Below are 57,671 nucleotides of genomic sequence, written 5' to 3' on the forward strand. Positions count from 1 at the left end.
GAGAATGATGTTCCTGCCGGAGGTTTCGGCGGTGACACAGTCGCCGAGACAGTACTGTTCTGCCACCTCGGGACCGAGCAGTGTGCACGGCAGTCGGAACAGCAGCTGGCGGGTCCCCCAATTCGCCAGATACAGGTGCGCGTCGTAGTAGCGCTCGACCATCCGACGTACATCACCCCGGAAACTGCCCCAGTGGTATTCGTTGACGAAGCTCGTCGCGGTGATGCGCGCCCGGGTGGACAAGGCTCGCACCTCCGCCTGCTGACGGTCGTCCAGCGGGCGGTCGAGGGCGACGAACTCGTAGTACTGGTACTCACTCACGCGGGCACCTCGAACCGCTCTGCGGTGAAAGCGGAGTCATCACCGAGATGGAAGAACAGGTGTCCGCGCAGGGTGGCAGATTCGGTCAGCACAGCCCAGCCGCGACCACTGACCGGATCACCCTCATCATCACCTTCCCAACTGAACTCCACCCAGTCGCGACCGTCACGGATCTCGATACGGCAATCCATCCACCCGCGCACGGCGATGAATCCGAACTCACCCGTCCCACCAGAGTGGAACTCCATGAATCCAGGCTCGACAAGATCGATGGCTTCGCGATCCCACAAGTCCATCGCCACGATGCGCCAACGCCCCGCCACAGTCATCGACATTCCCGTCCATATGTGTCCAACATCCCGGCGATGATAATCCCTGCCGGTCGGTGACCGGTCACGCCCGAACACTATGTGGCACATCAGGTTCAATGATGCGGTGACCAAGCCGATCCCGTGAAGATCGTAGCGGGCAAAAGGGGTGGCGACTATGTCACCAGACTGGTGCGTATTTCACCACATACGCCCCATGGCGGGCCGTTGCCGAGGCATCTACGCTGCATCGGTGACTTTCTCTACGAACGAGCAGCAGTTCCTCGCGGAGGCCGGGATCGGTCGGCTGGCCACGGTATCGCCCGACGGTGTTGTGCAGAACAACCCGACCAGCTATCGGGTGAATGCCGACGGCACCATCGACATCGGCGGTATGCGCATGCAGACCAGCCGTAAGTACCGCAACGTCGAGGCTGGCAGTCGGGTGTCGTTCGTGGTCGACCAGCAGGTTTCATTGGAGCCGTACGTTATTCGCGGCATCGAGGTGCGCGGCACGGCCGAGGCGCTCGACGACCAGGAGCCGCCGTTCCCGCCCCAGGAGCGCTCGATCATTCGGATCCATCCCGAACGGATCATCTCCTGGGGCATCGACGGCGGCTCCTTCGATTTCACCAGTCGCACGCCCGACAACTGAGTAGTCGGGCATGGTGAGTAGATCGGCGAGGTAGCGGCAGACGGAGTCTGGGAGCTTGTGGACCTCGGCAGTGCGCTGCAATACACCGAGGCCGGCGTGCCTGCCGATGTCGCAGATAAGATCTGCCACTGAGCGTCGTGAGATCAGTCGGCAATTTGGCGAGTCGCCCGTTCGGGCAGGATCCCGGCCTGCACGAGTTCCTCATAGATCCGCTGCTGCTCATCGTCGAGATTCGAGTAGAGCATTTCGTATGCCAGATCTTCCTCGGCGAGCACCGCGACCGGATCCCAGTCGTCACCGAGCGCCGCGACGACGGCGCTGCGCCGCCGTGCCTCGTCCAGTGTGAGGTCGTAGGCAAAATCGTGGTCGGCCATGTCGGCATCTCCAACCGGGTTCTGTCCAAAAACGATTCGACGACGATGCCCAACCACGCCTTCTCGGGCAATGACCGGCATCACATTCCACGCTGGAGTTCGTCACATTCGATGCCGTGCGCGGACTGGACCGCGGAGTAAATGCGTCCACATAATCGCCAGGAAACCGTCCAAATCGGGCACAGCGACGCTATCGCGCCACGCCATCAAGAGAGCAGAACTCGCCAATGGCCGTCGCCGGCTGCTGCCGCCGGTGCGCTTGCGCGAAATAGCGCCGATGCGTGAATTGGTATTCGCGCATCCGGCATTATCGGATGTTCGAGAGAGGTAGCAGCTCGGCCGAGCGCGAAACGCTGACCTGACCCTGTTGTCGTCCATTCGCGAATATCTTCGGTGCATGCACGTCGCGAAACGCGACGCGGATTCGCGAATAACTGCCGTAATCGCTCACGGACAGAGCCGCCCGGCCGAGCAGGCGCGCAACCCTTTCTGGCCGCAGCCTGAACCACGGTCGTGCACGCTGCCACGCTCCGGGATCTGCTGCGCGCCAGGGGACTACGGATCAGAAATTTGGTTGTCGGGCTCGCTTGGCTGACCGTTTTCGGTCCCCTGACCGTTGGCAACATAGATTATCGGTGGTTGGAACCGGGGCGGTTCGCCCTCGAACCAATGTCTGGGACCGGTCCCGAAGATCACGTCATCCGCTCTCCCGGTCGCGGGGGCATCTATTCGCAGCGATACGGTCAGGAGGTGTCGGTGCAGAGCGCTGGCGGCTCGTTCGGGGATTACCACCTCGAACGCTTGGTGGGTCGTGGCGGTATGGGTGAGGTGTGGTTGGCGCGTGACCGCACCGGTCGCACTGTTGCGTTGAAGGTGTTGTCTGCGGCGTATTCCGCCGATCCGGGCTATCGGCGCCGTTTCGAGCGCGAGGCGCGGCTGGGTGCCCAGGTGCGCAACCCGCACGTCGTGCCGATCCACGCTTTCGGTGAGGCCGACGGTCATCTTTTCTTGGAGATGGATTACATCCCGGGCATCGATCTGGCCACGCGGCTGCGGTCGGGTGCGTTGGTGCCTGCTCGGGCGGTCGAGGTCATTGCCCAAGCGGCGGAGGGCCTGGATGCCGCTCATGCGGCGGGGCTTGTTCATCGAGATGTGAAGCCGGGCAATATCCTCGAGGACACCAGCGGTTTCGTATATCTGATCGACTTCGGTATCGCCCGCGCCGCGGACGGCAGCGCCCTCACGGCCACCGGGTTGGTGGTTGGCACGTTGGGCTATATGGCGCCGGAACGATTCACCGGCACGGCCGATGTCCGCTCGGATGTCTATTCGCTGGCCTGCGTGCTGTACGAAACCCTCACCGGGAAGCTGCCGTATGGCGACGGCGATCCGGCACAGCAGATGCATGCGCATTTGATGTCCGAACCACCGCGTGCGTCGTGGGCTGCCGGAGGTGTACCGCCGCAGCTGGACGCTGTTGTCGCCCGCGGGATGGCCAAGAAACCGGTGGAACGCTATGCCAGCGCGGGGGAGTTCGCCGCCGCCGCGAATGCGGCTTTGGGCGGGCCCGTGCCGGCGCAACCGACCTCAGCGAGATCGGGCGGTCACCCGCCCACCCGCGTTATGCCCGCCGTCGCCTCGCCCCCGACCTTGGCCGAGCCCCTTTCGGCGCCGCAATCGCCCGAGCCTCGGACATTCTCACCAGCGCCTCGAAAGCTGTTGGTGCGCAGATGGTTACCGATCGCCGCCGGTCTAGCACTTGTCGCCGCGGCGGCACTGTGGCTGGTGAGCACTGACTTCGGGTCCAATTCCGCTCCAGGCACGACGACGCCCGCTGCTGCCTCGACTAGTTCGCCGCTGCCCTCGACCGGCGGACCGGTTCCGGCTGGTGCGGTGCGTGACGGGAACTTTGCTTTCACCGTTACCGGGGTTGCGTCCAACGTGAGCCGCACCGGTTCGGTAGCCCCGGGTGGTTCCTACACCATCGTGACGCTGTCGGTCACCAACGTCTCCCAACACGGCCAAGTCTTCCGCATCGCCGACCAGCGCCTCAGCACCGCCGCCGGCCGCTCCCTCGCCCCCGACGCGACCGCGACCACCGAACTCAACCCGTCCGGCCCTGGCCTCGACCAGATCGATCCCGGCAGTATCCGCACGATCCGCCTGGCCTTCGACCTCCCAGGCAAGGACAAGAACGGCAAGAAAAACGATAAGAAGGGCGACACCCCGAGCCAGCTGGTCCTGCACGGCGCCCCGTCGTCGTCCGGCGTGACCGTGCCGGTCGGCTAGCCGCAGGCCGACCGGAACCTCGGAGTCGGATCGCTTGCCGACCTCGTGCAGTCGTCGGAATCGTCGTGTTTCGGATAACTCTCACTGCCCGACCCCGCCGCGCAGGTATGGATAACGATCCGCTGGCGCGTGTGCATTCGGCTATGCATTCCGTGGATACGGCAATATGCTGCCAATCGTGTCGAATCTGCGGATCAGTGAGGTCGCTGCGTTGATGGGTGTCAGCGATGACACCGTGCGGCGGTATATCGATCAGGGCCGACTCAACGCGATCCAGCTGGACAACGGGCGCAAGGGTGTGAGCGGCCGCGAGCTCGCGGAATTTCTGCGGGCCAACGCGGAGGCCCCGGAGCTGGGTGCCACGGTGGCGGTCTCGGCGCGGAATCGGATGCGCGGGATCGTGACACGCATCGTGAAGGACACGGTGATGGCTCAGGTCGAGATGCAGGCCGGGCCGTTCAGATTGGTGTCGCTGCTGAGTCGCGACTCGGTCGACGAACTCGGCCTGGAGGTCGGCAGCGTCGCGGTCGCATCGGTCAAGTCCACCCATGTTGTTGTAGAAATCCCGGAAAGTTGATGAGGATGATTCGTTCGCTGAGTGCGGTTGCTCTGACCGGAGCTGTCGCGATGACGTTGGTCGGCTGTGGGTCGGACAAGTCGTCCGATCCGGCCCCCACCGACAAGATCTCCGGCACGGTGACGGTATTCGCGGCCGCATCGTTGACCGAGACGTTCACCGAGTTGGGCAAGCAGTTCGAGGCCGCACACCCCGGCGTCAAGGTTGTCTACAGCTTCGGTGCGAGTTCGGCGCTGGCCGAGCAGATCAAGCAGGGCGCCCCGGTCGATGTGTTCGCCTCGGCGGCGCCGAAGAATATGCAGCAGATCGTCGACGCGGGCGATATCAAGGCCACACCGGTGACGTTCGTGCGCAACCGGCTCGAGATCGCGGTCCCCAAGGGCAATCCCGGCCACATCACCGGTCTCGCCGACTTCGGCAAGACCGAACCCAAGATCGCGCTGTGTGCTGAGCAGGTGCCCTGTGGTGCCGCGGCGAAGAGCGTGTTCGAGGTCGCCGGTGTCAACCCGCAGCCCGACACCCGTGAGGCCGACGTCAAAGCGGTACTGACGAAGGTCACCCTCGGTGAGGTGGATGCGGCGCTCGTCTACCGCACCGACGTCAAGGCCGCCGGTGACAAGGTGGAAGGCATCGACTTCCCCGAGGCGGACAAGGCGATCAACGACTATCCGGTCGCGCCACTGGCCGAGGCCCCCAACTCCGCGGCCGCCGCGGTGTTCGTCGATTTCGTGCGGTCCGACCAAGCGCGCACGGTGTTCACCAAGGCCGGATTCGACAACCCGTGATCCGAACGTCGGCGCGACGGCGGGCAGCGCGCGGGCGGCGACCGCTCGTGCTCGTGCTGCCCGCCGTCTGCGGTTTGGCGTTCTTGTTATTGCCGCTGGCCGGGCTGCTGCTGCGCGCGCCGTGGCGCGGTCTGCCCGACAGGTTGTTCAGCGCCGAAGTCGGCCAGGCGCTGCGCCTTTCGCTGGTGTGCGCGAGTTCGGCGACTGTCGTCTGCCTTGTGTTGGGGATTCCCTTGGCGTGGTTGCTCGCTCGCGGTGAGATCCCCGGACTCGGGTTCGTGCGGGCGCTGGTGACGGTCCCGCTCGTGCTGCCGCCGGTGGTCGGCGGTGTCGCGTTGCTGCTGGTATTGGGCAGGCGCGGGGTCATCGGCCGTCATTTGTACGAATGGTTCGGTGTCTCACTGCCTTTCACCACCGCCGGGGTCGTCGTCGCCGAGGCGTTCGTGGCGATGCCGTTTCTGGTGATTTCCGTCGAGGGTGCTTTGCGCGGAGCCGACCCGCGCTACGAAGAAGCCGCCGCCACCCTGGGTGCGTCGCGTTGGCTGACTTTCCGGCGGGTCACCTTGCCCTCGGTGCTGCCGGGTGTGATCGCGGGTGCGGTGCTGTGCTGGGCCCGTGCACTCGGTGAGTTCGGTGCCACGATCACCTTCGCGGGCAACTTCCCGGGTAAGACGACGACCATGCCGCTGGCGGTCTACCTCGCATTGGAAACCGATCCCGAGGACGCGATCGTGCTCAGCTTGGTGCTGCTCACCGTATCGGTGGTCGTACTGGCGGCGCTGCGGGAGCGGTGGACGCGAGGAGCGCTATGACACTCGACGCCGAAATACGCATCACCCGAGACAAATTCGAACTCGATATCGCCGTCAGTGTGGCACCGGGTGAAGTCGTCGCACTGCTGGGCCCCAACGGTGCGGGTAAGACCACCGCGCTGCGGGCGCTGGCCGGACTCACCCCACTCACCGGTGGCAGCATTCGTCTCGACGAAAACACTTGGGACGCACCGCCGAAGCTGTTCACCCCGGCCGAGCGTCGCGCGATCGGCGTCGTATTCCAGGACTACCTGCTGTTCGCGCACATGTCCGCCCAGGACAATGTCGCCTTCGGACTGCGCGCCCGCGGGCACCACCGCCGGGCCGCGCGCGACCGCGCGAAGTACTGGCTCGAGCGAGTGGGCCTCGCCGAGCACCGGCACGCCAAACCGCGTGCGCTGTCGGGCGGTCAAGCTCAACGTGTCGCGCTGGCCCGCGCGCTGGTCACCGATCCGCGACTGCTGCTGCTGGATGAACCGTTGGCGGCACTCGACGCCAGCACACGTTTGCAGGTTCGCTCCGACCTCGCCCACCATCTCGCCGACTACACCGGGCACACCGTGCTGGTCACCCATGACCCGCTCGATGCCATGGTGCTGGCCGACCGCCTCGTCATCGTCGAAAACGGCAGCATCATCCAGGAGGGACCGCCAAGCGAGGTCGCCCGCAGACCACGCTCGGACTATGTCGCGAACCTGGTTGGCCTCAACCTTTATCGCGGCACAGCCCATGGCAACATGATCGGTCTCCACGACGGCGGCACACTTACTGTCGCCGAACCTGCCCACGGCGCTGTACATGTCGCGTTCCCGCCGAGCGCGGTGAGTCTGTACCTCGAACAACCAACGGGCAGCCCGCGAAATACCTGGCCGGTGATCGTGGTCGGGCTCGAACAGCACGCGAACACCACCCGGCTTCGCCTCGACGGCAGCCCGTCCGTGCTCGCCGACGTCACCCCCGCGACCGTCGCCGATTTGCGTCTTCAGATCGGAGTGCCCCTGTGGGCGGCGGTCAAGGCCACCGAAATCCACACCTACCCGGCGTGATACAGGTCAGTAGAGATCTTTGGACAGGACCGGCCATGAATGCTGGAGGTCGTCCTGCCAGTAGCCCCAGGTGTGGGTGCCGGTGGGGGGCAGGTCGAATGTCGCCGGAATTCCCAACTGGTTCAAGCGGTTCTGCAGGTTGTGTGAGCAGGCGCTCATCGCGGCCTCGATGATGCCGCCGACGACCACGTGGTTGGCCACGCTGATCGGGTTGTACTTGTCATCGCCCATGATGAACGGGTCGCCGGGACCGTCGTGCGCGCCGGGCAGCCCGCCGCCCGCCGCAACCCAGAGGTTCGTTCCGCGCAGTTTGTCGGCGTGCAGGACCGGATCGTTCGCTTGCCAGAGCGGGTTGTCCGCGGGTCCCCACATATTGTCCGGGTTACCGCCGCCCCATGTTTCGACCGTGGTTTGCACGAACTTCTGGCCGACCGGATCGCTGGTCTGCGCGCAGCCGCTGTAGGCGGCGACATTCCGGAACAGGCCGGGCTTGGTGATCGCCAGCATCAGCACCGATGTACCGGCCATCGAGTAGCCCGCGATCGAGTTCTTGCCGTTGGTGCCGAGCGCCGCATCGATGATCGGTGGCAGCTCCTCGGTGTAGAAGGTCTGCCATTTGTTCACGCCGAGTACCGGGTCGGCCGCGCGCCAGTCGGCGAAATAGCTCCACCGGCCGCCGATCAGCTCGACGACATTGATGTTCTTGTCGCCGAGGAATTGCTTGGCGTCGGTCTTCTGGTCCCATGAGGCGTTACCGTCGACGCCACCGCCGCCGCCGTTGACCAGATACAGCGTCGGACGCGGGACCGAGTTGTCCGCGGGCAGATCCACCAGGACCGGGAACGTCCGATCCATGGCCGTGGAGTGGACCTCGAGCTGCAACTTGCGGTCACCGAGGGTCTCTACTTTCTCGATGTAGGAACCGTCGGGTGCCTTGGCCGAGCTGTTGATCGGTGCGGCCGAGGCCGCAGGTGCCCCCAGGCTCACTCCCGTGCCGACGACCGTCACAGCGGCGGCCGCCGCAACGAGAACTCTGAATCGCATACCGCGTCTCTCCTGAAAATCGCATCCGCGCAACGTTCAAGCCCGTTTAGGTTGTCCACCAAATGGGCAATCGTTACTACCGTAGATCGAATCGGATGCCGGATGCGGCCGGAAGCCCCCAGTCCTGGGGGTGGTGTGACCGAGAGTTGTGTCACTTTCGCCAGAAGAAGTGATGTACCACGCCGCTCGGGCTCGGGATCCGCTCCAGATGAAAACGGTCGACGAGTTCGTCGGGGCTGGTCCACAGCCTTTCGCCGCGACCGATTTCGATCGGTGCGACGGCGATGTGCATGTTATCGATCAGGTCGGCGTCGAGGAACTCGCGGACTGTGGCGATACCGCCGCCGATTCGCACATCCTTGCCCTCGGCGGCGTCGAATGCCTGCGCCAGAGCGTCCTTCGGAGACGCGTCGAGGAAGTGGAATGTGGTTTCCCCCAGGGTGATCGAGGGGCGCACATGATGAGTGAGGACGAAAACCGGTGTGTGGAACGGGGGTTCGTCGCCCCACCAGCCTTGCCAGTCGTAGTTCTCCCATGGACCCCGCTGCGGACCGAATTTGTTGCGCCCCATGATCTCGGCGCCGATGTTGTTGGTGAAGTCGCGGGTGCAGTAGTCGTCGAGGCCGTAGCTGCCGCCGGGATCGGTTCGGTTGGACCAGTGGGCGGTTGCGCCTGCCCAGAACATGAGCGCGCTCGGATCGGCGTGGCCGAATGGGCGCTCGCGGGTTTGTCCCTCGCCTGCGCCATAGCCATCGCTGGAGACGGTGAAGTTCTGAACTCGGACCAGCTGTGTCATCGGAATCCCTTCTGATTGCAATTTGCAACCGGTTGAGAATTTACCTGAACTGATCCCGTTGTGCAACCAGTTGGGAGGTCGACTCGCGACGATTCAGAGGCCGAACTCCGTACCAACCGCGGATCCTGATCAATGTGATCCGCGCCCGCGGCAGCCTGAACCGCGCGATCCGCGATACCGCCTGCTCCTGATCGTGACCGGTCGCCGGCACGCATGGGACCAGCTCACCGGTGCAGGCGCAGCGCTATTTCCGCAACGTGACCGACGGTAGAACGCGAAATCCTTGCTGCGTTGACTGGCAATGTCGCGAGAGGTTGCCGAGAGTATCGCGCAGCTGATTGTGGACAGCATTGGGCCGCAGTAGTTTTCGATCGCTGGTCGTTGCTCTACGAAAGGTCGAACCGATGATTCTGCTTTCCCTCTTGGGCATGACCGGAAGTGCCGCTGCCGCATGGGCCACCGGAAGTGCCGCGATGGGTCTGGCAAATAGCGGCATTCCGCAGTGAGTCACAGGAATCGGGCGGGACGGCATGGGCGCCGTCCCGCCCGATTCCTATCGAGCGGTGGAGCGGAAGCCGCGCAGGCGCAGACTGTTGCTGACCACGAAGACCGAGGAGAACGCCATCGCGGCGCCGGCGAGCATCGGGTTCAGCAGTCCGGCCATGGCGAGCGGAATCGCCGCGACGTTGTAGGCGAAGGCCCAGAACAGATTTCCCTTGATGGTGCCGAGGGTCCTGCGAGACAGTCGGATCGCATCGGCGGCGGCGCGCAGGTCACCACGGACCAGGGTCAGGTCGCTGGCCTCGATGGCGACATCGGTTCCGGTGCCCATCGCCAGGCCGAGGTCGGCCTGAGCCAGAGCCGCGGCATCGTTGACGCCGTCGCCGACCATCGCCACCACCTTGCCCTCGGCCTGCAGCCGCTTGACGGTGTCGACCTTGTCGGCCGGCAGCACCTCCGCGATCACCGCATCGATACCGACCTGTGCCGCAATGGCTTTCGCTGCGGCGGTATTGTCGCCGGTCAGCATGATCGGGGTGAGACCGAGTGCCTTCAGCTGCGAGATCGCCTCGGCGGAAGTGGGTTTCACCGCATCCGCGACCACGAGCACGCCGCGGGCCTTACCGTCCCAGCCCACCGCGACGGCGGTCCTGCCATCGGTTTCGGCAATCTGCACGGCCTGCTCGAGGTCGGCGTCCAACTGCTGCGACCAGTCCGTGAGCAGCCTTGCGCGCCCGACGATCACCGCATGGCCATCCACCACACCCTGCACGCCGAGGCCCTCGATATTCGCGAAATCCTCGACCCGCCGCAGCGCACCGACCTTATCCCGGGCACCCTTGGCGATCGCCTGGGCGATCGGGTGCTCCGACGAATCCTCCAGCGCCCCGGCCATCGCCAGCACCTCGGCGGTGTCCTCACCTTCGGCGGCAATGACATCCAGTAGGGTCATCTTGCCAGTGGTGACGGTGCCGGTCTTGTCGAGCACCACGGTATCCACCCGACGGGTCGACTCGAGCACCTCCGGACCCTTGATCAGAATGCCGAGCTGCGCACCGCGACCGGTGCCGACCAGCAGCGCCGTCGGCGTGGCCAGCCCGAGGGCACACGGGCAGGCGATGATCAGCACCGCGACCGCGGCAGTGAAGGCCGCGGCGACCGAACCGCCGGTGCCCAACCAGAATCCGAGCGTCGCGACCGACAGCGCGATCACGATCGGCACGAAAATCCCGGAGATCCGGTCCGCCAACCGCTGCGCTTGCGCCTTACCGGTTTGCGCGTCCTCGACCAGTTTCGCCATCTGGGCAAGCTGGGTGTCGGCGCCGATGCGATTGGCGCGCACCACGATCCGCCCGCCCACATTGACCGTCGCACCGACCACCGCATCCTCGGGGCCGACCTCCACCGGCACCGATTCACCGGTGAGCATCGAGGCGTCGACCGCCGAGGAACCCTCGACGACCACCCCGTCGGTGGCGATCTTCTCACCGGGCCGCACCACGAAGATGTCGCCAACGCTCAACTGCTCGACCGGAATTCGCTGCTCCACTGTGCCTACCCACCCCGCCGACTCCGTCGGCTGCCGTTCCCCTGTGTCTACCCACCCCGCCGACTCCGTCGGCTGCCGTCCCCCTGCACCGCGCAGCACCGAGACTTCCTTCGCGCCGAGTTCCAGCAGTGCCCGCAGCGCCGCCCCGGCCCGCCGCTTGGAGCGCGCCTCGAAGTAGCGTCCGGCGAGGATGAAGGTGGTGACGCCCGCCGCGGCCTCGAGGTAGATGCTGCCGGTGCCGTCCATCCGCGAAATGGTCAACTCGAACGGATGTTTCATGCCGGGCATCCCGGCCGTGCCCCAGAACAGGGCATACAGCGACCAGCCGAATGCCGCGAGCGTGCCCATCGACACCAGGGTGTCCATGGTGGCGGTGCCGTGCCGCAGGTTTGCCCACGCGGCGCGATGGAAGGGCAGTGCGCCCCACGCCACGACCGGCGCGGCCAGCGTCAGCGAAAGCCACTGCCAGCTGTCGAACTGGAGTGCGGGCACCATCGCCAGCGCGATGACCGGAACCGTCAGCACCAGCGAAACCAGCAGTCGGGTCCGCAGCGCCGCTGTCGGATCCTGTTCCGCGGCCGTTTCCGCGGGCTCCTCGATCGGCAGCGCCGCGGTATAACCGGCCTGTTCGACGGTGGCGATCAACTGCTCATGTGAGATATCGCCGCTGAAGTCGACCCGCGCCTTCTCCGTCGCATAGTTGACCGTCGCGGTGACGCCGTCGAGCCGGTTCAGCTTCTTCTCGATGCGATTGGCGCAGGACGCGCAGGTCATGCCACCGATCACCAATTCGACCTGTCCGGCGGATGGTTGTGTCGCGGTGGTCATCGTGTGCTCCGTTCTGTGCGACTCAGGGTAGTGATCAGTGGCCGTGTCCGGCAGGTTCGGCTGCCGGGATGGGTGCGGGACCGGCAACCGAGACGGTGAATTCGGCGGTGCGAACCACGCCTTCGTGCTGGAAATCCAGGAAGAGTCGGTAGTCGCCCGTGCTCGGCGCATCGACATAGAAGGTAATGCCTGGTCCGGCTGGGGTCACACCGTCGCCGGGGCTGCCCTCCGGGTGGACGTGCAGGTAGGCGAGGTCGGCGGCGCGCAATGCCACGAGGTGGCCATAGGCCCCCAGGTAGGGCTGCAGATCGGTGACCGGTTTGCCATTGCGGCTGACCGAGAGCACGACCTTCGAGGCCTGGCCCGGCGTGACCGTGCCGTTCAGCGCGACGGTGTACTCGCCGACCTGCGCGGTAGTCGACGGCGCGGGCAGTGCCTGCGCGTCGTAGTTGCCCGCGACCCGCAGATCGGCGCCTAGCGTCAGATTCTTACCCCCATCGGGTGTGAAGTCGGCGAAGACCCGGTAGTCACCGGCGCGGGTGAGATCCAGCGGGACGCTCCAAGCTCCGGCCTGGTCGAGTACCGGATGCACGTGCTGGAAGGCGGCCATATCGCGGCGGACCACGATGAGGTGCAGATCCTTGTCGTGGCTGCGCACATAGCTGGTGACGGGCGCGCCGTCGCGATTCAGGATGCGAAACCGCAGTGGAACATTCGCCGCCGCGGTGGTCTGCGGGGTGTCCAAGCGCAGGGTGTAGCCGTTTTCGCCGGCCATGAGTCCCGCGGGCAGCTCCTCGGACTCGCTCATGGCCTCGTGGCCCTTCGAGTCGTGCCCGTTCGAGTCGTGTGCGGACTCGGTGGGTTCCGGCCCGAGCGTGGCACCGACGGCCAGTGCGATCCCGAAGACCGCCGCGAGACCGAGGGTGAAGCCGGTGAACTTGCTAGCTGCGTTCATCAGGGGGCTCCGTTCGGATCATTCGGCGGACCGTCCCGTCGAACTCGGCTCTACCGTACCCCCCTAGGGTACATTGTCAATATGGTACGGGGTGAGGGTATGCAGACGAGAGCCCGGCTCGGTACTGGACCGGGCTGCCTGCTGCGGTGCGCCGAGCAAGAAACCCACCAGGCCGGTCGTTATGGCCAGAGCGTGTTTGACCTGACCCTCCGGACTCTCCAGCAGTGCGGCGTCCTCGACATTGGCGCCATTGCCCATTTCGATGAAAACATCGGGCACCGTGGTCAGTGCGGGACCGGCCACATCCGCACGGGTCTGCAGACCGTCTTGCGCGTCCTCGACTGCGATGCTCAGGCTTCGGGGCGGTAAGTGACCAGCGCCACCGCGGAGGTAGCCGATCCGGACTCGGCCGCCCATCATGCGGCCGATCGGCACAAGCGGAGCGTGATCGACTATCTCGCCGAACTACTGACCGCCGCAGGCCGCTCCGACGCTCCCGAACTGGCGGCCGAGTTCGCTCTCCTCGTCGATGGCGCAATCGTCACGGCTGTTCGCGATGCGACCCAGCGGCCGCCGACAGCGCCCGAGCCATTGCCCAACGTCTACTCGCGGCGAGCTGAGACTGTCGGCCGGTAGCCATCCCGCCCGACTGTGTATCGACGTCGATTCAATTGGTGTGCATCATGATCCGCTCGCCGGCATGGACGGTCGTGCCGACCACCGCACGATCTCCTGGGGACGGCGTGCCTGGGCGCCGCCGACCATCTCGCACCAGCGCAGGGGTAGCCCCGGACGGTGACCGAGTGCAGTGGTGAAGGCTGGAAGCGCCGCGCTCACGGTGGTGCGAGCTTCAGGCCGAGTGCAGGTGGCGGGCTGTCGGGGAGGTTTCCGTGGTCGCCGGATCGGGATAGGTGCCGAGCAGACGGTCGGCGGTGCCGGAGGTCGTCACGGTGAACCAGTAGTGCTCGTTCTTGTAGTGGTGATGACGATGGTTGCGCCAAACCGCCCGGTAGAGCGAGCCTTTCGGCTTGTAGTCGGTGTGGATCAGATAGTGGGTCCACTCGTAGCCGAGGCCGAGGGCGGTGATCATCAGCAGGAAGGTCAGACCGAGGCCGAGCCGGGGGAAGGCCAGAGTCGCGATCGCGATCAGGACGACCACCAGTACCGCAAGCGTTTTGGTCGGGATGAAGATCAGCGGGATATTGCGCGGATCAACATGGTGCTCACGGTGTTTGCGCGCCAGTTCACTATCGATCGGGATCGGGCCGAATTGCCTCGGCCGCCAATGCAATACCGTGACGTGCACGATCCATTCGAAGACCGGGAAGACCGCCAGCATGACCGCGGGCATCAGCACATCCGTCGATTGCCAGTCGCCCGCAATGATTCGGGCGACCAGCGCCGCCACCAGGGTGGTGCCGATCAGCCATGGCGACGGGTGCCGGATGAATTCGCGGAAAGCGGCGGCGAGGGTGAGGCCGCGGCGCAGGGGCCGCTCGTCCTGACGCACACGCGCCGTGGCCGAATCCTTGCTGGATGATTGTGGTTTCGTCATGGTCTTTCCTCGATGGAGCCAGTCGGTGCCAATCCATCTGGTGGCGACCGAGCGATATTCGAACCGCCGCGGTGATCCGGATTGCCGATGCCGGATCGCATATTCGCTGTCAGCGTTCGATGTTTTCGGTGCCCTCCAATACTTCGATCAGGGCCGTGGTCGCCGGTTCGAGCAGCGCCCGAGCGGTGCTCGAGGCCTGTTCCGGCGCACCGGCCTCGATGGCGGCGGCCAGGTTTCGATAGGCCTCGACATTGCCCACCTCGGCGGACATGATCGGAGCCAGCGCGGCGAGCGCGGGTTCATAGGCGGCGCGCAACATGTTGAACATCAGCCGGAAAACGATGGAGTCGGCGGCGTCGACTACGTGATCCCAGAACTCCATCGCATGGCGCTGCTGTTCGATCGGATCCTGTTCGGCGGCAAGCGCTTCGACCGCGCGATCCAGGGCAGCGCGCACGCCGGCCGACTCGGTTTTGTCGAGCCGGATCGCCGCGAGTTCGGCCACTTTCGGTCCGTTGTGCAGCCGCGCCTCCAGGATGCTGCGCGCGACCTTCGGTTCCAGCTCACCGGCCTGAACCAGCAGTCGCGGCAGCACCTCCAGCCCGGCCCCGCGCCGGTAATCCAGCACGGTGGTCGCATCTCCCTGCCGCACTGCCACCAGTCCCGCAGCCGCCAACCGCTGCAGTGCCTCCCGCACAGCGGGCCGCGAAACTCCCAACGCTTCCGCCAACTGCCGTTCGCTGGGCAGCGTCGCGCCGGGCGCCAACTCCCCACTGAGCACATCCGCCGCGATCTGCTCGAATACATCGCCCGATACCGACCGCTTGACCACAGGTTGCAACGCCATACCGTCACTCTGCGCCGAAAAGGTCAGGAGGTCAAGTGGTCAGACCAGTTACGGTGCATTGACAACTCAGCCAAGCGGCCCCAACCACGGGCGCAATGTGCGCACCTCTTGCCGGTGCGTCGACCACTCAGCCGCAGCGGCGCCGACCTCGGTGCAGTGTCCGCACTGCCGTTCGCGCCAAAGTTCCACCCCGCCTCGACGGTTGCGCCGCCCGCGTCGCAGCAAGCCTGTTCGGCCGCAAGGGCTTTGTTCGCCTCCAAGGCCTGAACACACGAACCACCGGCGGCGTCGCCGGACACCGACGCTGACTAACGCGCGCTACTGTCGCGCCGCGCCATCCGGCCACACCACGGTCACCGGCACCCCACGCACACGCGCTAGCTCGACAACCGAACCGGTGCCGCTGCGTTCCCCGGCCTCACCGTCCCACACCGCGATCAGCTCGTCGACGCTGCCGAGCACAGCCGCGTTCGCGGCCTCGTACGCCTCACGCCCGGCGTCGTCGAAGTCCATCACCCGTACCTCGGCCGCTCGCAACATGAGGTCGTCGAACACCGGCAGATGATCCGGCTTCACCTTCCGCTCGCGGTAATTCCGCGACGGCAACACCACCTCGAGCCGCCCGCCGGCATCGAGCACCGTCCGCGCGAACACCGAATCAGACCCACGCGCAATACAACTCACCCCGACCAGATCGGCCCGGTCGCGCTCGACGAGCAGCGCGCGGACCGCGTCATACACCAGTGATTCTGTTGCCTCGGTGATGTTCATGTGCCCGGTGACGCCGATTCGCACCATGCAAGTAGCTCCTAAGCTGTCGCGGCAACGAGTGGCCGCATCCGCTCACGCAGCTCGACCACCGCGCCCACGGTCGCGAACCCTTCCGTGCGGTTGTACACCCTCGCGAGCTTCTTCGCGACACGGTCCGAGGCGGTCTGCTCGACGACCAGTAACGCAGCGTGACCGACGCGGCAGGCCTCATAGAGTTCGCCCTCGATCAGCCGTGCCTCGACCAAGCCCAACTGGTCTAGTGCTGCGCTGCGCCGCCGACCCGGCCTGCGTGACTCGATCGCCCGTCCGATGTGGTCGGCGGCCTCGGACGCGGTCGCACGATCGCCGTCGCGGCGCGCGATATCCAGCAACCGGCCGCCGATCGTGCCCGCCAGCTCGGCCGCGTCGAAGTAGCGAATCCAGTCCGGATCTATCGAACGGTCTGCGTCGGCGAACGCTGCGTGCGCCTTATCGCAGGCGTGGCGGAACGCTGTCGGACGGCCGAGCTGCCCATACGCCCACGCCTCCCGCGTGAACAGCATCGCCTCGGTCGTCGGAGTCAGGTGCCCGGCCGCGTAGTCCTGCGCCAGCCGGACCAGTTCGAGAGCGTCCCAGGCTGCTCCAGCGACAGCAACTGCCGCGCCATCCCGGACAGCACCACCGCGGCGAACGGGCGGACCAGTCGCGACATGAACCTACGCCGCGCTGGTAATACTTCACGCCCAGCCCTCAGAATCGGGATCCGCCGAGAGACCCGGTCGGTCTTCTCAGCTTTCGTGCGGTAGGGCCGAAATGCGCCGTCCGTCACGGGTGTTCACGTAGACGCTCGGATCGTCATCGGCGCGCGCCCGAATGACGGCGAAAACGAGACCGTCATCGGCGACGGATGCGACGGCTTCGTCGAGTCCGGAGGCCACCGACACCGACACCGCGTCACAGGCGGCGAGACCGGTCACGGCTAACCAGCCTTCGCCGCCGTCGCCCTCACTGTGGAACCTGATTCGCAAACGTTGGAGCGGCATGTGATCGGGTGAGCGGTCGCTGCGCGGCCCGGCTGGTCGCGGCGCACCGAACGTGGTGCCCTCCACGAACCATTCGCCGTCACGCGGATCGGCGAACACGATCCAACGGCCCTGCACGCCGTCGATCAGGACGGCGGCGACATCGTCGCGGATGACGGCAGTGACCGGGCTCAGGTCCCGGTCACTGCCCGCGAGGGCGCGGGTTGCGACGGCGACCGCTGGGTGTTGCTCGAGAGTCGTCATTCGGCTACGCCCTTTTCGTTGTGGTCAGCAGATCGCCGCGATGGTGCTGCTGTTGTCGGGTTCACGGTCCCAGTTGCCATTAAACGCGTTCACAATGGCCTCGGTGTGGAACTGGTAGAGGATCCCTGCCGACGAGCATGACGCCGAGTACAGCGTTTCTACGTCGGGATCGGTGGTGTTGTCGTTGCGTTCGGAGTGCACATACTGCTTGCCGTCCTTCGGGTCGTAGCGCCACAGTTTCGTAGTCACGTTGCGCAACGCGGGCCTTCCGGTGCAGTGCACCTTGAACCCGAAGTTGATCGGCGCGATCGAGTTGTGGCCGGTTTTCCATGGCTCGATCGCGTGGATGAAACACGTGATGTTGTCGGCCGACGCGGGACCAGCGCCACCCCCGACGAGCGTCGAGCCGATGCCGAATCCGGTGAGCAACGCCACCCTGATCAGGTTCCTCATCACTTCCCCTATCTATCTACCTACCGCTGTCAGCGGGGGTCGGAAATCGCTGTCGGCCGGTCGGATTCCTCCGCCTCGACCCGCGCCCGGATGGCGTCCACAGTCCTGTCTTTCGGGATTCGCTCGGGCCACACGATCACCGCAACCACAACCCCTAGCGGCAGGCCGATAGCCAGCATTATCCCGAGCATGATCCATCCGTCGCTGATCATCGAACCTCGTTGTCTCGCACGGAGATCGGCTGTATGTCGATCACTGACGGCATGGACAGCAGGCCCTGGCGGACTTCGGTCAGAAGGTCTATGTCGATCGGTGCGACCGTCGCAGCGGCAATCACGGCTGCGGCGTCGGCGTGGAGTTCGCTGAGTTCTTCGGGATCAATCAGCCACCCGTCTTCGCCGACTAGATCCCATGACCCGTCGTCGTGCTGGAGGTAACACGGGCCGCCCTCCGGGGCGAGTGCCAGTTTCCGAGCGTCTTCGTCGTCGCGTCGTACGGGAAGGTTCATCTCCCGTCCCTTCGGTCGTCCGGTTGGTGGGCACCCGCCGCCGAGGACTGCCGCCCACTCGGGCCATCCCATGCGGGCGAGTGGTTCACCGGATGAGGGGGCGGTGTGGCGTCGACCCGACGGCGGGGCCACCTTCAGACTCTCGGCAGTCCGGACTTCGAACCAGAGCGCAAAACACATGCTGCCGATACGATTTCGATACGGGCGAGATCAGGGGGATTGATGATCGTCAATACGTGGACATCCGTTGAAGTGCGCGCGTTGCGCGTTGCGGCTCTCCGTATGACCCGAGAACAGTTCGGCGACAAACTCGGCTGGGCGACGTCGACGATTCAGAAGTGGGAGCACGGCGGCACTCGCGCGGTACTCGCCGACCGGGCCGCATGTCTGGATGAGACGCTGGCCGCACTCAACCCTGAGCAGTTGGAACGGTTTACAGCCGCCTTGACCGAAGCAGGATCGACCGAGGGGGTGCACGCTGGAGGCACGGCCGCCACGTTCGCGGCCGACGAGGAGGACGACATGAGACGCCGCACATTCGGCACTTTCGCCGTAGCCGCCGCCGCGACGACCCTCTCCCCGGCCGCCCGCATCGGCAAAAGCGACGTCGCACGCCTGGAGGCGATCAGCGCCGAACTGGAGACCGACATGCAACGGCAGGGCGGCGCGGCTCTCGTCGATGATGCAGTGGCCGCTCTCGATAGAGGTCTCGCCCTCGTCGATACGGCCACGTTCGACGGGACCACCGGCCGACACCTGATGTCCGCTGTCGGCAACCTGGCGGCACAGACTGGATGGCTCGCCTACGATGCCGACCGCCACGCCCTTGCCCGCAAATGCTTCACAGAGGCGATGTCGTTGGCGGGCACCGTCGACGACGATTGGCTGACCGCCTACGCATGCCTCACCGCCGCACTGCAACCGATCAACCTCGCCCGCAACGGGATCGGCTCAGCGTCGCGCGCCCTGCCGCTGATTGCTCGCGCGGCCGACGCGATGCGCCGACAGCCGCCGTCCCGCGTCCATGCCCTGATCGCCGTTCGGGAAGCTGCCGCGCTCGGCGTCCTCGGCGACGCCGACAGATTCGGTCAAGCCATCGCTACCGCGTGGCGGGAGTTGGAGCGCGCCGAACGATACGAGTCGGTCGACGACTGCCCGCAGTGGGTCCGGTTCGTCACCCCGCAGGAGATCCGAGGGCATGAGGCGCGTGGCTGCGCCGCCGTCGGCCGCATTCGTGCCGCGCTCGGCCTGTACGAGGTTGCGGTCACTGAGCACGCCAGCCCCAGCAACATCGCGAACATGGGGGCTTGGGCCGCGTCGGCACACGCTCAGGTCGGCGATCTGGACGGCGCGCTGGCTCGAGCTCTCCCGGTCGTGACGCAACTCGAATCCGCGGTGATGTCCCCCCGAACCGTGAGAACGCTTATCCCAGTTCGGAAGGCGTTGGAGACAGTGCCGGCCGGAGCCGATTTCTGTGCGCGTTTCGACGCGCTCGACGCCAAAGGAAGTGTGTCCGCGTGATCGAGTTTCGACGCTACGACAACCGTGCGGCCCGCGAGATCCGGAACACGGTGATGGATGTGTTCACCCGGTCCTACGTCGACGCGATTGCGTCCGGGGATCCATTCGATTCGCCCGAGGCGTTCGCCGAGCGGTTCGACGCTTACACGCGCGGCCCTGGTTTCGATCTGGTGGTCGGCTACATCTCTGGCGCCGCTGTCGGGCAGGCGTGGGGCTGGCCATTGAGTCCGACCTCCGGGTGGTGGGGCGGGCTGAAGCTCGACGACACGACCGAGGACCATGCCGCATTCATTCGCGAGGATGGGACGCGTACTTTCGCGCTGTCCGAGATCATGGTGGACGCTGACCACACCGGACGCGGGTACGCGCATGCTCTGCATGACGAACTGCTGCGGATGCGTAGTGAGCCGCGCGGGACGCTGCTGGTCGAGCCGGACAACGAGCAGGCGTATGCGAAGTATCGGCGTTGGGGCTGGTCGCGAGTGGGAACGCTAACGCCGCATTGGGATAACGCGCCGACCTTTGATGTGTTGATTCGGCCTCTGGAGTAGGGGGCTGCCCCTGTCGGGCCAGGGGAGCGTGCCGGCGAGATGCTCAAAGTCTGTGCGGCCCGTTCTGACGCAACCCCGCGGCGCTCGAATAGCCACCGGCGCACTGTCGGACAGGCGAGTCAGCTGGGGTCGGAGCCGCGAATGGCGGCGAGCCAGATGGCGGTGGCGGCGGCTACCGAGGTGGCAGCGAGGAAGGCCATGAAGCCACCCGCGGCAATGTAGACCCACATGAGGGCTACGAAGGGCGCGGCGACGGTGGATTGTGCGTCGAGCAGGAGACGGCGACGGACCCGAGCGGAGTCGGTGGCGAGGTTCGCGGCGTCGGGATCGGGACGGGTTGGGTTGTCGATCAGACGGCCGGGTGGTTCGGAGCTCCGAGCCTTTCCGGACGGGTAGAAGTGCAAGGTGGCGGTGTCGGCTGATCTGTCGGTCACCTCGGCTTCGGTCTCGGCCATGGCGAGCAGTGCCGGATCGAAAAAGATTGGCAGCCAGCGAGTTCGATAGTTCTCGTTGATCTCGAGCCAACTTCGGCTGACGAGCCGATATTGCTGGCGCACCCGCTTGATCTCCACGGTGCGCGTGGCATCTGCGCTACTGCCGGTACCCGAACTCCCGCCGCTGGCATCGACGTGCGCGCCGACGTTGTGAGGCGTATCCCGGTGCGGGCGGGCATTGCCTTCGCCGCGAGGCGTGTCCGTACGGTTGTCCCGGCGCGGCCCGATATCTGCCAACCCATTCGACAGCAAGCCCGACGCCCGGGCGAGCTGAAATCCCGTATAGCCCAGAATGCCGACAGCAACCGTCGCCAATGCCGCAACCTGGTCCAAATCGCCGAACGGCGCCCAGGCCAGGCAGACAACCAGGGCGCCGATCGTTACGCAGACCGGATAGGCTAGGGGGTTTCTCCGCCCATCCCGGCCCGGTCCGAATTTCACTTCAGGAAGCCGACTTTGGTGTAGTCAGGGGAGGCGAGGCCGAACGCGCCGTAATTGGCGAGGTTGTCGCGCACCGCGTAGGTGCCCGAGGCCTGCTGCAATGGCACCGAATAGCCCTCGGCGAAGATCATCTGATCGCATTTGTTGGCCAGCTCGATGGCCTTCGCGGGATCGAGTTCGGCAATGGTCTGCTCGATCAGCGCATTCAATTCCGGGGATCCGATGCGGGCCTTATTGCTCCCTTGACTGTTCGGATTGTTCGGGTCATACGCGTAGACCTGCGGCAGCACCCCCAGCGGTAGCACGCTACCGCCCCAGCTGAATTGGGCGATGTCGAAGTTGCCCGGATCGATCACATCCTTGAACAACCCTTGGCCGGGCACGGTTTGGATGGTCATCTTCACCCCGACCTTCGCCAGGTTCTGCTGCACGATCTGCGCGGTCTGCACCCAGCCCTCCTGCTGGTACATCACGTCGCGCAGTTCCAGCTTCCGGCCGTCCTTTTCGCGGACATCGCCGTTGAGCTTCCACCCGAGCGCGTCGAGCATCCGCGCCGCCTCGGCGGGGTCGTAGGCGATGGGAGCCGAATTGTCCTGGTAGCCCTTCTGCCCCTTCATGTAGATGTGATTGTTCAGCGGCGTCGGATTTTCGACGACCCCGTTCTGGGCGGCGGTCACCAGGGCCTGCCGATCGATTGCCTTCGAAATGGCAATGCGCAGTTGCGGATCCGCGAGCAGGGCGCCCTTGCCGCCATTGAAGGTCAGATGCGACCAACTGGGCTCGGGCGCCCGCCGCACCACCACGTTCTTCGAGTTCCTCGCCCCGGTCACATTCTCGATGCCGGACATGTAGGCATAGTCGATCTCGTTGTTCTGTATCCCGGGCAGCACCGCGGAATCGTCGAGCACGCTGAGCGTGATCGTGTCCAGCTTCGGGGTATCGCCCCACCATTTCGGATTGCGGCCCAACGTGATCCGGTTCTGCGCGCGATCGATGCCGGTGAGCATGAACGGACCCGAGCTGACCGGGAGGGTGTCGTGGTCGGCGTTGCTGAACGCATCCGGGGTGGCGGTGACGGACTTCGGATACAGCGGACTGAATTGACCCTGCCATTCGGCATACGGCTTATCGAAGGTCACAATCGCCTGCCGGTCGTCCTCGCCGCGTTCGACCTTCTCGACCCGGTCGAAGCCGCTGGGGGAGGAGATCAGGAAGCCGGGGTCCTTCGTGCTCAGCGCGGCCGCCTCTGATCGCAGGTCCTCCCAGGTGATCGGGGTGCCATCGGACCATACGGCCTTCGGGTTGATCGTGTAGGTGACCTGCTGGGGGCTGGTATTCGTCAGCTTGATGTCGGTGAAGTAATTGTGATCGACGGTCAGTTCTCCCGCGGCATTGCTCACCCAGGGCGACGGCATGGTCGGATTGATCACCGAGGCCGTCGTGTCGGTGGTGCCGTCGATATGCAGATAGTTGAAGTTCTCCGGGAAGTTGGTGATGGCGAGGCGCAGATTCCCGCCATCGCGCAACTCGCTGCGATCCTTCGGGTTGATGTCGTTGGTACTACCGATATCGACCGCTCCGGGCGTGATGCTGTTGTCGGAGCAACCGGTCGCGATCAGACCGAGGGCGATAACCGGAACTGCTACGGCCGTTGCGAATCTCATTTCTCGAACCCGACCTTGGTGTAATCCGCCGACGCGAGGCCGAAGGCGCCGTAATTTGCCAGCCCTTCGCGCACCGCCACGGTGCCCGCGGACTGCACGATGGGCAGCGAGAAGCCCTCGTCGAAGATCATCTTGTCGCATTCGTTCGCCAGCTCGATGGCCTTTTCGGGATCGAGTTCGGCGATCGTCCGCTCGATCAGCGCATTCAGTTCGGGCGAGCCGATCTTGCCCTTATTGCTCAATGTATTCGCCGGGTCGAAGGCGTAGATCTGCGGCAGCGCACCGAGCGGGAGGATGCCACCGCTCCAGGTGAACTGGACCATGTCGAAGTTGCCCGGGTCGACCACATCGGTGAAAAGCCCATTGCCAGGGTAGGTCTGGATGAGCAGCTTGACACCGATCTTGGCCAGATTCTGCTGCGCGATCTGGGCCATCTGCACCCAGCTCTCCTGCTGGTACATCACATCGCGGATTTCCAGCTTGCGACCGTCCTTTTCGCGGACATCACCGTTGAGCTTCCACCCGAGATCATCGAGTTCTTTGGCGGCCTGCTCGGGGTTGTAGGCCACCGATGCCGCATTATTCTGATAGCCCTTCTGGCCAACCATGAAGATGTGGTTGTCGAGCGGCTTGGGGTCGATGACGACGCCCTGCTGGGCCGAGGTCGCGATGGCCTGCCGATCGATCCCCTTCGAAATGGCAACGCGCAGTTTGGGATCAGCGAGGATCGAGCCGGGCGCGCCATTGAAGGTGAAGTGCGAGAAGCGCAGCGCGGGTGCGCGACGCACCTTGATGCCGGGTGCGTTCGAGGCGGTCTTGACCTCATCGATGCCTGATACCGTCGCCGAATCCAGTTCGTTGTTCTGCAGTGCGTTCAGCCGGGCGGAGTAATCGAGCACACTGTAGGTGACCGTATCCAGCTTCGGCGTATCACCCCACCATTTTGGATTGCGGCCCAATACGATTCGCTGCTGCGCCTTATCGATCGAGGTAATCACGAACGGGCCCGCCGAAACCGGCAGACCGTTGCGATTGATGTCGTCGAAGGCCTGCGGGGTCGCGGTCGACGCCTTGGGGTAGACCGTGCCGAAGATGCCCTGCCATTCCGCATAGTGCTGGGCCATGGTGACGATCGCCTGCCGGTCGTCGACGCCGCGTTCGACCGTGCCGATTTGTGCGTAGCCCTGGGTTGCCGACACTTGGAAGGCCGGGTTGCGCCCGCTGAGCGCCGCGGCCTGAGATTTCAGATCTTCCCAGGTAATCGGTGTTCCATCGCTCCAGACCGCCTTAGGATTGATCGTATAGACGATGGTCTGTGGATTCGTGTTGGTGAGTTTGATCTCGGTGAAATAGTTCGTGTCGGTGGTGATATCACCCGCCGTGTCGGATTTGACCGAGCTGGGCAGCGCCCACGAGACCAGATCGGACACGTCGCCGTCGGAGTCGACATGCAAGGCATTGAAGGTTGCCGGGAAATTCGTCAGCGCCAGCCGCAGATTCCCGCCGTCGCGCAGGTCGCCGGCGTCCTTCGGATTGATGTCGTTGGTCGTGCTTATCGAGCTGGAACCCGCCGTCACGTCATCGCCCGACCCGCACCCGGACAGAATCAGCGCGATGGCGACAGCGGGTGCCGCGATCCGAATTCCCGCCCGGCGCTGCCGGGCGATGCGTGCAGTTGTCAATTCACGAATCCGATCTTGGTGTAGTCGTAGGACGCGAGGCCGGGGGAACCGATATTGGCGAGATTCGCGCGGACGCCGAAGCTGCCGTCGCTCTGCATCAGTGGCAGCGAATGACCCTCTTCGAACACCTTGCGATCCACCTCATTGGCCAGCTCGAGCGCCTTCGCCGGATCCAGTTCCGAGAGGGTGCGATCGATCAGGGCATTGAGTTCCGGCGAGCCGACGCGGGCGTAGTTGCCCTGCAAATCGTTCGGGTCGTAGTAGTACGCCTGTCGAATACTGCTGAACGCGAACGCATCACCCACCCAGATGAACTGGGCGGCGTCGAAATCGCCGGGCTGGATGACATCGGTGAAATACCCCGCGCCGGGTCTGGTGTCGATGGTCAGCCCAACGCCGATTTCGGCGAGGTTCCGCTGGATGATCTGGGCGATCTGCACCCAGGTCGGGTCGTTGTACATGACATCGCGGATGACGAGCTTGCGCCCGTCCTTCTCCCGCCCATTGCCATCGAGCTTCCAACCGGCCTCGTCGAGTTCGCGGGCCGCGGCGGTCGGGTCGAATCCGAGGCTGTTGTCCTGATAGCCCGCCTGACCTTGCAGGAAGATGTGATTGTTCAGCGGCTTCGGATTCTCGACCAGCCCGTTCTGAATCGCGCTGACGATCGTCTGCCGATCGATGGCCTTGGAAATGGCGACGCGCACCTTGGCATCGGACAGGATGGACCCCGGCGCGCCGTTGAAGGTGATGTGGCGCCAGCGATTACCCGGCGCGCGGCGCACCACCAGGCCGCCGGTATTGCGCACCGTCTGGACGTCGTCGACTGTGGTCAGCTGCACCAAATCGAGTTCGTTGTTCTGCAGCGCCGTCGTCCAGGCGGTGTGGTCGAGCACGCTGTAGGTGATGGTGTCGAGCTTGGGTTTTGCCCCCCACCATTTCGGATTGTGGCCCAGCACGATTCGGCCCTGCGACCGGTCGGTGGAGACGACCTGGAATGGTCCGGCACTCGGCCCCATCGCATCGGCGAGGCTGTTGTTGAACGAATCCGGGTCGGCGGTCACGGATTTCGGGAACAACGAGGCATTGCCGGCGAACTGGCCGCGCCATTCGGCGTAGGGGTGGCTGAAGGTCAGAACGGCCTGGCGGTCGTCGACGCCGCGCTCCACCTTGTCCACGAATTCGAAGCCGTTGGTGATGGCGATCAGGAATCGCTTGTCCCTACCGCTGAGCGCGTTGGCCTCGGATTTTATGTCTTCCCAGGTGATCGGATTGCCGTCGGACCATACGGCCTTCGGATTGATCGTGTAGGTGACCTGCTGCGGGTTGGTGCCGGTCAGCGTGACATCGGTGAAAAAGTCCTTGTTGATGGACAATTCGCCCGCCGCATTGGTGTCGAACGCACGTGGCATCAGCGGCCGTTCGATATCGGCTATTTCGCCGTCGTTACCGTCATTGGAAAGGGTGTTCCAGTTGGCCGGATACGACGTGGTCGCCAAGCGCAGATTCCCACCGTCGCGGACTTCGTCGACGCTCGTGGGGTTGATGTCGTTGGTGGTGCCGAGCGTATCCGACAGCCCCGCCGTCGAATCGCCGCCCGAACCACAGCCCGCCGCGATCAGACCCAATGCGACAACCGGTGCCGCCCATTTGGTTCGGGTTCTCGATCGCATCGCGCTCTCCCTCTATCGGCTGACGACCGGCACCGGGACCGCCTCGATCAACGCCCGGGTGTACTCGTTGCTCGGCCGGTCGAAGATCTGTTCGGCGGGCCCGGCCTCGACGATCTTCCCGCGATACATCACCGCGATATCGTGGGCCAGATTGCGGACCACCGAAAGGTCGTGCGAGACGAACAGATAGGACAGACCGTGTTCGGTCTGCAGGTTGCGCAGCAGATTCAGCACACCCGCCTGGATCGACACATCAAGTGACGACACCGGCTCGTCCAGCACGAGAATCTCCGGATCCAGGGCCAGTGCACGGGCAATGCTGATGCGTTGCTTCTGGCCGCCGGAGAAATCGGCGGGATAGCGGTCGGCGTGTTCGGGCCGCAGACCGACCTGTTCGAGCAATTGTGGTACCCGCTTGGTGATTTCGGTGCGGGGCCTGCCATCGATGCGCATCGGTTCGGCGAGCACGTCGAAGATCGGCAGCCGCGGATCCAGTGCGGCCGTCGGATCTTGGAAGACGATCTGCATCTTCCGGCGGATCTCCCGCTTGCGCGCCTTGGTCAGGGTCGCGATATCGCTGCCCATGATCTCGATGGTGCCCTCTTGCGGCTTCACCAGGTCGAGAATCTGGGTGAGTGTGGTGGATTTTCCGGATCCGGACTCGCCGACCAGCGCCAATGTGCGCCCGGCGTGCACCTCGAAGCTGATGCCGTCGACGGCGCGGACCTCGCCCTTACGGCGCTTGAACACCACGCCCGAGGTGATCGGATAGGTCTTCACCAGATCCGAAACCCGCAGCACCACCCGCTCATCGGTATCGGCTTCGGCGGATGGCTCCGAAATCTCCTGGCGGTAGGCCTCGAACAGATCGGCGGAGGTGACTTCCGCGGTGCGGATGCAGGCGGCCGAATGGCCGGGGTCGGTCTTCTCCAACGGCGGCTCGGCCACACGGCAGTCATCGATAGCTATGGGACAGCGGGGTGCGAACGAGCAACCCGGCGGCAGCGCGTGCATGGCAGGCGGTGCGCCGACGATCGGGATCAGCGGGCTGCGGGCCGGACCGTCCATGCGCGGTATCGAGCCGAGCAGGCCGACGGTATACGGCATCCGTGGAGCGGCGAAAAGCTCTGCCGCCGCAGCGGTTTCGACAATTTTTCCCGCGTACATCACCGCGACCCGATCGGCGAGCGTGGCGGCGATGCCCATATCGTGGGTGATCATGATGACACCGGCGCCGGTGATATCGCGCGCCTTGCGCAGCAGATTCAAGATCTGCTTCTGCACCGTCACATCGAGTGCGGTGGTCGGCTCATCGCAGATGATCAGCGCGGGATCATTGGCAATGGCCATGGCGATGACCACACGCTGACGCATACCGCCGGAGAACTCGTGCGGAAATGCCTTTGCGCGCAATGCCGGTTCCGGAATGCCGACCAGATCCAGCAGTTCGACAGCCCGTGCCGAGGCTTCTCGACCGGTCATATCCGTATGTGTGAGTAGGGCTTCGGCGACCTGATCGCCGACCCGATACACCGGTGTCAGTGCCGAGAGCGGGTCCTGGAACACCATGCTGATGGAACGTCCACGCAGCTTGGACAGTTGGCGATCGCCGAGCCCCAGCAACTCGCGGCCGCGCAGCCGGATGGAGCCGCTGATCCGCGCCTGCTCTGGGAGCAATCCGATCACCGCGAGCGAGGAGACCGACTTGCCGGATCCGGATTCGCCGACGATGGCGAGCACTTCGCCATCGGAGACGGTGTAGTTCACCCCGCGCACCGCGTCGATGCGGCCCTCTTCGCTGGGGAAGGAGACCCGCAGGTCGGAGACCTCCAACAGCGGTGCGGTGGAGCTCTTTTCGGTCGAGTTCTTTTCGGTGGAGACCTTGTCCGCTGGGCCCGTCATGCCGCTACCTTCTCTTCCGACCCAGCCTTCTTGCGCGAGCGAGCCCGTTTGGCACTGGGATCGAATGCGTCCCGCAAGCCGTCACCGACCAGATTCGCCGAGAGCACGATGACGATCAACAGTCCACCGGCGAACATGAACAGCCAGGGAAAGGTGAGTGCCGATGCGGTGCCCGAGGCGATGAGCGTGCCGAGTGAGACATCCGGGGACTGCACACCGAATCCGAGGAAGCTCAAACCGGTTTCGGCCATGATCGACGCGCCGACCGACAGCGTGGTGTCGATGATCAGGATCGAGGCGATATTCGGCAGGATATGACTCAGGATCACCGTCCTGGTCGGCGCGCCCATATACCGTGCGGCCTTGACGAATTCGCGTTCACGCAGACTCATGGTCAGGCCGCGCACGATGCGCGCGCTGATCATCCAGCCGAAGACGCTGAGCAGCAGGATCAATAGCAGGATGGACCCGCTGCCCTTCGTCTTCGGCGCGAACAGCGCGACGATGATGAAACTCGGCACCACGAGCAGCAGGTCGACCAGCCACATGATGGCCTTATCGGTGAAACCGCCGATGAGGCCGGCGATCGAACCGGTCAGCGCCGCGATGGTGGTGCTGATGATGGCGACGCAGAAGCCGATGATCAGCGATTTCTGCATACCGCGCAGGGTTTGAGCGAGTACGTCGTGGCCGATGGCGTCGGTGCCGAAGGGATGCTCGGCAGAGGGCGGTTTGCGCAGTGCTGTGCCGTCGAGTTCCTGATAGTCCCAGGTCCAGAAGTACGGCAGCACATAGGCGACCAACACCAGGATCAGCAGCACGATCATGCCCGCGACGGCGGCCTTGTTGCGCAGGAACCGCCGCAGCACCAGTCTGCGCCGACCCGAGGCGGCCGCGACCTCCGGCGCGCCCTGGACAATGATTTCGGCTTCGGTCATGACTGCGCCTCGCCAGCGTTCGGCTCCGTCACGCCCGACGGTGCTGTGTTGATGGTTCCTTCGCTGCGCGCACTCACGACACACGCACCCTTGGGTCGAGAATCGCGTACACGACATCGGAGAGCAGACCCGATACCAGCACGACAAGACCGGCGAATGCCGTCACCGTGACGACAACGTAGAGGTCCTGGGCATTGATCGAATTGACCAGCCACTCCCCGACGCCGTGCCAGCCGAAGATCTTTTCGGTGAAGGTCGCACCGGTGATCAATCCGCCGAGGCTGTAGGCGAACAGCGTCGCCATCGGGATCAACGCGGTCCGCAGGCCGTGCTTGTAGAGCGCCTTGTTGCGGGTCAGACCTTTGGCTCGGGCGGTACGGATGAAATCGCTCTGCAGCACGTCGAGCATGGCATTGCGCTGGTAGCGGCTGTAACCGGCCATCGCGCCGAGGGCCAGACCGGCCGTCGGCAGCACCAGATGCTGGAGGCGGTCGAGCAATTGCGGGAAGAAGCCGTTGATCTTGTTCGCCGAGGTCTCGCCGGTGTACAGGAAGATCTGCGATCCGGTGAGCGTATTCACTTCCAGCGCACCGTATTTCAGCAAGGTGGCGAGCAGGAACACCGGCGTGCTCAGCACCAGCAGGGACACGACCGTGGTGAAGTAATCACTGAATTTGTATTGCCGGATCGCCCCGGCCGCACCGATCAGAACCCCGAGCACGGTACCGACGATCGAACCGATGATCAGCAGCCGCAGACTCACCAACACCCGGCGCGGCAGTTCCTCACTGACCGGCTGCCCGGCCAGCGTTTGGCCGAAGTCACCCTGCGGGATGCCCTTCAGCCAGCTGATATAGCGCTGTGGAATCGGCTCGTTGAGATGCAGCTGTTCGGCCTTGGCATCGATCACCGCCTGCGGCGGACGTGGATTGCGCTGTTCGAGACTGTCCAGCGGCGTGAACGTCAGCGACGCCAGACTGAACGTCAGGAACGAGGCCAGCAGCAACAGCACGACATAATTGAACGCGCGTCGTAGCAGGAAGCCGGTCATCAGTCCTCTGGTCCTACGGCTGGTCGAGCCAGCATCGAGTATTAGTCCCTGATCATAAGGACGTGCGTGCGAGCGTGCGTGACACGCGTGAGATCGGCATGTCCTCTATTCTGTGGTGACCGGTGTTTCCAGGCTTTTCCGGTGCTCAAAGGGGGATTGCATGGGTTATCCGCAGTATGAGCCATATCCATCGGTCCCGGCACCCGCACCCGGTGGCGGCACCGCGATCACGGCCGGGGTGCTGGCGAGTATCGGCGGTGTGGGCCAATTGCTCGGCGGCGGTTTCAATATCGTGCTCGGGCTCACCGATCTGGCGCGTGATCTCTCGGAGTACGACTCGACCGGCCTGTTTGCGCAGAGCTGGATCAAGACCTACCTACTGGTCGCCGGTTCGATCGCGGTGGTCACGGCGTTCCTGCTCGGTATCGGCGCGATCATGATGTTCACCAGGCGGCCGCTCGGTCGGGTGCTCGTCGTCGCCGGATGCGCGGTGGTGGTGATCGCCGGGATCGCGGAGTACGCGGTAACCCTGCACTACACCACCTCGGGCGGCGGCGCGGCGGAGATCGGCGGCGGCATCGGTGGTCTGTTCGGGTTGATCTTCCCGATCGCGACCGCGGTGCTCGCCCTCGTGCCCGCGACAACGCGCTGGCTCAACCACAACCCGGCAGCCGCGCCGCCCGTGGCCATTTATCCGTATGGATCCGGTGCTCCAACCGCTGGGTATTCGTCTGGACCTGCTGTGCCGCTGGCTGGGTATTCGTCTGGACCTGCTGTGCCGCTGGCTGGGTATTCGTCTGGACCTGCTGTGCCGCCGGCTGGGAATCCGTCCGGTTCGACGCCCTATCCGCCGTCGCCTTATCCGCAATACGGTCCGTCAGCCGATGTTCCCCGGTATCCGCAAGCAGATACCGATCAGGCGGGCGCGCAGCCGCAATGGGGAGCGAATCCGCAGGCAGCGCCGGATTCTCCGCCACCGGATCTGGCGAAACGGCGGTCCGACCCGACGATGAACGCCGAGGACTCCCCGTGGCGGCGACCGCCGTCACAGTGATAGCCGCGACCTCGCCGAGATGGTCTTCCGGCAGGATGGAATAGGTGACTCGCCTGCACCTGCCCAAGCCGAAGATGGTTGCCACCGATGTGGACGGCACCCTCATCGATCACGACGAGCGGGTCACCGCGCGAACCAAGGCGGCGGTGGCTGCCCTGATCACCGATGGGGTGCCGTTCGTACTCGCCACCGGACGGCCGCCGCGCTGGATCGATCCGGTGGTCGACGGGTTGGGTTATGCACCGCTCTGCGTCTGTGGCAATGGTGCGGTGATCTACGACAGCGCCGCGGACCGCGTGCTCGCCAGCCGAACCCTGGACGTTGACACCCTGGCCTGGATCGCAGACCTGGCCGAACGCGCACTGCCCGGCTGCGGTCTGGCCGCCGAACGCGTCGGCGCCAGTGCACACGACGCGGTGACGCCGCAATTCGTCAGCTCACCGGAATACGAACACGCCTGGCTGAATCCGGATGACACCGAGGTTTCGCGCGCCGAGGTCATCGATGCGCCCGCGATCAAAATGCTGGTCCGACTACGCGGCACCCCCAGTGCCGATATGCGCGCGGTTCTCGCACCGCTGATCGGCGACCGCGCCGATATCACCTATTCGACCGACCACGGCCTGATCGAACTCTCCGCACCCGGCGTGACCAAGGCGTCCGGCCTGACCAGCGTGGCCCAGCGCCTCGGTGTCGAACATTCGGCGATCATCGCATTCGGCGATATGCCCAACGATGTTCCGATGCTGTCGATGGTCGGCCACGGCGTCGCGATGGCCAATGCGCATCCGGAGGCGCTCGCCGCCGCGGACGAGGTCACGGCGGCGAACTCCGAAGACGGTGTGGCGCAAGTGCTCGAGCGCTGGTGGGTGTGAACGCGCGGTTCAGTGGGCCGGGCCCGGCGCGACGACTTGGCCGACCGGACTGCGGTTGACCTGCTGCTGATAGCTGTCGTTATAGGTCTTCCAGACGGTGGTGATGATGCCGGTCAGCTGGTTGAGAATCAGTGAGCCGTACTGGAAGTCGGTTCGCAGCCCGTCCGGCACCGAGTAGCCGTTGCTCATCGGCAGCCCGAGCAGCCCGGCATCCCCGCCGAGGGCGAGGAAGCGGTCCAGGATCGCGCCCATGACCTCGAACACCTGACCGTTCAAGCCGGTATAGACATACCCGTTGACGAACTTCGCGTACTGCTGTCCCTGCGCGGCGGGCAGCGGCTCCGACACCGGCTTGCCGAGCGGACCGTCCGGACCGCCCTTATCGGCCCAGTGCCTGGCGATCGCATTCTGATTCACCAAGCCGAGCAGCTTGGCCGTGAGTGCGGCCAACGTGGCGATATCGCTCTGCGGGGTGGTCTGTATCTGCGGTTGCTGAGGTGTCGGCACCTGTGCCTGCCGTTGCGGCTTGGTCGAGGTACCGGACGGTGCCGATATGCCCGCTGCGATATCCCGAATGCGGTCCATATCGGCGTAGGCGGAGTCACCGGGGCAGCTGGTATTGCCGACATCGCGATGCGCGAACACCACCGGCAGCTGAACCGCCTCACCCTGCGCATACGAGGTGAATTCGGTGCCCTCGGAATACATCGTGGTGTAGCCCTTGGGATCCAGGCCCGCGATCTTGGACCGCCACCCGATGAACCGACCGATCGCATTGATCGCCTCTTCCGACGGTTCCTCGGATTCGTAGTTGCCCATCAGTGCGACACCCGAAGTGTTCTCGTTGAACCCACCCGCGTGCGCGCCCTGCACCGGGCGATCCAGTCCGCCGAATCGGCCCTCGAATATCTGGCCGTACTTGTCGACCAGTGCGTTGTAGCCGATATCGCACCAGCCCAACGTTTTTGCGTGATACGTGTAGATCGCGCGGACGATGCCCGCCGATTCGGCCGGCGTGTAGTCGTTGCGACCCGCGGTGTGGTGCACGGTGAGGCCGCCGAGCTGGTCGTCGTAGGTGGGTTCCTCGCAGCGAATGGATTCGTCCGCGCCCCACTGGGATCGGGTGATGACATTGGGGCCGCCACCGGGAAGCGCCGCGGCGACAATCTCGAGTGCGCCATCGATCGCGCCGCGGCCCGGATCGATCAGCACGGCCGTCAGTGCGGCGTCGGTCTGGGCCGGATCATCGGAACGCCCGGCGGTCGGGGTGGGCAGCATCGGCCCGGCGCCCTCCGCGTCACCCACGACCGGAGGACGCGGTACCGCCGCCACGGCAGGCTTGCGGGTCACCAGGATCTGCACGGACTTGGTATTGCCGACGTAGATCGGTTCGGTGCCGGTGGTGCCGCCCGTCGCGCGATCGTTGCGACGGGTGTCGACGGCCTCGGCGTCGTACCAGGGACCCCAACCGCCATCGGACTGACGGGCCCGGACCAACGTCTTGGTATTCGCCAGATCGTGCGCGGTCAGTGCGACAACGCTGAACGGGGTATCGCGGCTGAGCTCCTTGACCTGCGCACCCACCTGGCTGAGAAGTTCCGGCGGAACGGCGCCGGGCGACAGTGCCGGTGTGTCGGGGGTGACGTCGGGCTCGAGCTGGGCGGGATCGGCGATGAAGGCGGCGGCAGGGGAACGGCCTTGGGTGGGTTGACCGAGGGTTGTGCCCTGAGCTGGGGCGGTGGTCTGACCTGGGATGGTCTGGCCGGGCGCCGATTGACCCGGCGTGGTTTGGCCGGGGGGTGATTGGGCGGGGGTGCTCTGGCCTGGAATTGTTTGGCCGGGGAGTGATTGGGCGGGGGTGCTCTGGCCCGGAACTGTTTGGCCGGGAAGCGACTGGCCGGGAACCGTTTGGCCTGGTGTGGTGTGTTCGGGGTCGAGCTTGGGTAGGGGAATTTCCGCCGGTAGCTCGACACCGGGCGGCAGTGGCAAACCCTGGGGAACCGGAATGGACTCCGGAATCGGCAGCATGCGTAGATCCGAAAGATGCAGATCAGGCAGGTCGAGACCGGTGAGTTCACGCAGCGGAAGGGTGATGTCGGGCGCCGTGGCGAGCACCACCTCGGCCAGTTGCACGGGGATTGCGGCAAGATCGCTGCCGGTTGTCGGACGGTAGTCGGTCGAATCGCTCAGCGTGAATGTAGCGAGCGGAGCCGCTACCGCAAGTGTGGTGACAACCGGGAGCACGTAGGAACGTTTCGGTTTGCGGTACGGCACGAGCATCTCCAATCAGGTCGAACCGAGCGATCATCTGCATGAATGTCAGGGTTGCTTCCTGATGCATCAACGACCACACTAGTTTACAACTGTCACATATCTAAACCTCTGGTTGAGGATTATGTGATTGCTTGAATGTAGCTCTCGATTTGCGACCGGATGGAACGACATGCCGACGGTATCGAACCGATCAGGTCCTGGAAAACCGTGGGAGTGAACGGATGCGAAGTAAACGGCACCGGAATGACACGACGCGGAGGGAGCGAAAATTGCGGATGAAAACGAGTGCGCCACGCGGACGAATTGGCGGGCGACAGATATCGGGAACTCCGATTGCGATCCGTCCGATGCTGGTCACCGGTGGTGCGGCCGTGCTGGCCGGCACAGTGCTCGCGTTCTGGGTCCGGCCGACCGACGCCCCTGTCCGTCCGTTGGCGGGACCGGGCCATGGGCGCGGTATGAGTCAGGTCGGTGCGTTCGACAATGCCCTGGAAGGCTGGACCGCCGAACGAATCCTCGATCACTACTACCCGCGCGCGACGCTCGGCAAAATCTCGGCGACCACCGTCGGGGTGCGGCTTTTCGACCAGGACGATTCGACGCTGGACGTCCATGCCGACGCCGGATTGCGAGTCGCGGGCCAAATGCTGCCGCGCGGCCAGGTCGCGCATCTCACCGCGCTGCCCGACGGCGGCGCGAATGTGGTTGTCACGATGGGCTGTGACGGTGCGGTGCTGTGGCAGCGGGCGACCGCCGACCCGTGGATCTATCCGCTCAACCCACGGCCCAACCGTCCCGCCGCCGAACATCTGACGCTGTGCGGTGGTTCGGCATATCGCGGCTCACTCGGCGTTGCCATGGAAAACGGTGCGGCGCGCACGGTGAACCGGGTCGACGTCGAGGACTATCTGCTCGGTGTCGTCCCGGCAGAGGTGCAGGCCAACTGGGTCGACAAGGGAGCGACGGAAGCCCTTCGCGCACAAGCGATCGCGGCACGGTCGTACGCGCTGGCGGAGCATCGCCACCTGTACGCGCAGACTTGCGATACCGCCGACTGTCAGGAGTACCCCGGCACTGCCAAGGAGGATCCGCGCGCGGCCGCCGCCATCGCATCGACTGCGGGGACCGTGCTCTTGCGGGATGGTCGAATTCTGCGTTCGGAGTACTCCTCCGCACCCGACGGTGGGGAACCGGCCGATATCTCCGCCTTCGATGTCGGACCGACACCCGCCGAACTCGGCACCCCGGTGGTCGGCGCGGGTAATCCGGTGGACCCCAGCAAGCAGACCCTCGTCGCCGAATCCCCGATCGATGCCGAGTACCGCCGGATCGGCGGCGCGACCAGCGCGGTCGGCCGGCCGCTCGGACCGGAAATGGCGCTACCCCAAAACGCCGGTACCTACCGGCTTTTCACCAACGGCGTCATTATCGCGACACCGACGCTCGGCGCCCAGGTCGTCGACTTCACGACGCTGATGCAGCTGGCGCCGGATACGCACGAGGGCAAACCGAGCGGTACTGTGTCGCCGGGCAGTAACGAGCATGCCGTGCCGCCTGGCGCGAATGGCGCACTCGAGGGCGCAGTGCCCGGTGTTGCGAATGGCGTGCCCGAAAGCGCGCCGCCCGGAAGCGCGGTGCCGCCCGGCATGAACAGCTCACTCGAGGGCGCAATGTCCGGTGTTGCCAATGGCGTGCCCGAAAATGCGCCGCCCGGACGTGCGCCTGGCGTGAATAGGTCACCTGAAAGCGCAGTGCCTGTCGGCAATGTCGCGCCCGGGCGTGTGCTGCCCGGCGGCAGTGTATTGCCCGGGAACGCATTGCCGAGTGGCGCGCCTGAAAGCGTGCCGCCCAGCGGCAACATATTTCCCGAGAGCGCGTTGTCGAATGCCTCGCCTGAAAGCGCGCCGCCCGGAGGCGCGCTCGCGCCCGGAAGTGCCGTGTCGCCGGGACATTCCGCAGTATCAGGCGCCGCCATCGCGCCCGAGGTCTCGCTTCCGCCCGGAACCACCGTCGCACCGACCACGGCATCAACCCCAACCCCGCCGCCCCCACGCGGTCCCGCGATCCCTTCGGCCGCGCCGACAAGTGAGGAATCGGATGTGACCGAAGAACTCTAGTCGCCCTACGCACCTTTGTGGTCCGCTCCTCTCGGCCTCTCGGCCTCTCGGCCTCTCGGCCTCTCGGCCTCTCGGCCTCTCGGCCTCTCGGCCTCTCGGCCTCTCGGCCTCTCGGCCTCTCGGCGGCTCGGCGGCTCGGCGGCTCGGCGGCTCGGCGGCTCGGCGGCTCGGCGGCTCGGCGGCTCGGTGGCGCGACCTCTGGGCGGCTCGGCTCCTCGGCGGCTCGGCGACTGCGGCTGCCGCCCGGTTACCGCTGCTCGGTCAGGTGGTCGCAAAGCCGCGGATCGAACCTGCCGTCGTCACACTTCGGCTGCCGGCGGACACGCATTGAAGGGTTGACCTTGACGTAACGTCAACCTGCAAGCTGGTTGTACCGACGAGAAAGAAGGGAGAACAGGTCATGCGAACGGGCACCGAATGGTCCATCCAGGATCTGGCCAAGGCGGCCGGTACCACCAGCCGAACACTGCGCCACTACGGGCAGTTCGGGCTGCTGCCGCCGAGCCGGATCGGCGGCAACGGGTACCGCTACTACGACCAGGACTCCTTGGTTCGGCTGCAACGCATCCTGCTGCTGCGCGAACTCGGCCTCGGCCTCCCGGTCATCGCCGAAGTTCTCGCGGGCGAACAGGACACCGCCGCCGCACTGCGCGCGCACCTGGAACTGCTTCGGCAGGAACAGGATCGGATCCGGCGCCAGATCGAGTCGGTGACCACCACGCTGCACAAGACGGAACGAGGTGAACAACTCATGGCAGCAGAGGTTTTCGACGGTTTCGACCACACTCGGTACAAGGATGAGGTGATCGAACGCTGGGGCAAGGCCGCCTACGAAGGCGCCGACCGCTGGTGGCGCTCGCTTACCGAGGCGGATAAGCAGGCGCACTTCCAGACCCACCTGGATATCGCCGCCGACTACGGCCGGGCGCACGCCGCCGGACTCGTCCCGGACAGCGACGAGGTCCAGGCCATCGTCGCGCGGCACCATGACTGGATCGGGGTCGGTTCGCAGCGCCGCCCGTCGTACGAGTACTTCACCGGACTCGGCGAAATGTACGTCGCCGACCCGCGTTTCGCGGCCAACTACGACGTACACGGCGACGGTACAACCGAATTCGTGCGCGACGCGATGAAGGCGTACGCCGAGGCCAACCTGCGATAACAACAAGGTAGGGCGCCCGCGTCCAGCGGCCGCCCTACCCCCGGTTCGCATTCACGGAGGCGGACCGGCAGTTTCGATCCGGCGCGTTGTAATTCGTCGTGGCTCCGTTCATCCTTGCCGCTGTGCCGCTGTGCCGCTGTGCCGCTGTGCCGCTGTGCCGTCGACCGGCCGCTGGATCGACATCTCGACCGGGTCCGGTACGGCGGCCGTAGGATCGAATCGTCCACAACCAGGTGGGGAGGAGTTTCGACGATGCTTTACCGGAGTGGGGGTCGGCCGCCGAGCGGTGCGGCAGCGCAGATCGGCGCGGTGCTTGCGGTGCTGTATGGGTTGCGGAGCCTGGTCGGGGGCACGTGGCTGGTCATCGATTTCATCGGTAATCGAAGCCGGTTCGACAATTCGCTCGTCATCTTCACCACGCTCGCGGCGGCGCTGATGGCCGCTGTCATGATCTTCGGCGGTGTCCAACTCTGGCGTCAGGACGAGACCGGGCGCTACACCCTGATCGTCGCGTCCGGTCTATCGATCGCGATCGGCATTGTCGGACTTGCCGTTTCGCTCACCGGTTACGAATTCGGCCTCGGCATCTTCTGGTGGTCCCCCGACGACCACTCACTTTGGGTGTCGTCCTCCTTCTTCGGCCTGGTCGGCCAGATCACCGCCCTGATCCAGGAAAACCTGCTCCGCACCGCTCTGGACCTCATTCAACCCCTCCTCATTTTCATCCTGTGTGCCAACGGAAACGCCGCCCGTTGGACCGCCGCCCGCCCCACCCGCCCGTCCCACCCCGCGCTGACCTACTGACCGCGCTCGCGTCGAACGAGACCCGCACGGCGCGGTACGGGTTTTCCGTTTGACCATCGGACGAGTGATGGTGCTCTTGGCTGCGGGCCGGCCCTGGTGGACTTGCTTATCGGCGTGGCCATGTTCGGTGTTTTCAGGCCGACGTCGGCGGTGGGGGTGGCCCTCATGCTCACGACGATGGCACCGGCTGCGGTCGGCTCGACCGGATGCTGGATCGCTGAGCGTCGCCGCCCGCGGGTGCCTTTTCGGCAAACACCAGGGGAAATTCCGATGGCATCCGTCGCCGAATGCACGCAGGTCGCGACTCCACCCGGCTCGCGCGCGGACTTCCGATACGCTGGGCACCCGTGACCGTCGCATCGTCCCCGGGTAACTCCGCAAACTCCGCCTCTCAGTTCGATCTGATCGTCGTCGGCTCCGGATTCTTCGGGCTGACCGTCGCCGAGCGTGCCGCCAATCTGCTCGGTAAACGGGTGCTGGTGATCGATCGTCGCTACCACCTCGGCGGCAACGCCTACTCGGAGCCGGAGCCGCAGACCGGGATCGAGGTGCACAAGTACGGGGCGCACCTGTTCCACACCTCGAACAAGCGGGTGTGGGACTACGTGACCCAGTTCACCGAATTCACCGGCTACCAGCATCGGGTCTTCGCGATGCACAAGGGGCAGGCCTATCAGTTCCCGATGGGCCTCGGTCTGATCTCCCAGTTCTTCGGCCGCTACTTCACGCCCGAGCAGGCGCGCGAGCTGATCGCCGAACAGGCCTCGGAGGTCGAGACCAAGGACGCGCAGAACCTCGAGGAGAAGGCGATCTCGCTGATCGGCCGTCCACTCTACGAGGCTTTCGTGCGCGACTACACCGCCAAGCAGTGGCAGACCGACCCGAAGGAACTGCCCGCGGGCAATATCACCCGCCTGCCGGTGCGCTACACCTTCGACAACCGATACTTCAACGACACCTACGAGGGTCTGCCCAAAGAGGGCTACACGAAGTGGCTGGAGAATATGGCCGCCTCCGAGCTCATCGAGGTCCGGCTGAACACCGACTGGTTCGACGTGCGCGCGCAGATCCGCGCCGAGAACCCGGACGCCCCGGTCGTCTACACCGGACCGGTGGACCGCTACTTCGACTACAGCGAGGGCGAACTCGGCTGGCGCACCATCGATTTCGAGACCGAAGTGCTCGAAACCGGTGACTTCCAGGGCACCTCGGTGATGAACTACAACGATTCGGATGTGCCCTACACCCGCATTATCGAACCGCGGCACTTCCACCCGGAGCGCGACAGTTACCCGAACGACAAGACCGTGATCATGCGCGAATTCTCCCGCTTCGCGCAGACCGGTGACGAACCGTACTACCCGATCAACACACCGGAGGACCGCGCCAAGCTCACCGCATACCGGGCGCTGGCGAAGAAGGAAACCGCAGCGGCGAAGGTGCTTTTCGGTGGTCGCCTCGGCACCTACCAGTACCTGGACATGCATATGGCGATCGGCAGCGCGCTCAGCATGTTCGACAATGTCCTGCGGCCACACCTGGAGTCGGGCGAACCTCTTTCGGACCTGGAGGCGTAGATGAGCGACACTGGCGAAGCCTTGCTCATCGAAGCCGACCGGGTGCGGGTGTCCCGCATTGACGCCTGGAGGCGTAGATGAGCGACACTGGCGAAGCCTTGCTCATCGAAGCCGACCGGGTGCGGGTGTCCCGCATTGACGCTGAAAGCGACGAATGACCTCCCAATCGATCCTGGAAGATATGACCACCGAAACCCGCGCGAAGTCGCTGCTGCAGCGCATCATCCTGCCCCGGCCGGGTGAACCGCTGGACGTGCGCACCCTCTATCTGGAGGAGTCGCCGACCAATGCCCGGCGCGCGCACGCCACCACCCGCACCTCGCTGTCGGTGGGCGCGGAGTCGGAGGTGTCGTTCTGCACCTACTTCAATGCGCTGCCGGCGAGCTACTGGCGGCGCTGGAGCGTCCTCAAGTCGGTGGTGCTGCGGCTCGAACTCGCCGGCCACGGCCGGGTGGACGTCTACCGCTCGAAGGCGGACGGCTCGCGAATCCACGTGCAGGGCAAAGAATTCGCGGTCGCGCTCGCGGGCTCGGAGGCGGTAGCGGAGCGTGACCACGCAGGGACCGGGGAGCGCCGCGAATTCAATACAGCCGCCGAGTCGGTGCACGTGGAATTCGAAGCCGACCTCGGTCCGTTCGAAGACGGCGGCTGGATCTGGTTCGACATCACCACCGATACGGCAGTCACGCTGCTCGCGGGCGGTTGGTACGCGCCGGTCGAGGCGCCCGGTGCGGGCACCATCGCGGTCGGCATGCCGACCTTCAACCGGCCGACCGATCTGGTGAAAACCCTCGGCGCGCTTGGCTCGGATCCGCTGGTGCTCGAGAAGATCGCCGCGGTCATCGTCGCCGATCAGGGCAACCGCAAGGTGGTCGACGAGCCCGGCTTCGCCGAAGCCGCCGCGGTGCTCGGCGATCGGCTCGCCATCCGCAATCAGCCCAACCTGGGCGGTTCCGGCGGCTACAGCCGGGTCATGTACGAGGCGCTGAAAACCACCGACGCCGAGTACATCGTCTACATGGACGATGATATCGAGATCGAACCCGATTCGATCCTGCGCGCGCTGGCCTTCGCCCGCTTCGCCGAGTCGCCCATGCTGGTCGGCGGGCAGATGCTGAACCTGCAGGAGCGCTCACACCTGCACAGCATGGGTGAGGTCGTGGACCGCGGCATCTTCATGTGGACCTCGGCGCCGAATGTCGAATACGACCACGACTTCTCGAAGTACCCGCTCAAGGACCGCGACAACTCCAAGTTGCTGCATCGGCGCATCGATGTCGACTTCAACGGCTGGTGGACCTGCGTGATCCCGCGCCAGGTCGCCGAGGAGATCGGTCAGCCGCTGCCGCTGTTCCTGAAGTGGGACGACGTCGAATACGGGCTGCGCGCCCGCGATCACGGCTACTCCACCGTCACCCTGCCCGGAGCCGCCGTGTGGCATATGGCCTGGAGCGACAAGGACGACGCGATCGACTGGCAGGCGTACTTCCACCTGCGCAACCGCCTGGTGGTCGCCTCGCTGCACATGCCTGGCAACGGGCGCGGCATGGTCGTCAACACTGTGAAGGCGACGCTGAAACACCTGCTGTGCCTGGAGTATTCGACGGTCGCCATCCAGAATCTGGCGATCGAGGACTTCCTCGCCGGACCGGAGCGACTGTTCCAACTGCTGCCGAGCGCCCTCGGCGTGGTGCACGAAATGCGCAAGCAGTACCCGGATGCGGTCATCCTGCCGTCGTCCACCGAACTGCCGCTGGCCAGCCACATCGGCGTCGGCGCGGTCGGTGAACCGGCGAATCCGATCGCCAAGGTGGTCCGCCTGGCCAAGGGAGTCGTGCACAACTTCCGTCCGGCGCATGCCGAGCATCACGAGCGTCCGCAGCTGAATGTGCCTACGCTGGACGCCCGTTGGTTCCTGCTCTCGCAGATCGACGGCGTCACCGTCACCACCGCGGACGGCCGCGGCGTGGTCTACCGTAAGCGCGATCCGCGGCAGGCCCTCGGCCTGTTCAAGGAGGCCATGCGGCTGCGCAAGGAGTTGGCTGCCCGCTTCCCGGAGATGCAGCAGCGCTACCGCGCCGCTCACCCGACGCTGACCAGCACGGCGGCTTGGGAGAACGTCTTCGGGGTAGGAGCGGAGCCCGCGCAGCGACCCAGCGGTTTCGATACGAAGGATGAGCAGTAGTGAGTCTGGAAGCCACCGCCGCGGACGACAACACTGCGGTGCAGTCGAGTGCGAACGGCCACGGCGGCCCGGTATCTGCGGTGCCGTCGGTGCCGCAGCCGCCCGAAGTCAAGATCATCAACGCGGTCCAGGCGACCATCGGCACCAAGCCCGAGGTGATCAAGGCCGCGCGCGGTATGTCGCATTTCGGTGAGCACGCGCTCGGCTGGATCGGCATCGCGACGGCGGGCTGGCTCGTCGACAAGCCCCGGCGCAGGCAGTGGGCCGGGGTGGCGGTCGGCGCGGTCGGCGCGCACGCGGCATCGATCGTCATCAAGCGCATCGTCCGTCGTCCGCGCCCCAATGATCCATCGGTGCAGGTCAACGTCTCGACGCCGAGCAAGTTGAGCTTCCCGTCCTCGCACGCGACCTCGACCACGGCAGCGGCGGTGTTGCTCGGCAGACTGACCGGGCTACCCTTGCCTGCGGTGCTCGTCCCACCGATGCTGCTCTCCCGGGTTGTGCTCGGGGTGCACTATCCCTCCGACGTGCTCGCCGGTTCCGCGCTCGGCGCCGCGTCCGCCGCTGTTGTGCTTGCCGCCGAAAAGAGACTCGATAGTGACCGCACAAGAAAAGACGTTCGTTGACATGAGTGAAGAGCCGACCAGCACGGACCTAGCCGAAGCGGTAGTCAAGGGTCCGCCCAAGACACTGGCCGGCGGGCTGTTCAAGGCGGTCCGCCCGCGTCAGTGGGTCAAGAACGTGCTGGTGCTCGCCGCGCCGCTGGCCGCGGGTCCGGATACCGCGACCGAACTGAGCGTGCTCGGCCATGTCGGCATCGCCTTCGTGGTCTTCTGCATGGCGGCCTCGGGCATCTACCTGGTCAACGACGCGCTCGACGTGGAGGCCGACCGGGCGCACCCGACCAAGCGGTACCGCCCGATCGCCGCGGGCGTGGTCCCGGTGAATCTGGCCTACCTGCTCTCGGTGGTGCTGCTCGTCGGCTCGATCGCCGGATCGTTCCTGGCGTCCTGGCATCTGGCCGTGGTGATGACCGTCTACATCGGCATTCAGCTGGCCTACTGCTTCGGCCTCAAGCACCAGGCGGTGCTGGACATCTGCATCGTGTCTTCCGGCTTCCTGCTGCGCGCGGTCGCCGGTGGCGCGGCCGCGAATATCGACCTGTCGCAATGGTTCCTGCTGATCATGGCGTTCGGCTCGCTGTTCATGGCCGCCGGTAAGCGCTATGCGGAACTCCAGATCGCGCTGAGCACGGGCGCCAAGATCCGCAAGTCGCTGGAGTACTACACACCGACATATCTGCGCTTCATCTGGACTCTCGCCGCGACCGCGGTGGTGGTGTTCTACGGTCTGTGGGCGTTCCAACAGGACAGCCTCAAGCACACCGACTGGTTCGCAATTTCGATGATTCCGTTTACCATCGCAATCCTGCGTTACGCGGTCGACGTCGATGGCGGCGAGGCCGGTGAACCCGAAGAGATCGCGCTGGGGGATCGCATCCTCCAGTTCCTCGCAATCGCCTGGATCGGAGCGGTAGGTGTCGCTGTCTATCTCACCTGACGAACTGCTGGTAGAGGGAGCGGAGCGAACAGAAAAAGTGACGGAGGAGCCGGCCGAAGGGCCGGCTCGTTCGGCCTTGTGGTTCGTCAGGCTATCCCGAGCCACCTTCGTCGGTGGGATCGCGCTCACCGTCGCACTATTCTCGGTCGGCGCCTGGCAGCGACGCTGGATCGCCGACGACGGCCTCATTGTGCTGCGTACGGTGCGGAATCTGTTGGCGGGCAACGGGCCGGTCTTCAACGAGGGCGAGCGCGTCGAGACCAACACCAGTACCGCATGGACCTATCTGGTGTGGTTCTTCAGTTGGCTCACCAGGGCCAGGCTGGAGTACGTCGTACTCGGCGTCGCACTGACGGTGTCGATGCTGGCGATCGTCTTCGCCATGCTCGGCGCCGCGCGGTTGTGGGGCGGCACCAAGTCGGCGCTACTGCTTCCGGCGGGCGTATTCGTCTATATCGCCCTGCCGCCGGCGCGTGACTACGCCACCTCCGGTCTGGAGAGCGGTCTGGTCATCTGCTGGCTGGGTCTGCTGTGGTGGCAACTGGTGCGCTGGAGTCAGACCGACCGGGTGAAGCTGCCCGCGCTGTTCGGGCTGGTTTTCCTCGCCGGACTCGCACCGCTGATCCGGCCGGAGATGACGCTGGTCGGCGCGCTGTCGCTGCTGATGATCTTCCTGGCCCCGATGCCGCAGTCCCGGCTGCACCCGATCGTGTTGCGCGGCTTGATCGTTGCCGCCGCCGGATTGGTGCCGCTGTGCTACCAGGTCTGGCGGATGGGCTACTACGGCCTGCCCTATCCGAATACCGCGGTCGCCAAGGACGCGGGCGGCGCCAAGTGGGGGCAGGGCTTCAAATACCTCTGGGATCTGGTCGGTCCGTACTACCTGTGGGTGCCGCTGCTGATGCTGCTGGTCCTCGGCGTTGTCGCGGGCCGCTCGGCGCGTGCCGACCAGGCGACCGACGAGCGCGGCTGGACGGTGCGCCGGGTTCGTGAATGGCTGCACTCGCCGGGTGCGGTGGTCGCGCTCATGCTCGGCAGCGGATTCGTCCTCACGATCTATGCCCTGCGCGTCGGCGGTGACTTCATGCACGGCCGGATGCTGCTGCCGCAGCTGTTCTGCCTGCTGCTGCCGGTCGCCGTGGTGCCGATCCGGCTGCCCGAGGGCGGTCTGCGCGCGGTGACCGCTTCCGCGGTGCGAGCGACGGGCCCGGAGGCGGTAGCGGAGCGTGACCACGCAGGGCCCCGGGAGCGCCGCAATTCGGCTGGAACCTGGTCCTTCGCGGTGATCACACTTGCGCTGCTCGGCACCGCGGGCTGGGCGCTGTTCGCGGCCAACACCACGGCCATCAAGTCCGGCACCAAGATCAGTGCCTCCGGCATCGTCGACGAGCGCGTCTACTACGTCCTCAATACCGGCCACGACCATCCGATCCTGGCCGAGGACTACCTGGACTACCCGCGCATGCGGGCCATGGTGAACAATATCGCCGAAACCCCCGACGGCGGTCTGCTGCTGAACTCGCCGTCGTTCATGTTCTGGTACGTCGCGCCCCCGCCGCAGCCGATTCCCGACGGCGGCGCCGGGCATACCGTCTACTTCCTCAATCTCGGCATGACCAGCATGAACGTCCCGCTGAACGTGCGCGTCATCGACCAGATGGGCCTGGCCTATCCGCTGGCCGCGCACACCGACCGGCTCACCGACGGCCGGATCGGACACGACAAGAGCCTGTATCCGGACTGGGTCGTGGTGGATACCGGCATGGTCGACCGGCATCCGTGGATGCCCTGGTACATGGACGAGAAGTGGGTCACCCAGGCGCGGACCGCCATGAGCTGCCCGGACACCGTGGCGCTGAATATCTCCTACCGTGATCCGCTCACCTGGGGTCGCTTCAAGCACAACCTGATGCACGCACTGCACTTCGCGAAATACCGGATCGATCGCGTGCCGAAGTACGAGATCGAGCGGTGCGGGCTGGTGGATCCGTATCCTCAACCGCAAAGGTAAGAAGCAACTCCTGTCACACGGGGCCCATGGATCTCCGTGGGCTCCAGTTCTTTCACTGACCAGGGCAAATAAACGTGGCGCATATCGCTTTATCTCTTTTTGATAACGCCACCGCATCGATGTCGCGATATGGTACGTGGGAACGCCCGTTGGGGCTTCCGATTCGACATGGGCCCATCCAGTGGTCAACGCAGAGACGCGGTCGAAGTACGACCGCATAACGAAAGGCCGAAAACCAGATGCGAGGCGTGATCGGGCAAAAGACGCAGAATGGACGTCTGAAAACCCGTAGAGCCGGTTCGTGGCTCAAGCGGTCGGTGCTGATGTCGCTGGCTATCTTGCTGCCGCTCGGGGTGTCAGTAGCAGGTCCGGCGGGTTCCGCGTCGGCCGCGTTCAACCCGGACGGTTTCGATTTCTGGGTCGACTCCAGCATGGGTCCGATCAAGTCGCGAATCTTCCGCGCCGCGGACGGCAATACCGGGCGCGTGGTCTACGCGCTGGACGGTATGCGGGCCCGCGGTGACCTGAGCGGTTGGGAAATCGAGACCGAGGTCGCCCGTGAGCTGACCAAGTGGAATATCAATGTGGTCATGCCGGTCGGCGGCCCGTCCAGCTTCTACGCGGACTGGAACGCGCCGGGTAACTTCCTCGGCCTGAGCACCGGTTCGTCGGGTTCGGCCAACGGTTCGTCCTCCGGGTCCGCGATGACCGGCTCCTCGGGTTGGAACGAGACCCTCGGCAAGTCGAACACCTACAAGTGGGAGACCTTCCTGACCAGCGATCTGCGCAATGCCCTGCGTGATCGCCTGGGCTTCAGCCCGACGCGCAACGGTGTCTTCGGCCTGTCCATGGGCGGCAGCGCCGCGCTGACGCTCTCGGCCTACCACCCGGACCAGTTCGTCTACGCCGGTTCGTATTCCGGCTATCTGAACATCTCCGCGCCGGGTATGCGTGAGGCGCTGCGGGTCGCGATGATCAGTGCGGGCGGCTACAACATCGACGCGATGGCGCCGCCGTGGGGCCCGCAGTGGCTGCGCATGGACCCGTTCGTCTTCGCGCCGCAGTTGATCCGGAACAACACCAGGCTCTGGGTGGCCGCAGGCAGCGCACTGCCCGGTCCGTCCGACGCGAGCTCGCCGATCGACGTCATCCAGGGCACGCCGCTGGAGGCGCTCGCACTGGTCAACACCCGAGCCTTCCAGGTCCGGATGGCGACGCTGGGTGCGCAGAATGTCACCTACAGCTTCCCGTCCGTCGGCATCCACAACTGGCACAACTGGGAATCCGAGGTCTACCGCATGATCCCGGATCTCTCCGCCAACATCGGGTAGTAGCTGTGTTGATTTGCCGCGCCTTCGGCGCGGCGGGTTCGCGGCTCTGTTTTTGGCCGCGCGGCCGCGGCGTGTTCGCGGCCCCCTGGTGTCTCGCGTCCGAGCCGTCGAGACTCGCGACTTCGTCGCATGCGCTTCGACGGCTCGGACGCGAGACGGGCCGCGAACGGTCGCTCGTAAGGCTCGCTCCGTGGTGGTTGGGGAGGGTTTGGATTCTTACTGCTTCAGTACTTCTGGTGGTTGTCGAGGTTGGCTCGAGTACCTCGTGATGTGTCGGGAGCGCGACTCGGACGGGAGATGCGACGCGAGCGGTCGCTCGTAGGACTCGCTCCGTGGTGGTTGGGGAGGGCTTGGATTCTTACTGCTTCAGTACTTCTGGTGGTTATCGAGGGTCGCTCGAAGTACCTCGCGATGTGTCGGGAGCGCGACGCGGACCGGAGATGCGACGCGAGCGGTCGCTCGTAAGCATCTCGCTCCGAGCGGGGCTGGTAGTGCGGTGAGTTGACCGCCTGGTGTATTCGCACACCAGGCGGTTCTTGTTTGCTCGCATCCGTCCGAAACCCCCGTCGACAACGAATCAGCTGGTGGATGCCTTCGCATAGTTGTGGTTTGGATCACTTTTCAGCAACATAGAAGAATTCGCTGGACATTGATGCGCGAACCGTATGTATGCAGGTGGTATGTCTGTTTTGCACAGGGTCGGTTGTCTTTATGCCCGATTAGGCGCCAGTTGAGATTGCTTGAAGTTTGCTGACTGGCCGCCTGGACGAAAGGTCGAGTCGAATGCGAAGTGTGCGCTGGCAGCGTAGGCCCGGAAGCTCGGCCGGGGCGCCCGGTGGTTCCTGGGCGAAGAAATGGGTGCTCGGTGTGGCGACGGCGATGCTGTTACCGCTCGGGATCTCCGTCGCGGGAAGTGGCGCCATCGCATCGGCGGGCATCGACCCGGCGGCCTTCGACTTCTGGGTCGATTCCCCGGTGATGGGTCCGATCAAGAGTCGGGTGCTGCGCGCGGCGGATGGCAATACCAACCGCGTTGTCTACGTGCTCGACGGCCAACGGGCACCGGAAACGCTCAATGGCTGGGAGATCGAGACCAACGTCCCCGCGATCCTCGCGAGCTGGAATATCAATGTGGTCATGCCGGTCGGCGGCATGTCGAGCTTCTACGCCGACTGGAATGCGCCGAGCAACTTCTTCGGCGTCACGCCGGGTGCGATGGGTTCGGCCACCGGATCCGGTGCGACGGAAGCCTTTTTGGCAGGGCCCGGAAAGAGCTATCGCTACGACTGGGAAACGTTCCTGACCCAGCAACTGCGATCGGCGCTGCGGGATCGCTTGGGCTTCAACCCGAATCGCAACGGTGTGTTCGGGCTGTCGATGGGTGGCAGTGCCGCGCTGACGCTTGCGGCCTATCATCCGGACCAGTTCAGCTTCGCCGGAGCGTTCTCGGGCTACCTCAATATTTCGGCGCCGGGTATGCGGGAGGCGATTCGGACGGCGATGATCGACGCGGGCGGCTACAACGTGGACGCGATGGCGCCGCCGTGGGGTCCGCAGTGGTTGCGGATGGATCCGTTCGTCTTCGCGCCGCGCTTGATCGCGAACGGCACCCGGGTGTGGGTCGCCGCCGGTAGTGCGCTGCCGATGCCCGAGGATCTGAATATTCCATTCCCGGTTGCCGCGGATCGTCTCCTCAGGGGCTCGCCGCTCGAAGCGCTCGCCTTGGCGAATACCAGGGCATTCCAGGTCCGGATGATGTCGTTGGGGGCGCAGAACGTGGTGTATTCGTTCCCGCCCGCCGGACTGCATGCGTGGACCAACTGGCAGGACGAGGCCTATCGGATGATTCCGGACATGTCCGCCAATATCGGCTGAGTTATCGGCCGCCGCGCATGGTCGCTCGCTCCCCGCGGGCATGTTGCGGTGCACAAGCCGCCCGGTGCATGTACCGGGCGGCTTTGTCTTTGGTCCGCGTCGAGCAGTTGCCCAACGGTTGGCTGGATGATCGCTGGCTCGGAAGTCTCGGCGCCGCATGCCCGGCGTAGGTGCGTGGAAAGAGTTCGCGTCGGTCTTCCCGGATCTCATCACGACCCGACATCGCGGCCGTTTTCTGGTTCGAGCACTTGCCTGTAGAAGAGTGATAACGCCGAGACCTGCTGTGCGCGCGGAGCATTCGTGTCGAGTGTCGATCCTCATACTCGACAGCGCGAGCGATGGTGCTCGCACGGGCGAAAGGTCGAATCGATGCGGCATTACCGAGTTTGCTGAATAGTTGCCGATGGCTGGTTGCTGAGCTCGGCGGTTGGGGTGGCATCCGCATCGGCGGATCTCCCGGGTACGCCGCAGTGGAATACCAACGTTGTCATTCCGGTCGGCGGGCAATCCAATTCCGCTATGCGGGTTCGTATTCGGGCTACCTGAATATCCCGCGCCCGGTATGCGCGAGGCGCTACGGCTGGATTCCCGTTGCGCCAGGTTACCCCGGGCGGCAGGTATGCCTGATCGACCCAGAGGAATCCCCCAGAGGAATCCCTCGGCCTGCTTGCCGAACGCGGTCCCCGAGACGCGGTGCTGCAACGAGCTGCGGCTCGACGAACCCGGCCTTGCGCTACCCGGCGGTCGGTGTGCGCGCCTGGCACTACCTGACCGACCAAGTGCTCGACATGCTGCCGGATCCGAGCCGGCACCCGGGGCAGAATTCGGACTCCCTAGCGACCCCCTAATCTTTGTTCGAAATTCCCGTTCCGACACGACATCTCCGCATGAACGCGATAGGGTCTCCGCACGATCACAGCTTGTGAACAGGCGGAATTCGGCCACTCGAATACCCCGGTCTTGCTAAGGCTTCGCACGTCGAATAACCTCCAGCGAGCGCAAGTGTGACCAGATCGTTGTAGCGCCGTCTCTTGTGCCGGAATGTCGGGTACCGGTTCGCACGTGACGCGTGTCTCGTTGGCAGCACGGGTGTTGCCCGGCCCGCAAGGGCTACGGGCGACACCACAACAGCAGAAAGAGAGCAGGATTCATGCGTTTCGGCAGGGCGGCCGCGCCGAAGAGAACCAAGTCGGGACGGCGAGGTACCCCTCGTGGTTGGCGGAATCGAATTCTGGCTGTCGGTGCGGCAGCGTTGGCGCTACCGATCGCCGCGGGCGTGACGGGCCCGACCGTTGCCTTGGCCGCGCCGGTGCACGGCCCCGCGCTGCGGACGCCGTCGGGCGGCTTAGAGGATCTGATGGTCCCGTCGCAGATGGGTCCGATCAAGGTCCAGGTGCAGTGGGCGGCGCGCGGCGGTAACGCGGCGCTGTATCTGCTCGACGGCTTGCGGGCACGTGACGACCGCAATGCGTGGTCGTTCGAGACGAACGCCCTCCAGCAGTTCGGCAACGACAACATCTCGCTGATCATGCCGGTCGGCGGCCAGTCGAGCTTCTATGCCGACTGGTACAGCCCGAGCAACACCAACGGGCAGAAGACCACCTACAAGTGGGAGACCTTCCTGACCAAGGAGCTCCCGGCCTTCCTCGAGGGCTACGGTGTGTCACGCACGAACAACGCGGTTGTCGGCCTCTCGATGGGTGGCTCGGCCGCGCTGGCGCTGGCCGCCTACCACCGCGACCAGTTCAAGTACGCCGCGTCCTACTCCGGCTACCTGAACATCTCCGCGCCGGGCATGCGTGAGGCGATCCGCATCGCGATGCTGGACGCGGGCCGCTACAACGTCGACTCGATGGCCGCGCCGTGGAGCTCGCAGTGGCTCCGGATGGACCCGTTCGTGTTCGCCCCGCAGCTGCGTGGTCTGCCGATGTACATCTCGGCGGCCAGCGGTCTGCCGGGGCAGTACGACAACCCGAACTCGGCCGTCGGCTACTTCAACACCGCCAACGGCATGGCGCTGGAGGCGCTGTCGCTGGTGAACACCCGCGCGTTCCAGTCTCGCCTGGGCTCGCTCGGCATTCCGGCCACATTCGACTTCCCGGCCGCGGGTACCCACTCGTGGAAGTACTGGGAGGGTGAGCTGTGGAACTCCCACAACGGCATCCTCGATGCCACCGGCGGTTGGTGAGCTAAGGGGCCATACGCCGAACGGCGCCGTCTGCTTCCGAACGGAAGCGGCGGCGCCGTTTCGCATTCGCCAGGCGGATAAGCCTGCCCGCGTGTCTTACCCGCAACCGCGCCGCAACCGGGGTAGGAAACACTTGTGGCAGGACTTGCACTCGGCAGATGTGGGCGGCGCGGGCAGCGTAGCGGACGTGTGACCCGTGGCGCGGTCGCGATGCTCGCCACCGCTATCGCGATCACGCTCGCCTCAGGGCTTTCCCCGAGCACCGCCCCCGCAAACGCCCAACCCGCCGCCGCGCCCGCTGTCGGCGTGACGGTGCAGCGGGTGGTGTGGCTGACCGATCGGCGGGTCGCGCTGTGGATCAATTCGCCGTCGATGGCCACACCCATCCAGGTGCAGCTGCTGCTGGCCCGGGATTGGAACACCCGCCCGGAGGCCAGGTTCCCGGCTCTGTTCATGCTCGACGGTCTGCGGGCGACCGATGAGGAGAGCGGCTGGACCCACGACGCCGGTGCGGTGGATTTCTTCGCCGATAAGAACGTTACGGTGGTGCTGCCGGTCGGCGGTCAGTCCAGCTTCTACTCCGACTGGCTGCAGCCCGACAACGGCCGCAACTACAAATGGGAAACCTTCCTGACCAAGGAACTTCCGCCGCTGCTGGAGAGCCAGTGGCGGACCACGGACGTGCGTGGCATGGAAGGCATTTCGATGGGCGGCACGGCCGCGATGTTCCTGGCCGGGCGCAATCCGAACTTCGCGAGATACGCCGCGTCGTACTCCGGCGTGCTGACCACGACCACTCTCGGCATGCCGCAGGCGATCGAGTACGCCATGCACGATGCGGGCGGATTCGATTCGGCGGCCATGTGGGGTCCGCCGGGCGGTCCGGAGTGGGAGAGCCACGACCCGTATGCGTTGGCGGACAAACTCAAGGGCGTCAGCCTGTATATCTCGAGCGGTAACGGATCGATCGGACCGTTCGACCAGGCCAGCGGCATTCCGGGGGTCAGCACCAATTACGCGGGCATGGGGTTGGAGATCCTATCCCGGCTGACCTCGCAGAACTTCGTGACCAAACTCGGCAAGCTGTCCATCCCGGCCCAGGTGAATTACCGGCCCTCCGGCACACATTCGTGGCCGTACTGGGATTTCGAAATGCGTCAGTCCTGGCCGCAGGCCGCCGCCGCGCTCGGGGTCGACCCGAACAAACCGGCCTGCCAAACCGGGGGCTCGATCGCCGCCCTGGCGAGCGGCAACGGCTGGCTCGGCGAATGCCTCACCGGCGAGTATCAGGTGGCGAGCGGCATCGCGCAGGACTTCAAGGGCGGCCGGGTTTTCTATTCGCAGGCCGACGGCGCGCACGCGGTCGGGGGCATGATCGGCGGCGGCTACCAGGCCGCGCTCGGCCAGGGCGGTGCGCTCGGTCTGCCCACCGATGACGAGCGCGGGCTGCCGGACGGCCGCGGACGCATGCAGGCCTTCCAGAACGGCCTGCTCTACTGGACCCCGCGGACCGGCGCGCAGGTGGTGCGCGCTGCGATTCTCGACGAATGGGGTAGGCAGGGCTTCGAGCGCGGTCCGGCCGGATATCCCACCGGACCCGAGACCAAGGTTCCCACTAAGGACGGTGTGGTCCAGTCCTTCGAAAACGGTCCGTTCTACTACAGCGCGAAGACCGGTGTGCATTATGTGCAGGGAATGATCTTGGGCAAGTACGCCGAATTGGGTTATGAGAACAGCCAACTCGGCTTCCCCACCGCCGACGAGGCCCCGAGCAAGGATTTGGGTCGCTACTCCAAGTTCGAGGGCGGAAATATCTACTGGAGCCCGCTGTCGGGTGCATGGCCGGTGCGTTCGGGTCCGATCATGGATATGTGGTCGGTGGTCGGTTACGAGAACGGCAGGCTCGGGTACCCGACGAGTGACGAGTTCGCCGTTCCCGGGGGGATCCAGCAGAATTTCCAGACCGGATTCATTACGGTGCGCGACGGCAAACCCGAAGTGCACGGCATTTAGTTCCAACCGGTCTGTTTGCCTACCGCCTGCACGTATGCTCGGCTTTCCTCTAGCCTGGGTGGCGACCCGTCCCCTTAGCGAACAGATCGAGGACACGAATTCATGCATCGGACCCGCGGAAAGGTTATCGGCGTAGTCGTGGGGATCGCCGCTACCGGCTTGCTCGCCGCCTGCGGCAATAACGATTCGACTGTGTCGAGCACGCCGACGCTGTCCCACACCACGACCGCGGCGGCAACGACCTCCGCCTCGACCCCTGCCTCGACCAGCGCCGTCGCAACCGGTCAGCCGTCGCAGGCCCCCGAGACGCCCGCCGATACGGCGACGCCGGAGCGCCCGCAGCCCGTTCCGACCAATGCCGCACCTGGTGACACATCGAAGCTGACCGATAAGGACAAGAAGTTCCTCGACGCGCTCAAGGCCGCGGGCATCACTCCGTCCAGCCCGGATATCGCGCTGAGCATCGGCACCTACGTCTGCCAGGGCGTCGCGGCGAATGCCTCCGATCAGGATCTGATGACCTTCGCTACCGCGATGGCCGGATCGGATCCGTCCTTCGATCCGGCGAAAATGCCGGTGGAGCAGGCCGGAAAGATCTACATCGATACGGCTAAGTCGACGTACTGCCAGTGAGTGCGCGCGGTTCGGCCTCCCGCCGGTCCCGAAAACCGGCGGGGTGCCTGCTCTTCATCGGTCTGGTAGTGCTCGTCGTCGTCATCGCGCTGCTGCTGTGGTTCGTGCTCGCCGGACCGCTGCGCAAGCCGAAGCCAGGTCCGAAGCCGCCGCCGACACCGCCGACCTCCCAGCCGGCCTGGTGTCCCGACGTGCAGATGATTTCGATACCCGGCACCTGGGAATCGAACAGCAACGACGATCCGCACAATCCGACGGCCAATCCCATCTCGTTGATGCTCAACGTCTCCGGGCCGGTATCGCAGCAGTTCCCGGAGGGGCGGCTCGATATCTACACCGTTCCGTACGTCGCGCAGTTCTCCAATCCGATCGCGATTCCGCCGGACGGCCAGCAGTCGTACAACAACAGCCGTTCCGAGGGCTGGCAGCGCACGCAGGACGCGATGGCGAATCGGTATCGCGACTGTCCGCTGACCGCCTATGTGGTCGCCGGGTTCTCCCAGGGCGCGGTGATCGCGGGCGATATCGCCAACCAGATCGGCGCGGGCAAGGGACCGGTACCCGCGGACAAGGTGCTCGGCGTCATGCTGATCGCCGACGGCCGCCGCACCGGTGACAACGGACCGGGCCAGGCCATCCAGATCGGCACCGCGCCCGCCGGAGTCGGCGCCGAGGTTTCGCTCAACGGGCTGAAGGTGCCCGGGATCACGATGACCGGTGCGCGTTCGGGTGGGTTCGGCTCGCTGGCCGATCGCACGTACACCATCTGCGCGCCCGGCGACATGATCTGCGATTCGCCGCGCGATGCGTTGAGTCCACTGAACATCGTCGGCAGTGTGCTGACCCTGGTCCGCGCGGTCGGCAACCCGGTGCACAGCCTCTACAACGGCTACGTGGTGGATGGCGACGGCACCACCGCGACACAGTGGACAGTGAACTGGGCCAGCGGTTTGATAGAAGGCGCGCCACATCCGGCGCACGCTTGACCGCCTCCCCCGGCCTTCCGCCGGTCGTGGGAGCCTCGACACCGCGGTCGCGGGCAGGCGGTCGAGTGCGGGTGAGCCTCTGGGCGTACCCGGCGCGTTACCCATGCGCGCACGAAATCAGTCGTTGCGTTGGTGACTGGTCACATGAAACCCGCCTGATCGCGGTGCTAGTGACGCAAGCTTGGGCAGCTACACACCACAACGCTGTAAAGTGCGCCTGATGATCGCGACGCCGGCCCTCGAGCCCCCAGAAGCGTGGGCACGATGCGGCCCGGACTCGCGCCCACATTTCCTTACAGCCAGGAGCATGAGTTCATGACAGAAGCCGCACCGGCCACCACGGCGAGCCGTGAAGCGGATGCTGAGTTGACCGCGCTGGGTACTCCGCTGCGGCCCTTCCGCTTCGCGGCCGCGGGCGAGGGAAATAAGCAAGAGGGCGGGGCCAGGAAGTTCGTCCAGACCGCGCAGACGGCCGAGGAGTACGGCTTCGACACCTTCGTCGTGCCGGACCACCTGGGTGACCAGATCGGCCCGATCGCCGCACTCGGCGCATTGACCCAGGCCACCGAGCGGATCCGGCTGGGAACCTCGGTGCTGGCCAACGGTTTCCGGCATCCGGTGGTGCTGGCCAAGGACCTCGCCACCATCGATGTGCTGTCCAAGGGCCGCCTCGAGGTCGGCATCGGCGCGGGCTGGAAGCAGGACGAATTCGTCGCCGCGGGTCTGCCGTACGAATCGCCTGGCGTGCGCCTCGCGAAGCTGGACGAGACCCTGACCATCCTCGATGTGCTGCTGCGTGGCCAGGAATGCACCTTCGAGGGCAAGTACTACCAGGTGAACGGTGTCAAGGGCACGCCTAGGCCGCGGCAGGGTCCGCGCCCGCCGATCTGCACCGGCGGCGGCGGTCCGAAGATGCTGCGCCTGGCCGCCAAGCACGCCGACATCGTTTCGGTCGTTCCGGTCACCACCAAGAACGGCAAGGGCCTGCTGTCCGGCATCACCTTGGAGAAGACCATCGAGAAGGTGAACCTGATCAAGGAAGCCGCAGGTGAGCGTTTCGCCGATATCGAGCTGAACTGGGCCATTACCGCGATCGTCATCACCGACGACCGGGAGAAGACCGCCGAGATGGCGCTGTCCGCGATCGAGCGCGGATTGCACCCGGACCTCGAGGTCGACGTAAAACTGTCGGTCGAGGAAATCCTCGCTTCGCCCTATGTGGCGATCGGCACATTCGAGGAGATCGCCGAACAGATCCGTCAGGTGCGGCAACTCACATCGATGTCGTATGTCGGTGTGTTCCCAACCCAGATGGACGCGTTCGCGCCGATTATTCCGCTGCTGCGGGGGAGTGACCCGGTCTTCTCTGTAACATGACTCTGGTTTGAGAACATCTAGCCGATAGCGGTCTACCGCGCAGACCGCAATAAAATCTGCAGGCTGGCTCTCGCATGTAGAGCACCCGCGGGCGATAGCGAGTCGGGGCCTCACAGGTAACAGCGGCGTTGTCGCCGTCTTGCTGCGTGTGCCTCGGAGGAGATGAAGGAATGGAAGAGACTTTCGACGATTACCTGGATGAGACCGGGAATATCCGTATTCCCGATGATCACACCCTGGTAGACCACGTCGAGAAGCACACCCGCAACGACGCGAACACCCTCGCGTACCGTTACATCGATTATTCGCGCGAGCGTGACGGTGAAGCGCAGGAGCTGACGTGGCGTGAGTTCGGTATTCGGCTGCGCGCGGTGGCCGCTCGACTGCAGCAGGTGACCAACCCGGGGGACCGGGTCGCGATCCTGGCCCCGCAGGGCCTGGATTATGTGATCTCCTTCTTCGCCGCGATCTACGCGGGCACCATCTCGGTGCCGCTGTTCGACCCCGACGAGCCGGGCCACACCGACCGCCTGCACGCGGTGCTCGGCGACTGCGAACCCTCGGCCATTCTGACCGCGAGCTCCTCCGCGGCCGGTGTGCGCCAGTTCTTCCGCTCGTTGCCCGCCGCCCAGCGTCCGCGCATCATCGCGGTCGACGCGATCCCGGATGCCGTCGGCGAGAGCTGGGTGCGTCCCGATGTCGCCGTCGACGACATCGCTTACCTGCAGTACACCTCGGGCTCCACTCGCGTCCCGGCCGGTGTCGAGATCACCCACCGGGCAGTCGGCACCAATCTGCTGCAGATGGTCGACGCGATCAACCTCGACTGGAACTCGCGCGGTGTCACCTGGCTGCCGATGTTCCACGATATGGGCCTGTTGACGGTGATCCTGCCCGCGGTCGGCGGCAAGTACATCACCATCATGTCGCCGAGCGCATTCGTGCGCCGCCCGTACCGCTGGATCAAGGAACTGGCCGCACACAACGACGGTGCCGGAACCTTCGCCGCCGCACCGAACTTCGCCTTCGAGCACGCCGCCGCGCGCGGTCTGCCGAAGAACGGCGAGTCTCTGGATCTGTCGAATGTCATCGGTCTGATCAACGGCAGCGAGCCGGTGACCACCTCGTCGATGAAGAAGTTCAACGACGCGTTCGCCCCGTACGGCCTGCCCAAGACCGCGATCAAGCCCTGCTACGGCATGGCGGAGGCGACGCTGTTCGTCTCCGCGACCAAGGCTGAGGACGAGGCCAAAGTCGTTTACGTCGACCGCAACGAGCTCAACGCCGGTCGTATGGTCAGGGTCGAGCAGGGCGCCGAGAACGCCATCGCGCAGGTCTCCTGCGGTTATGTCGCGCTGTCGCAGTGGGCCGCCATCGTCGATCCGGAGACCATCGATTCCGACGGCGGCGGGCACGAACTGGCCGACGGCCAGGTCGGTGAGATCTGGCTGCACGGCAACAATATGGGCATCGGCTACTGGGATCGTCCGGACGAG

The 57,671-nt window shown here is 65.1% G+C and carries 52 protein-coding genes (2 of these 52 only partly in view); 27 read left to right on the plus strand and 25 right to left on the minus strand.

The genetic code is table 11. From position 1 onward, the window contains the following. Positions 1–321: the start of a hypothetical protein gene (locus ACQPXH_RS01330; RefSeq protein WP_433600533.1), read on the minus strand. Its footprint begins 855 nt before the window's first position; only the first 321 of its 1,176 coding nucleotides appear in the window; the start codon lies at positions 319–321; the stop codon falls past the left edge of the window. Further along, positions 318–650, minus strand: coding sequence for a hypothetical protein (locus ACQPXH_RS01335; protein WP_433600534.1), 333 nt, complete (start codon positions 648–650; stop codon positions 318–320). Before ACQPXH_RS01335 ends, ACQPXH_RS01330 begins: the two co-directional genes overlap by 4 nt. A gap of 232 nt (positions 651–882) precedes the next feature. Between ACQPXH_RS01335 and ACQPXH_RS01340 the strand changes: the two genes are divergently transcribed. Continuing rightward, positions 883–1,284 carry a PPOX class F420-dependent oxidoreductase gene (locus ACQPXH_RS01340; RefSeq protein ID WP_433600535.1) on the plus strand — a complete coding sequence of 134 codons (402 nt, stop codon included), beginning with the start codon at positions 883–885 and terminating at the stop codon, positions 1,282–1,284. A gap of 143 nt (positions 1,285–1,427) precedes the next feature. Here ACQPXH_RS01340 and ACQPXH_RS01345 read toward each other — a convergent pair whose 3' ends face one another. Next, the gene (locus ACQPXH_RS01345) at positions 1,428–1,658 is read right to left on the minus strand and encodes a DUF6400 family protein (RefSeq protein WP_433600536.1); all 231 of its coding nucleotides are present in this window, start codon (positions 1,656–1,658) and stop codon (positions 1,428–1,430) included. 750 nt (positions 1,659–2,408) lie between these two features. On the opposite strand from ACQPXH_RS01345, the gene ACQPXH_RS01350 reads away from it, so the two are divergent. From ACQPXH_RS01350 to ACQPXH_RS01370, 5 genes are all read left to right on the plus strand, one after another. Then, positions 2,409–3,947 (plus strand): protein kinase domain-containing protein, encoded by a 1,539-nt coding sequence (locus ACQPXH_RS01350; protein ID WP_433600537.1) that lies wholly within the window; start codon positions 2,409–2,411, stop codon positions 3,945–3,947. A 178-nt stretch (positions 3,948–4,125) separates the two neighbouring features. Beyond that, the gene (locus ACQPXH_RS01355; protein ID WP_433600538.1) at positions 4,126–4,524 is read left to right on the plus strand and encodes a TOBE domain-containing protein; all 399 of its coding nucleotides are present in this window, start codon (positions 4,126–4,128) and stop codon (positions 4,522–4,524) included. 5 nt (positions 4,525–4,529) lie between these two features. Further along, positions 4,530–5,309 carry a molybdate ABC transporter substrate-binding protein gene (modA, locus tag ACQPXH_RS01360; protein WP_433600539.1) on the plus strand — a complete coding sequence of 260 codons (780 nt, stop codon included), beginning with the start codon at positions 4,530–4,532 and terminating at the stop codon, positions 5,307–5,309. Continuing rightward, positions 5,309–6,121 (plus strand): molybdate ABC transporter permease subunit, encoded by an 813-nt coding sequence (gene modB, locus ACQPXH_RS01365; protein ID WP_433603690.1) that lies wholly within the window; start codon positions 5,309–5,311, stop codon positions 6,119–6,121. Before modA ends, modB begins: the two co-directional genes overlap by 1 nt. Continuing rightward, positions 6,118–7,167 carry an ABC transporter ATP-binding protein gene (locus ACQPXH_RS01370; RefSeq protein WP_433600540.1) on the plus strand — a complete coding sequence of 350 codons (1,050 nt, stop codon included), beginning with the start codon at positions 6,118–6,120 and terminating at the stop codon, positions 7,165–7,167. Before modB ends, ACQPXH_RS01370 begins: the two co-directional genes overlap by 4 nt. A gap of 6 nt (positions 7,168–7,173) precedes the next feature. Here the strand turns inward: ACQPXH_RS01370 and ACQPXH_RS01375 are convergent, their stop codons facing one another. The 5 genes from ACQPXH_RS01375 to ACQPXH_RS01395 all read right to left on the minus strand — a co-directional run bounded on the left by ACQPXH_RS01375 (position 7,174) and on the right by ACQPXH_RS01395 (position 13,143). Beyond that, positions 7,174–8,211 (minus strand): alpha/beta hydrolase, encoded by a 1,038-nt coding sequence (locus ACQPXH_RS01375; RefSeq protein ID WP_433600541.1) that lies wholly within the window; start codon positions 8,209–8,211, stop codon positions 7,174–7,176. A 151-nt stretch (positions 8,212–8,362) separates the two neighbouring features. Next, positions 8,363–9,007 carry a dihydrofolate reductase family protein gene (locus ACQPXH_RS01380; protein ID WP_433600542.1) on the minus strand — a complete coding sequence of 215 codons (645 nt, stop codon included), beginning with the start codon at positions 9,005–9,007 and terminating at the stop codon, positions 8,363–8,365. A 553-nt stretch (positions 9,008–9,560) separates the two neighbouring features. After that, positions 9,561–11,885, minus strand: coding sequence for a heavy metal translocating P-type ATPase (locus tag ACQPXH_RS01385; protein WP_433600543.1), 2,325 nt, complete (start codon positions 11,883–11,885; stop codon positions 9,561–9,563). A gap of 34 nt (positions 11,886–11,919) precedes the next feature. Beyond that, positions 11,920–12,840 carry a hypothetical protein gene (locus ACQPXH_RS01390; protein WP_433600544.1) on the minus strand — a complete coding sequence of 307 codons (921 nt, stop codon included), beginning with the start codon at positions 12,838–12,840 and terminating at the stop codon, positions 11,920–11,922. A gap of 63 nt (positions 12,841–12,903) precedes the next feature. After that, positions 12,904–13,143, minus strand: a complete 240-nt coding sequence (locus tag ACQPXH_RS01395) for a hypothetical protein (protein WP_433600545.1) — start codon at positions 13,141–13,143, stop codon at positions 12,904–12,906. Positions 13,144–13,209: 66 nt separating this feature from the next. On the opposite strand from ACQPXH_RS01395, the gene ACQPXH_RS01400 reads away from it, so the two are divergent. Continuing rightward, entirely contained in the window at positions 13,210–13,476 is a 267-nt protein-coding gene (locus ACQPXH_RS01400) for a hypothetical protein (protein ID WP_433600546.1), read from the plus strand. 214 nt (positions 13,477–13,690) lie between these two features. Here the strand turns inward: ACQPXH_RS01400 and ACQPXH_RS01405 are convergent, their stop codons facing one another. The 9 genes from ACQPXH_RS01405 to ACQPXH_RS01445 form a co-directional block, all read right to left on the minus strand. Further along, positions 13,691–14,395, minus strand: coding sequence for a sterol desaturase family protein (locus tag ACQPXH_RS01405; protein WP_433600547.1), 705 nt, complete (start codon positions 14,393–14,395; stop codon positions 13,691–13,693). Positions 14,396–14,504: 109 nt separating this feature from the next. Beyond that, on the minus strand, positions 14,505–15,242 hold the full coding sequence (locus tag ACQPXH_RS01410) for a FadR/GntR family transcriptional regulator (protein WP_433600548.1): 738 nt from the start codon (positions 15,240–15,242) through the stop codon (positions 14,505–14,507). 318 nt (positions 15,243–15,560) lie between these two features. Continuing rightward, positions 15,561–16,040, minus strand: a complete 480-nt coding sequence (locus ACQPXH_RS01415) for a hypothetical protein (RefSeq protein ID WP_433600549.1) — start codon at positions 16,038–16,040, stop codon at positions 15,561–15,563. An 11-nt stretch (positions 16,041–16,051) separates the two neighbouring features. Then, positions 16,052–16,555, minus strand: a complete 504-nt coding sequence (locus ACQPXH_RS01420) for a hypothetical protein (RefSeq protein WP_433600550.1) — start codon at positions 16,553–16,555, stop codon at positions 16,052–16,054. Positions 16,556–16,572: 17 nt separating this feature from the next. Beyond that, positions 16,573–16,704, minus strand: a complete 132-nt coding sequence (locus ACQPXH_RS01425; RefSeq protein WP_433600551.1) for a hypothetical protein — start codon at positions 16,702–16,704, stop codon at positions 16,573–16,575. A 76-nt stretch (positions 16,705–16,780) separates the two neighbouring features. Continuing rightward, entirely contained in the window at positions 16,781–17,278 is a 498-nt protein-coding gene (locus ACQPXH_RS01430) for a hypothetical protein (RefSeq protein WP_433600552.1), read from the minus strand. 24 nt (positions 17,279–17,302) lie between these two features. Further along, positions 17,303–17,731 (minus strand): hypothetical protein, encoded by a 429-nt coding sequence (locus ACQPXH_RS01435; RefSeq protein ID WP_433600553.1) that lies wholly within the window; start codon positions 17,729–17,731, stop codon positions 17,303–17,305. Positions 17,732–17,760: 29 nt separating this feature from the next. Continuing rightward, a complete protein-coding gene (locus tag ACQPXH_RS01440; RefSeq protein ID WP_433600554.1) occupies positions 17,761–17,943 on the minus strand; it encodes a hypothetical protein in 183 nt (60 codons plus the stop codon). After that, the gene (locus tag ACQPXH_RS01445) at positions 17,940–18,311 is read right to left on the minus strand and encodes a hypothetical protein (RefSeq protein ID WP_433600555.1); all 372 of its coding nucleotides are present in this window, start codon (positions 18,309–18,311) and stop codon (positions 17,940–17,942) included. Before ACQPXH_RS01445 ends, ACQPXH_RS01440 begins: the two co-directional genes overlap by 4 nt. A 210-nt stretch (positions 18,312–18,521) precedes the next feature. Here ACQPXH_RS01445 and ACQPXH_RS01450 point away from each other — a divergent pair, with 210 nt between their 5' ends. Together ACQPXH_RS01450 and ACQPXH_RS01455 are read left to right on the plus strand one after the other, a co-directional pair. Continuing rightward, positions 18,522–19,760 carry a hypothetical protein gene (locus ACQPXH_RS01450; RefSeq protein ID WP_433600556.1) on the plus strand — a complete coding sequence of 413 codons (1,239 nt, stop codon included), beginning with the start codon at positions 18,522–18,524 and terminating at the stop codon, positions 19,758–19,760. Next, positions 19,757–20,311: a GNAT family N-acetyltransferase gene (locus tag ACQPXH_RS01455; RefSeq protein WP_433600557.1), complete on the plus strand. Its 555-nt coding sequence runs from the start codon at positions 19,757–19,759 to the stop codon at positions 20,309–20,311. The genes ACQPXH_RS01450 and ACQPXH_RS01455 overlap by 4 nt, the downstream gene beginning before the upstream one ends. A 119-nt stretch (positions 20,312–20,430) precedes the next feature. On the opposite strand, the gene ACQPXH_RS01460 is transcribed toward ACQPXH_RS01455, so the two are convergent. The 7 genes from ACQPXH_RS01460 to ACQPXH_RS01490 form a co-directional block, all read right to left on the minus strand. After that, positions 20,431–21,246, minus strand: a complete 816-nt coding sequence (locus ACQPXH_RS01460; protein ID WP_433600558.1) for a hypothetical protein — start codon at positions 21,244–21,246, stop codon at positions 20,431–20,433. Further along, entirely contained in the window at positions 21,243–22,910 is a 1,668-nt protein-coding gene (locus tag ACQPXH_RS01465) for an ABC transporter family substrate-binding protein (protein ID WP_433600559.1), read from the minus strand. The genes ACQPXH_RS01460 and ACQPXH_RS01465 overlap by 4 nt, the downstream gene beginning before the upstream one ends. Continuing rightward, positions 22,907–24,592 carry an ABC transporter family substrate-binding protein gene (locus tag ACQPXH_RS01470; protein WP_433600560.1) on the minus strand — a complete coding sequence of 562 codons (1,686 nt, stop codon included), beginning with the start codon at positions 24,590–24,592 and terminating at the stop codon, positions 22,907–22,909. Before ACQPXH_RS01470 ends, ACQPXH_RS01465 begins: the two co-directional genes overlap by 4 nt. After that, the gene (locus ACQPXH_RS01475; RefSeq protein ID WP_433600561.1) at positions 24,589–26,262 is read right to left on the minus strand and encodes an ABC transporter family substrate-binding protein; all 1,674 of its coding nucleotides are present in this window, start codon (positions 26,260–26,262) and stop codon (positions 24,589–24,591) included. The genes ACQPXH_RS01470 and ACQPXH_RS01475 overlap by 4 nt, the downstream gene beginning before the upstream one ends. Positions 26,263–26,274: 12 nt before the next feature. Beyond that, complete coding sequence (locus ACQPXH_RS01480) at positions 26,275–28,164, minus strand: dipeptide ABC transporter ATP-binding protein (protein ID WP_433600562.1); 1,890 nt, start codon at positions 28,162–28,164, stop codon at positions 26,275–26,277. After that, positions 28,161–29,102: an ABC transporter permease gene (locus ACQPXH_RS01485; RefSeq protein ID WP_433600563.1), complete on the minus strand. Its 942-nt coding sequence runs from the start codon at positions 29,100–29,102 to the stop codon at positions 28,161–28,163. Before ACQPXH_RS01485 ends, ACQPXH_RS01480 begins: the two co-directional genes overlap by 4 nt. Positions 29,103–29,175: 73 nt before the next feature. After that, positions 29,176–30,153, minus strand: a complete 978-nt coding sequence (locus ACQPXH_RS01490) for an ABC transporter permease (protein WP_357480646.1) — start codon at positions 30,151–30,153, stop codon at positions 29,176–29,178. A gap of 160 nt (positions 30,154–30,313) precedes the next feature. Between ACQPXH_RS01490 and ACQPXH_RS01495 the strand changes: the two genes are divergently transcribed. Together ACQPXH_RS01495 and ACQPXH_RS01500 are read left to right on the plus strand one after the other, a co-directional pair. Further along, positions 30,314–31,207: a hypothetical protein gene (locus ACQPXH_RS01495; RefSeq protein WP_433600564.1), complete on the plus strand. Its 894-nt coding sequence runs from the start codon at positions 30,314–30,316 to the stop codon at positions 31,205–31,207. Positions 31,208–31,281: 74 nt separating this feature from the next. After that, complete coding sequence (locus ACQPXH_RS01500; protein WP_433603691.1) at positions 31,282–32,082, plus strand: HAD family hydrolase; 801 nt, start codon at positions 31,282–31,284, stop codon at positions 32,080–32,082. A 9-nt stretch (positions 32,083–32,091) separates the two neighbouring features. Here the strand turns inward: ACQPXH_RS01500 and ACQPXH_RS01505 are convergent, their stop codons facing one another. Further along, positions 32,092–34,362: an N-acetylmuramoyl-L-alanine amidase gene (locus ACQPXH_RS01505; protein WP_433600565.1), complete on the minus strand. Its 2,271-nt coding sequence runs from the start codon at positions 34,360–34,362 to the stop codon at positions 32,092–32,094. A gap of 341 nt (positions 34,363–34,703) precedes the next feature. Here ACQPXH_RS01505 and ACQPXH_RS01510 point away from each other — a divergent pair, with 341 nt between their 5' ends. The 16 genes from ACQPXH_RS01510 to fadD32 form a co-directional block, all read left to right on the plus strand. Next, complete coding sequence (locus ACQPXH_RS01510) at positions 34,704–36,473, plus strand: SpoIID/LytB domain-containing protein (protein ID WP_433600566.1); 1,770 nt, start codon at positions 34,704–34,706, stop codon at positions 36,471–36,473. Between the two features lie 400 nt (positions 36,474–36,873). Beyond that, entirely contained in the window at positions 36,874–37,635 is a 762-nt protein-coding gene (locus ACQPXH_RS01515) for a MerR family transcriptional regulator (protein ID WP_433600567.1), read from the plus strand. 252 nt (positions 37,636–37,887) lie between these two features. Beyond that, a complete protein-coding gene (locus ACQPXH_RS01520; protein ID WP_433600568.1) occupies positions 37,888–38,439 on the plus strand; it encodes a hypothetical protein in 552 nt (183 codons plus the stop codon). 347 nt (positions 38,440–38,786) lie between these two features. Continuing rightward, positions 38,787–40,016 (plus strand): UDP-galactopyranose mutase, encoded by a 1,230-nt coding sequence (gene glf / locus ACQPXH_RS01525; protein ID WP_433600569.1) that lies wholly within the window; start codon positions 38,787–38,789, stop codon positions 40,014–40,016. Positions 40,017–40,170: 154 nt separating this feature from the next. Further along, complete coding sequence (locus tag ACQPXH_RS01530) at positions 40,171–42,201, plus strand: glycosyltransferase (RefSeq protein ID WP_433600570.1); 2,031 nt, start codon at positions 40,171–40,173, stop codon at positions 42,199–42,201. Positions 42,202–42,281: 80 nt separating this feature from the next. Beyond that, positions 42,282–42,827 (plus strand): phosphatase PAP2 family protein, encoded by a 546-nt coding sequence (locus ACQPXH_RS01535; protein ID WP_433603692.1) that lies wholly within the window; start codon positions 42,282–42,284, stop codon positions 42,825–42,827. Position 42,828: 1 nt separating this feature from the next. After that, entirely contained in the window at positions 42,829–43,761 is a 933-nt protein-coding gene (locus tag ACQPXH_RS01540) for a decaprenyl-phosphate phosphoribosyltransferase (RefSeq protein ID WP_433600571.1), read from the plus strand. Between the two features lie 7 nt (positions 43,762–43,768). Then, positions 43,769–45,772, plus strand: a complete 2,004-nt coding sequence (zomB, locus tag ACQPXH_RS01545; RefSeq protein WP_433603693.1) for a flagellar motor control protein ZomB — start codon at positions 43,769–43,771, stop codon at positions 45,770–45,772. Between the two features lie 239 nt (positions 45,773–46,011). Beyond that, positions 46,012–47,103 (plus strand): alpha/beta hydrolase, encoded by a 1,092-nt coding sequence (locus ACQPXH_RS01550; protein WP_433600572.1) that lies wholly within the window; start codon positions 46,012–46,014, stop codon positions 47,101–47,103. A gap of 783 nt (positions 47,104–47,886) precedes the next feature. Continuing rightward, positions 47,887–48,978: an alpha/beta hydrolase gene (locus ACQPXH_RS01555; RefSeq protein ID WP_433600573.1), complete on the plus strand. Its 1,092-nt coding sequence runs from the start codon at positions 47,887–47,889 to the stop codon at positions 48,976–48,978. 1,150 nt (positions 48,979–50,128) lie between these two features. After that, positions 50,129–51,166 carry an alpha/beta hydrolase gene (locus tag ACQPXH_RS01560; RefSeq protein WP_433600574.1) on the plus strand — a complete coding sequence of 346 codons (1,038 nt, stop codon included), beginning with the start codon at positions 50,129–50,131 and terminating at the stop codon, positions 51,164–51,166. A gap of 210 nt (positions 51,167–51,376) precedes the next feature. Continuing rightward, positions 51,377–53,179, plus strand: a complete 1,803-nt coding sequence (locus tag ACQPXH_RS01565; protein WP_433603694.1) for an alpha/beta hydrolase-fold protein — start codon at positions 51,377–51,379, stop codon at positions 53,177–53,179. Positions 53,180–53,317: 138 nt separating this feature from the next. After that, positions 53,318–53,812, plus strand: coding sequence for a DUF732 domain-containing protein (locus tag ACQPXH_RS01570; protein ID WP_433600575.1), 495 nt, complete (start codon positions 53,318–53,320; stop codon positions 53,810–53,812). After that, positions 53,809–54,798, plus strand: a complete 990-nt coding sequence (locus ACQPXH_RS01575) for a cutinase family protein (protein ID WP_433600576.1) — start codon at positions 53,809–53,811, stop codon at positions 54,796–54,798. Before ACQPXH_RS01570 ends, ACQPXH_RS01575 begins: the two co-directional genes overlap by 4 nt. Before the next feature lie 315 nt (positions 54,799–55,113). After that, on the plus strand, positions 55,114–56,175 hold the full coding sequence (locus ACQPXH_RS01580) for an LLM class F420-dependent oxidoreductase (protein WP_433600577.1): 1,062 nt from the start codon (positions 55,114–55,116) through the stop codon (positions 56,173–56,175). Positions 56,176–56,345: 170 nt separating this feature from the next. Then, positions 56,346–57,671, plus strand: partial view of a long-chain-fatty-acid--AMP ligase FadD32 gene (fadD32, locus tag ACQPXH_RS01585; RefSeq protein WP_433600578.1) — the 5' portion only. Its footprint extends 591 nt past the window's final position; only the first 1,326 of its 1,917 coding nucleotides appear in the window; it begins with the start codon at positions 56,346–56,348; the stop codon falls past the right edge of the window.

The organism is Nocardia sp. CA-135953, assembly GCF_050955735.1.
Taxonomy (GTDB): domain Bacteria; phylum Actinomycetota; class Actinomycetes; order Mycobacteriales; family Mycobacteriaceae; genus Nocardia.

Bases quoted from the DNA above. Each gene is read 5' to 3' on its own strand.
- ACQPXH_RS01335 (WP_433600534.1), bottom strand. From the start codon at position 650: ATGACTGTGGCGGGGCGTTGGCGCATCGTGGCGATGGACTTGTGGGAT.
- ACQPXH_RS01345 (WP_433600536.1), bottom strand. From the start codon at position 1,658: ATGGCCGACCACGATTTTGCCTACGACCTCACACTGGACGAGGCACGG.
- modA (WP_433600539.1), top strand. From the start codon at position 4,530: ATGATTCGTTCGCTGAGTGCGGTTGCTCTGACCGGAGCTGTCGCGATG.
- ACQPXH_RS01370 (WP_433600540.1), top strand. From the start codon at position 6,118: ATGACACTCGACGCCGAAATACGCATCACCCGAGACAAATTCGAACTC.
- ACQPXH_RS01375 (WP_433600541.1), bottom strand. From the start codon at position 8,211: ATGCGATTCAGAGTTCTCGTTGCGGCGGCCGCCGCTGTGACGGTCGTC.
- ACQPXH_RS01380 (WP_433600542.1), bottom strand. From the start codon at position 9,007: ATGACACAGCTGGTCCGAGTTCAGAACTTCACCGTCTCCAGCGATGGC.
- ACQPXH_RS01385 (WP_433600543.1), bottom strand. From the start codon at position 11,885: ATGACCACCGCGACACAACCATCCGCCGGACAGGTCGAATTGGTGATC.
- ACQPXH_RS01390 (WP_433600544.1), bottom strand. From the start codon at position 12,840: ATGAACGCAGCTAGCAAGTTCACCGGCTTCACCCTCGGTCTCGCGGCG.
- ACQPXH_RS01405 (WP_433600547.1), bottom strand. From the start codon at position 14,395: ATGACGAAACCACAATCATCCAGCAAGGATTCGGCCACGGCGCGTGTG.
- ACQPXH_RS01410 (WP_433600548.1), bottom strand. From the start codon at position 15,242: ATGGCGTTGCAACCTGTGGTCAAGCGGTCGGTATCGGGCGATGTATTC.
- ACQPXH_RS01415 (WP_433600549.1), bottom strand. From the start codon at position 16,040: ATGGTGCGAATCGGCGTCACCGGGCACATGAACATCACCGAGGCAACA.
- ACQPXH_RS01420 (WP_433600550.1), bottom strand. From the start codon at position 16,555: ATGCTGTTCACGCGGGAGGCGTGGGCGTATGGGCAGCTCGGCCGTCCG.
- ACQPXH_RS01425 (WP_433600551.1), bottom strand. From the start codon at position 16,704: ATGTCGCGACTGGTCCGCCCGTTCGCCGCGGTGGTGCTGTCCGGGATG.
- ACQPXH_RS01430 (WP_433600552.1), bottom strand. From the start codon at position 17,278: ATGACGACTCTCGAGCAACACCCAGCGGTCGCCGTCGCAACCCGCGCC.
- ACQPXH_RS01435 (WP_433600553.1), bottom strand. From the start codon at position 17,731: ATGAGGAACCTGATCAGGGTGGCGTTGCTCACCGGATTCGGCATCGGC.
- ACQPXH_RS01440 (WP_433600554.1), bottom strand. From the start codon at position 17,943: ATGATCAGCGACGGATGGATCATGCTCGGGATAATGCTGGCTATCGGC.
- ACQPXH_RS01445 (WP_433600555.1), bottom strand. From the start codon at position 18,311: ATGGGATGGCCCGAGTGGGCGGCAGTCCTCGGCGGCGGGTGCCCACCA.
- ACQPXH_RS01450 (WP_433600556.1), top strand. From the start codon at position 18,522: ATGACCCGAGAACAGTTCGGCGACAAACTCGGCTGGGCGACGTCGACG.
- ACQPXH_RS01465 (WP_433600559.1), bottom strand. From the start codon at position 22,910: ATGAGATTCGCAACGGCCGTAGCAGTTCCGGTTATCGCCCTCGGTCTG.
- ACQPXH_RS01475 (WP_433600561.1), bottom strand. From the start codon at position 26,262: ATGCGATCGAGAACCCGAACCAAATGGGCGGCACCGGTTGTCGCATTG.
- ACQPXH_RS01480 (WP_433600562.1), bottom strand. From the start codon at position 28,164: ATGACGGGCCCAGCGGACAAGGTCTCCACCGAAAAGAACTCGACCGAA.
- ACQPXH_RS01485 (WP_433600563.1), bottom strand. From the start codon at position 29,102: ATGACCGAAGCCGAAATCATTGTCCAGGGCGCGCCGGAGGTCGCGGCC.
- ACQPXH_RS01490 (WP_357480646.1), bottom strand. From the start codon at position 30,153: ATGACCGGCTTCCTGCTACGACGCGCGTTCAATTATGTCGTGCTGTTG.
- ACQPXH_RS01495 (WP_433600564.1), top strand. From the start codon at position 30,314: ATGGGTTATCCGCAGTATGAGCCATATCCATCGGTCCCGGCACCCGCA.
- ACQPXH_RS01500 (WP_433603691.1), top strand. From the start codon at position 31,282: ATGGTTGCCACCGATGTGGACGGCACCCTCATCGATCACGACGAGCGG.
- ACQPXH_RS01505 (WP_433600565.1), bottom strand. From the start codon at position 34,362: ATGCTCGTGCCGTACCGCAAACCGAAACGTTCCTACGTGCTCCCGGTT.
- ACQPXH_RS01510 (WP_433600566.1), top strand. From the start codon at position 34,704: ATGCTGGTCACCGGTGGTGCGGCCGTGCTGGCCGGCACAGTGCTCGCG.
- ACQPXH_RS01515 (WP_433600567.1), top strand. From the start codon at position 36,874: ATGCGAACGGGCACCGAATGGTCCATCCAGGATCTGGCCAAGGCGGCC.
- ACQPXH_RS01520 (WP_433600568.1), top strand. From the start codon at position 37,888: ATGCTTTACCGGAGTGGGGGTCGGCCGCCGAGCGGTGCGGCAGCGCAG.
- ACQPXH_RS01530 (WP_433600570.1), top strand. From the start codon at position 40,171: ATGACCTCCCAATCGATCCTGGAAGATATGACCACCGAAACCCGCGCG.
- ACQPXH_RS01540 (WP_433600571.1), top strand. From the start codon at position 42,829: ATGAGTGAAGAGCCGACCAGCACGGACCTAGCCGAAGCGGTAGTCAAG.
- ACQPXH_RS01550 (WP_433600572.1), top strand. From the start codon at position 46,012: ATGCGAGGCGTGATCGGGCAAAAGACGCAGAATGGACGTCTGAAAACC.
- ACQPXH_RS01555 (WP_433600573.1), top strand. From the start codon at position 47,887: ATGCGAAGTGTGCGCTGGCAGCGTAGGCCCGGAAGCTCGGCCGGGGCG.
- ACQPXH_RS01560 (WP_433600574.1), top strand. From the start codon at position 50,129: ATGCGTTTCGGCAGGGCGGCCGCGCCGAAGAGAACCAAGTCGGGACGG.
- ACQPXH_RS01565 (WP_433603694.1), top strand. From the start codon at position 51,377: ATGCTCGCCACCGCTATCGCGATCACGCTCGCCTCAGGGCTTTCCCCG.
- ACQPXH_RS01580 (WP_433600577.1), top strand. From the start codon at position 55,114: ATGACAGAAGCCGCACCGGCCACCACGGCGAGCCGTGAAGCGGATGCT.